Genomic DNA, 46,786 nt, shown 5'->3' with positions numbered 1-46,786 from the left:
GAACACCCGCAGCCTTCAAGTAGGCTCCCAACTGTCGAATGCCCGTACTGAAGGTTTCGAAAACCTCCACATCCGAATAATGCTTCCCATTAAATACCGCACAAAAAATACTATCTTTATGCACGTCAAGTCCTGCTGTTTTCATATAACTTTTTTTTTCAACATAAAGATAAGCAGCGGGACTTGCTTTGATTGCGATAGCTCTCGCCAATTTTTATCCGCTTGTGTGTAATCGGAAAATTAAATGTAAATTTGTAAGGGAATAAAACCATATAATAAAATTATGCAGAGGGAGCTTGAAATATTATATATCGATGACGAAGTAAACAATTTGGTTAGCTTTAAAGCGAACTTTAGATACGATTACGCTATCCATACAGCATCCAATACGAGTGAGGCCGAAACGATCCTTCATGCTCATCCTGATATCCGTATTATCTTCTGTGACCAACGTATGCCGGATGAGATGGGCATCGATTTTTTGCACCGCATTAAAAAAGATTTTCCAAAACCAATCCGTATTCTTTTAACGGCTTATGCCAATATGGAAACTGTAATTGATGCAGTTAACAAGGGCCATATTTTTAGGTTTGTCCGAAAACCCTGGATGAATGAAGAAATCGTTTCCGCTATAGAAGAAGCAAATAAATTTTATGTTGCAAACTCTATGCTAGAAGTTAAGAATCAAGAGCTACAAAAAGCTTATGATGAATTAGATAAATTCGCATATAGTGTTAGTCATGATCTTCGTGATCCATTGACAGGGGTTCTTTCTGCGGTGAAACTTGGGTTAGAATTTGACAGCATAGATCGTATTCATGAGTTGTTATCACTAATGGATAGTTCATTGGTCAGCTTAGATGCCTATATTGACAGTCTGCGAGACTATTATCTCTTACGAAGAGGCGAACTTATGTTGTCAGCCATAAATTTCGAAGAGCTCTTTAACAATATACGTCAGTTTTACAACATGTACACGCAAAATAAAGATGTTGCCTTTGAAATTTCACTGGATCAAAAAGAGATCTTTAGCGGCGATAAAGCACTTCTAGAACTAATTTTGCATAATCTTCTTTCTAATGCTTTTAAATACCAACGTAAAGGGCAAGAAAACCAGTACGTCAAACTCTCCGTATTCGTATCAGAACGTAAAGCTAAAATTATTGTGAGTGACAACGGAATAGGCATATCTCCAGAGTATGTTGAAGATATCTTTAAATTATTCTTTAGAGCAAGTGATCAAGCTAAGGGCATGGGATTTGGGCTCTATAATGTTCAGAATGCACTCTTAAAACTACAGGGGAAAATTGAAGTGCAATCACAGCCAAATCAGGGCACAACCTTTACAGTCATCATACCGAGCAAATAAGGCCGCTCACTTTCCGCAATCCTATGCAATTGTAGCGAAGAGTATCAGAAAGCAAACAGACATTTTAAATAAAAGTTGCCTTTCCTAAAATTATAATCTTTTAGGAAAGTAGCTTTTGTCGCAGCAGAAACTCCAACTGATCATTTGAAGTCTCAAGTTGAGAATTGGTCTCCACAATCTTTTGACGCTCAGCATAGACATCATAAGCGCGTTGAATCGTTTGATCGAGTTCCTCTTCACTCCACGGCTTATTGAGGTAATGAAAGATCTTTCCTTTATTGACAGCATCAACGACAGCCGCCATATCTGTATACCCTGTCAAAAGGATACGCATTGGGGCTGCATTGATCTTAATAATCTCCTCCAAAAACTCTACACCGGTCATTTCCGGCATCCGTTGATCAGTAATGATAATATGTATTTGGTTGTTTTTGACAATATCGATTGCATCGGCACCACTAATTGCCGTAAACACTTTATACTTTAGTCGAAATGTCGCTTTAAAAGAAAACAGATTGTTTTCTTCGTCGTCAACGTACAATATCGAAATCTTCTTGTCTTCCATAAGCTTATCGTCTGAAATACAAATTTACGTAATAAATTCGCTGAATTAATAACAGATTAAAGAGTTTTATGTTTTCCTAGCAGAAATAATACGCGATAGCTGATAGAAATAATGGATTAGTTATCCGAAAATTATAGCATCCGACGCCGGAAAAACGATTTAAAGTTAATATCTGCACAACGGTAATAATCTAACTTGCATTAGACACAAAAAAGCCATCTTACATTTGTAAAACGGCTTTTTTGAAAGTGACCCCGCTGAGGCTCGAACTCAGGACCCACAGATTAAGAGTCTGTTGCTCTACCAACTGAGCTACGAAGTCATTCGATAATCCAAATGTAAGGTTCACCGTAGAAAAAGTCAAGTGGAAAAGAATATTTTTTTGACTTTTATGACATTCAAGCGAGATTTTTGGCAGCTGCCCTATAAAAAACAGACCAAAATAAGGCAATTAAACTATTTATTCTTTCGCCCTATAATGCCTTGTGTCCCCACCACAGCGATCTTTCCCATAATCATTGGCTTAACTTCCATTTCTATTGGTTTATCCAGTTGCATTTTACTCCCTTTTTTGAATGGAATCACAACAGTTTTATAGCCAAGCATCTGTGCACGGAGCTCTTGATCTACTCGAAACAAAGATTGCGGTACCCAAAGTTGAAAATTTCCATTTTCATCCACTTTCGTACGATAATTTCCTAAGGATACTTCTGTGCCCACCATGCTTACATCGTTTCCAGCACAAACAACTTTGCCTTTTATGCTTACCTTAGTACTATCATGGCTTCCTTTTAACGCTGAATTATAATTTGTTGATGAGTTGCCCCGACCTTGCTTCTTTATCTGATCATTTTTCGTTTTTGTTTGGACAACGACAACTTCTCCAGTCAGTTTGTTTTGTGCTTGAGCAGTATGAAAACTCAAGGATCCAACCAATAGGAGGCCCGCAGCAATCCCTGTCCACCTTCCTTGCCAAATAGGGTTTTTAGAAAAAGAAATAGTGGCTTCCAATTCGCGCATCAACTGATCTTCATAAAATCGACCACATAACCCCCTACTGGCTTTTTTTATTTGATCCACAATTTCCTGATCATTCATCTGTGAAAAATCAACAACCATCTTCTCACATTGACCACAGAAACGGCCTTGTTCTTGTGGCGTCATCTTACCCCAATCTGCAGAGCAAGATTCTTTTACCTGTAATATAATCTTTTCCATATTGCTTTATATTTTGAGAAGGGATGCAGAAAAATCGCCAATTTCATAATGAAACAGCGCACAAAACAACTAAACACTGATAAACAGGTACTTAAAAAAATAAAACTGCTTAAAATCGTCTATTAACTTCCACTGAGCAAAGGGTGGGACCAAATGTAGTAAATTAACCGAATGAGGCAAATTATACGCTGAAGGGCGATAAATAGCAAAAATCAGAAGGTCGTATTCATAAAAACATGAGACGTTAAAAAAAATAGGCTGTCCAAAAAAAGTTGGACAGCCTATTTACAGTAGGTAATTCTAACAGTTACTTCCCTATTTTATATTGTCAAGAATTTCTTTTATCGCTCTTTCCAACTGCGGATCTTTATTTTCCATCCGATCTTGTACTGTATTTTTTACAAGAATATCGGGGGCAACTCCGGTTTGCTCGAGATCCTGACCATCAAGGGTATAACATCCCCAAGACGGAAGTCGATAGTTTGATCCGTCGACTAAGCCTTTAGCAGAAGTAAAAATAATCCAGCGATAGGTTTCATTACCAATGATTTTCCCCAATTTAAGGGCTTTAAAGCCCGCAGCGGTCATTTCAGCATCGCTCAGCGATTGCTCATTAATCAATAAAACAATAGGCTTGGCAGATGGCGCAAAATTACTTTGTGGCGCACGTTTACCGCCTCGGTATTGCCATTGTAAGTAAGGGCGTTGTGACAGGAATCGTAAAACTTCATCGTGCACATTTCCGCCTGTATTATACCGTAAATCTAAAATAATCCCTTGTTTGTTATTCTCCTGTTCAGCCATGTCGATCAAGAACCTTTGTAATTCAGTATCCGACATGTTTTTCATATGTGAATACGCTATCTTATTGCTACTCAACTGATCAACTCGACTTCGGTTATCTCTAATCCATTGGTCGTAGAGTAGGTCTCTAAACACGGCGCTTGATACCGGACGAATGTTTGTCTGAATTTCCTTACCATTACGATTCAAGGTCAATTGGATTTCTTCTTCCAGTGAAGGCCAAGTAAAATAACTATCGCGATCTGCCTGCGTATTCAATTTTGTTCCATTAATCGCCATGAGGATATCACCAGCATGAATATCAGCCTCTTTCTTTGCTGCGGGGCCATTCGGAACGATATAGCTAATCTTATAAGGATTGCTGGTATCATAGATCACACCGATTTCATTCGTTACAAAACCAAACGGCTTACGTTCTTCCTGTCCCATTGAACTGAAACCCAAATGTGACGAATTGAGTTCGCCCAACATATCATTTAAAAGGATGCGCAAATCTGTCCTATCGTTGATGCCTGGAAGATATTTCTCATATTTCTTTTTAACAGCGGTCCAATCTACACCATGGAAATTGCTATCGTAGAAATTCTCCTCCAGATTGGCCCATGTCTCATAAAACATCTGATTGAACTCTTTCTCAAGATCCCGATTGAATTTAAAACTCATGGTGACCGCATCAAGCTTATTCAAATCAAGATTATATTTCTGAATTGTTCCTCGACTCAACACAAAGTACTTGCCGGCAGACTCTACAAATTGCCCCATGCCTCCATCTGTGACTTTCTCGGTTTTGGCTGGTGTAAATAACTCATATACGGTACGATATGTACTATATTTTCCTTCATGATTGGAAGCATAGAACAAATAGGATTTATCCCCTTTTTGTATCACCAAAGGATCAGATTGTGTTCCAAATGCTGGACTGACTTGCTCAATTCGGTCACGTAATCCTTCTAAATCCAATTGGACCAAAACAGCTTTCTTGGCTTCGGCTGCTGGTGTTGCGGTTGACTTTACCTTGTCGGCATCATTTTTCTTCTTATCCTTAGTAGCATCTTCCTTCTTAGTTGCACCAGTTTTATTTACTGTCGTATCTTTCTTTTCAGGTGTTACAAATAATTCATCAAACTTTGCGCTACGATAAGGTTGGTCAAAGTTGGTCAATGCCATTCGGAAAATGCTTGAGTTTTGCATACCAGTAGGATAAGAAGGCTTAGTCCTATTACTCGCAAAATAAATGTATTTACCATCAGGAGACCAATATGGTGCTGCTTCTGTAACACCTGTATTTGTCAAATTAGTCGTTTGCTCATTTTTCAGGTTATACACAAAAATATCCTGTTCAAAATTGCGTATAGCCGTGAATAAAAGATAATTTCCATCGGGAGAAAATGAGGGTGAAGAATTTTGAAATGCCCAGATTTCATCTCTAACTACTGTTTGGCTCTTCAAACTTGTCAAATCCAATAGACGAACTTCATCACGTCCACTGAGATATACCGCTTTTGTTTTATCCGCATTGAATGTAATATCCCGATTGTTACGCAGATCTTGTGTCAATTGTTTTACCTCTCCTTTACCGTCTGCTGTGCGTGAAAACCAGTTCTGATACCCTTGATACGTTTGACTATAGAGCAATGTTTTACTGTCTTTAAGCCATTTAACTTCCATGATGCGCTCCCCTTGACTTGGCATCTGACGAACAAACTTTCCTTCGATATCTGAAACGAACAATTCCCCACGGGATACAAATGCCATCTTTTTCCCGTCCGGTGAAACGTCGAAATTACTGATGTTACCTGAAATATTGAACTCCTTCAGCTTTCCCAGAACCTGATTGCGGTTAAGCGCGATGTTGGGCTGTATGGTTTTCTTTGCATTGACATCGTAAATATAAAGTTGGTAGCCTTTTTCAAATGCGATCTTACTACCGTCTGCCGCGACAAACGGACGCTTGATAGACTCTGGGAAAGATGTCAATTGGGTTTTCGCTTTTCCAGCTATTTGATAAAGATTGTATTCACCATTGCTTTCGTCGGACACATAGAATATGTTTCCTTTCTGGTCCACTGTCGGCCAAAAATCTTTACCTATATAATCGGTATATTGCTGAAAAGCTTTTGTTTTGGGATTATAGGACTTTATATCCGGATTGAAAGCACCTTTATAACGTTTGCGGTTGGCCGAGCTGTAGCCTTCCCAACTATCATTGAATAATAATTCTCCTGAAGGTGTTGGCACTACATTACTGATATAATTAAAGACATGAGGAAACAACCTTGTTGCCGTTCCGCCATCCAAAGCAACTTGAAAGGCACTCATTCTATTATAACGCGATGACGTAAAATAAAGTGACTTACTATCCCAGCTCCAGCTGTCTACTTCATCCGAAGCATCATGCGATGTAAGCTGCCGTATATCTCCACCAGCCAAAGGCATCACATAGACGTCCATGTTACCATTTTGATTGGCCGAAAACGCTAGCCATTTTCCATCAGGGGAAATTCGTGGATTGATCTCATTTCCTTCCATTCCTGTCAGCCGAACTGCAACACCACCCTGGCTCCCTACTTTCCAAAGGTCACCTTCGTAGCTAAAAACCATTTCCTTACCATCGGGACTCAACGTCGGATGGGACAAAAATGTGGGTTGCTGCGCAATAACACAGGCAGTTCCAGCATAGGCTAGTACTGTACTTAAGATTAGTTTTTTTATCATGTTATCTAGGAGGCTAATAATTGTTTGCCAATACAAAGGTAGAATAGGTATTGAACAAACCAATATGAAATAATGAAGAATTTTATATTTTTATTTCTTCACTATTTCAGCATTTTATCGTAGCCCTTTTCCCCTTATTCATAGGTATTTATTTTCTAATGAGCTAGAGGTCCCCAATCGGCCTATTTCTGACTTCAACATCTAATATCTTCTTAAATTGAAACAGGCCTGAAAATCGACTGAAACAAATGTGTCTCTTTCCGGTTCTTATACAAGGAATGGTTATGCAAAACATATCATATTGAATAAACATGATTTAGCCAAATTGAAGAAGGCCATCGTATTATTTTCTTACCGGAAGATTGAAATAGAAGATAATTATCAAAATAATCGAATATAATTATCAACAAATCGATGAGCAATTTAAAAATAGGCATATTTCTGTATCCCTATTGCAACCTAAAAGTTGCAACCTAAAAGTTTAAGTATTTTTTGAATCATTATATTTTTTAATGGGATACTTATCCTTAACTTTGCACCCTCAAATCAGAAACTATGGACGCAACGTTAACTCACTCAGAAGAAGATCTTTATAACAAACGAAATCGCATAAGAATCGCGGTATCACTTTTCTTTTTTTGCCAAGGGATCGCGTTTGCATCTTGGGCAAGTCGAATTCCCGTTATTAAAGCTTATCTCCATTTAAGTGAGGGGCAATTAGGTACAATTTTATTAATGCTTCCTGTTGGGCAGCTTGCAACAATGGCTCTCTCAGGAAAGCTGGTCACAAAATATGGCAGTGCAAGTGTTTTGCGTATTGTACCTATCGCTTATACCTTGGTCCTGTGCTCCATCCCCTTTGCACAGAATGCCTGGCAGTTGGGAGGCATATTATTTCTGTTTGGTGTCACTGGTAATATGTGTAATATTTCCGTTAACACGCAAGGCGTTGCAACTGAACAGATTTTCAAAAAATCAATAATGACTTCTTTTCATGGAGCCTGGAGCATCGCTGGCTTCACAGGTGCACTAGTCGGCTTGTTAACGATGAATTTGGGTCTGAACACCTTTTACCATTTTTTAATCATATTAGTCATTGTCGCAGCGAATACACTAATCAACCAAAAGTATTTGGTTCCGGGCAAATCTCCTCAAAAGGAAAAGCGTAGTTTTTTCTCTAAACCGGAAGGTGGCCTACTTCAACTCGGCATTATCGGCTTTTTCAGCATGGCAACAGAGGGGGCAATGTTTGACTGGAGTGGGGTCTATTTCAAGGAGATCGTTCAAGCTCCAGAAAAATTTGTTGTCGTTGGCTACGCTTCTTTTATGATTATGATGGCCACTGGACGCTTTGTTGGTGATGCTGTCATTCGCAAATTAGGGAGAAAAAGAACCCTGCAATACAGTGGTCTGCTGATGTTCGTCGGAATGATGACATCGGTTATTTTTCCTGAATTTATCATCTGCACCCTCGCTTTTATGTTAGTAGGTATAGGCGTGGCCTGCAACGTCCCTTCCATTTACAGCATTGCTGGGCAGAACAAAAATGTACCATCTGGAGTAGCCTTAGCCATGGTTTCAAGCATCAGTTACCTGGGTTTTTTAATGGGACCGCCTTTAATTGGATATATTGCTGAAGCTTTTAGCCTACGCTATTCTTACGGTGTTTTTGCCTGTTTCGGCCTATTGATGTTTATGATGGTTGGACGATTATCTTTATTTAAAGAAACACGCCCGGCCTAATCTATCAAAGCACATGTTTACCGAATTTGCACTTTAGATTTTGACCTGAAGAAATCTCAGGCTAAATGACATACGTTTACTTCTTAAAACATAAGGCATTGCCAATAGATAAAAACAAGCCGTACCTGTCCCTAAGATGGAGCCAAACCATACATCTTCCACAAAATGCTGGCCCAAATACACCCGAGAGTAACCCGTTAATACAGCGAGAACAAATAAAATTACACCAAAAGCTCTATTTTTTGAGATAATGGCTAACGTAGCCGCCATCGCAAACGCCGACGTTGTATGTCCAGAAGGAAAGGAGTTAAAGTGCGCTACACGCAACCAAGAAACAACATGGAATGTCGGATCCCCATGAAATACCGTTGCCGGTCTATCAGCATCGAAAAGGTTTTTCAGTACACAACAGATCAGCCCTGAAAAGATATAGGTCCCGAGGATAGCTCGAGCAAAATTCCACTGCTGTGTACAGCAGTAAGCAATAAAAACACCTATAACAAAAAGACCATCTCCAAAATAGGTCTGTATTGTAAAAAGAATATCGGCCCAAAATGCATGACGTGTATTCACAAAATGGAATGAATCTCCCTTCGAAATAAATACAACTATAGCTGTCATTAAGGCCATCCAAATGGCAAAGCAAACAAAAAAAGCAGGATTAGCTGCATATACCTTTCTAAATTGGTATAATAAAAATTTTCCCATTCAATCTATGTTACAGAACTACAGGCCAAAAGTAAAATTGCTGTATGTGTAAATAATGATCCGAAAATAAACATTCTATTAAAAATTTACAATTCTATTACGTATTTATTTTGATAAGAAAAGAAAAACTATTAGGCGCTAAACAAAAAAAGCGATGGAAATCCATCGCTTTTCTCAGTAGCCCCGAGCAGAATCGAACTGCTATCAAATGTTTAGGAAACATCTATTCTATCCGTTGAACTACGGGGCCTTTTCAGAAGCCAAACTTAGGTTTATTTTATATATAAGTCAATAGCTAGTCTAAAATCCTGTTATATTTTTTTTAAAAAAGAGAGGTAGCCCCTATATAGACTAGTTTTACTAAGCGATTAACATCCACAATAGCCAAAATCAATATTAAATCGGTTTCATCTACTATGAAATAGTCTAGATCAAACGCAAATTTAGAACCTGTAAGATAAACTGGATTTAGAAAATGAAAAATGGTGGAGGGAGAAGGATTCGAACCTTCGAAGCCGAAGCAACGGATTTACAGTCCGTCCCATTTGACCGCTCTGGAACCCCTCCAGCATTGTGTTGTTCTAGAATTGAACGTCGCAAAAGTAGCTTTTGATTTGCAAAACTGCAATTATTTTAGGGCATAAATTTGTAACTACCCCAGTATTAATTCATTTATTTTCAAGAAACATTCAAATGGTCTGTTCTTCGCCAGATCAAGTTATCATTATTATAATAAAAACTTATTGTTATAATCTAGTCATAATAGATTTTGACGATAGTGTATTGGTAAAATCAATTCGCTTTTTGCATCGAGTTGCTGTATCTTTGTATCAACAAAAAAAAGAAAGATATATTATGAGTTTCACAGGTAAAAGTTTTCCAAGCATTACAGTAGATGCAATTGATTATTTAGGCGATAATTTACAAATCAACATTTTTGAAAAAGCAGTTAAAGAAGGTAAAAAAGTGCTTTTGTTTTGGTATCCAAAAGATTTCACTTTCGTATGTCCTACTGAATTACACGCTTTCCAAGAAGCAGCTGCTGAGTTTGAAAAACGCAATACAGTCTTAATCGGCGCTTCTTGCGATACAAATGAAGTACACTTTGCCTGGTTAAACACAGCAAAAGATAACGGTGGAATTGAAGGTGTTGAATATCCTCTTTTGGCAGACACTAACCGCAACTTATCAAGTATATTGGGAATCTTAGATGTTCAAGAAGTTGAACACCCTGAATACGGAACATTGGCACAAGGTTCTGCGGTTACTTATAGAGCAACTTACTTGATCGATGAAACTGGCCGTGTATTCCATGAATCAGTAAACGACATGCCTTTGGGCCGTAACGTTAAAGAATACTTACGCTTGATCGACGCTTACGCTCACGTACAGAAATTTGGCGAAGTGTGTCCTGCAAACTGGGAAGAAGGTAAAGATGCAATGAACGCAGATAGAAAAGGTGTAGCTGATTATTTAGCTAAACACTAACAATACAAGACCACAGCGTCTTATCAGCAGGAGCTTTTCCCAGCTCCTGTTGATTTCTCCAACAATCACCTTAATAATAAAATCATGTTACAAGAATTAGAAAACGATAATTTACAAGAAATTGTAAACAATAACGATATTGTTATGGTTCAGTACTCCGCCACCTGGTGTGGTAACTGCAAAATCATGAAACCAAAATTCAAAAAATTGGCTGGCGAAAATGATAGTGTACCTTTTGTTATTGCTGATGCAGAAAAGTTCCCTGAATCCCGTAAACTAGCAAATGTCAATAACCTACCCACTTTTGCCGCTTTTAAAAATGGTAAATTAGTCAATCAGGTACAAACAAATAAGTTAGACGCATTAGTAGAATTATTCAATGAAACTACCAGTAATTAAGCATTTGACAGAGTTCATCGAGCAGAATGATGTAGATTATGTCTTGGAAACAATCGAGACACTGGAAGCATTAACCGAGGCTCCTTTGAAAGATGAAGAACTTGACGTTCTTGGTGAATTGATTTCAAACCTATACGGAGCTGTAGAGGTTGATAAATTGATTAAAGAAGGCAACTCAAAAAAAGACGCGTTAAATATGTTTATGAAGCGTGTTCTAGGTGCGATTGATAAATAGTCTTTGCCCCAAAAAAGCATTCTTGTGAAACTTTCTTTAAAGGTTGTTCCTGTCATTTTTGAGCATTTGAAGCACAGAAACTAACATCAATTGAAATTTGTCAAACAAATATGCAATTTGATTTAGACCAATCCAGATTTTTTTGAAGGTAGCAGAGAATCTATCTTATCCTAAATATCGTTGTATTGCAGCATCTTAAATGTATGACGCCTATATATTATAAGTTTTCCAAAAGCTAAAATGTTGACAAAATTTAGCAATGTGGAAAACTAATTAAAGTAATCTGACAGAACTAAATATTTTCTACATATATTTACTATGTTAAAGGTTGCCACTTGGAGCGAAGCGACAAAATAACTATTCTCTAAAAATTCGTTTCAGGAAAAAATATTTTAATTGTTAAACGGAAATTCCAACTTGATTGGGATTTCCGTTTTTTATTTATGCCTATATTTTACCTTTCAGCGATCGATCCCCTTACTTCGTCGCTAAAACTAAATTTTTCTTATTGACCTAAGTTTATTCAGCATGATATCCATAAGTCAAAGCAATAAACCAACGTCACAAACGGACTACTTAAAGACTTTCAATAAAATTACAATCTCCAACAATCCGTTGTTCACCAAAATCTTTATCTTTAAACATGCGAAGACCTTTTCTCTCTGTTATCATTATTTTGGCTGGTATCTTGTCAACTTCAATCGTTAAAGCACAGAATCCACAGTGGAACGCTGCTGAAATTAAACTTAATCTAGAAAAACTGAACGTACTGGGGTCGGTACTCTATTTTGCAGCACACCCCGATGATGAAAATACCCGGCTAATCGCTTGGCTAGCTCAGGAAAAAAAATATAAAACAGGTTATTTATCCCTAACTCGAGGTGACGGCGGACAAAACCTCATCGGAACAGAACAAGGGATTGAACTTGGATTGATCCGAACGCAGGAATTACTGGCTGCTCGAAAAATCGATAAGGGCGAACAATTTTTTTCCTCAGCATATGATTTTGGATTCTCAAAGACTCCAGAAGAAACTTTCGAATTCTGGGATAAACAGCGTGTTCTTAGCGAAGCCGTATGGATTATCCGCAAATTTAGGCCCGATGTCATCATCACACGTTTTCCTCCCGATCCAAGGGGTGGACATGGTCATCACCAAGCTTCCGCCATTCTAGCACATGAAGCCTTTAAAGCTGCTGCTGATCCGAATCAATTTCCAGAGCAACTTCAATTTGTACGCCCCTGGAAAGCTAAACGCTTGCTTTGGAATACAGCTAATTTCGGAGGTCAAAACAATACACGTGAAGATCAGTTAAAAATAGATATCGGGGATTACAATTCTCTTCTAGGAGCCTCTTATGGGGAAATTGCCGCACACAGCCGTTCATCACACAAAAGCCAAGGCTTTGGTTCGGCAAGCCAACGCGGCTCATCAATCGAATACTTTGAATATGTAGACGGTGTCCCTGCAAAAAACACACTCTTGGATGGTGTTGACACCTCATGGAAAAGAATTCAAAACGGCAGTAAAGTTCAGTCCTTGATTGATCACATCAATCAAACATATCAAATTGATAAGCCTGAATTGATCATTGCTGAATTGATCCAACTGTACAAAGCACTGGATCAAATTGATGATGAATACTGGAAAACTGAAAAGAAAAAAGAGGTTGAAAAACTAATTCTTGCCTGTGGTGGAATTTGGTTCGAAAGTATCGCTAAAAATCCATCTTATGCCTTGAATGATCAGATCAAAGTGGAACATTCCATTATTGTTCGGCGTCCAAATGTAACTGTTGATCTGACCCAAATAAATGGAAACAGCATTCATGAAACACTAAAAATAAACAAGTTACAAAGAGACTCTGTTCTTATACATGCCGACAGGACGACACAACCCTACTGGTTGATTGAACCACATGGAAAAGGTAAATTTAATGTCAGTGATTTTAACCTGACCGGCTATCCAGAAAATCCCTACGCTCCAGAGGTATCATTTCAACTCCGGATCAATGGTGAAAATATCACACTCAGTCAACCCATAAAATATAAATATACCGATCCTGTTCGTGGCGAAATCTACGACCCCATTGTGATCGTCCCACAGTTGACGACAAAAAGTTCCAGCCCTTTGGCACTTACACAAAATGCCCACACGGTCAAAGTGAATCTGACTTTTCAGAAAAACGGACAAGCAAACACAACCACGTTTAACGTCAGACCGAATGTACCTAAAGGCTGGGAAGTTTCACCGGCATCTTTTGACCTATCTTTTGACAAAGGCGAACGTACAATTTCCAAAGAGATCAGCATAAAACCATCAGATGCTTCAAAATCTTCCATTGATACCCTGGGGTTCCTCTTGGCAAACAAAGAGCACTTAAAAGAGATAAAATCCATCGATTACAATCATATACCTAATATTGTTTATTTCCCAGATGTTGCTATAAAAATGAGCAATGTCAACCTGATCAACGACGTAAAGAAAGTGGCATACATCCATGGGGCAGGGGATCTAATTCCGGAGTCGCTGGCGGCCATTGGTATTAAAGTTGATGTATTAAGTAACGAACAGGCATTAAAAGCAGATCTCTCTAGCTACGATGCTGTAATCTTGGGTGTACGAATATTCAACGTCAACAAGCAAATTGCGCAGCTCCAAAACAGACTATTTGCGTATGTCAACATGGGCGGAACAGTCCTAGAACAATACAATGTAAACAATGGACTGATCTCAAAAAACTTTGGTCCTTTTCCTTTTAGCATCGGAAGAAGCCGTGTAACAGACGAACTTGCAACGGTACATTTCGATAAAAATGACCCGATTTTTAATTACCCGAACAAAATCAGCGACGCTGACTTCGAATACTGGGTACAGGAGCGGGGGCTATATTTTGCGGAAGATATTGATAAAAAATATCGCACCCCGATCACCATGCAAGATCCCGGCGAACCGTTACATAATGGCTCATTACTCATTGCTCAATATGGAAAAGGTAAATTTGTTTATACATCTTTGTCTTTTTTCAGACAATTGCCTGCCGGAATTCCCGGAGCTTACAGATTATTCGTAAATTTGCTATCAAAATCAAAATAATATAATAATGGAAAATCAGATTGACAACAGCTGCACGACAATTGATGCTGGCAAAGCAAAAGGAATCATTCTTTTAGTTGCTGTAGTATTTGGTGCATTAATTGGATTCACTGCAAACGAGACATTTTTAAGCATCTTTGGAGGTGCCGCTGTCGGATTGATTATCGCTGCTATTTTTAATAGCGTTATCTATCCTCAAAAGCCTTCAGATAGATAAGAAAGATGAATAGCTGGAAGCGTTTCTACTGGTTGGTCGTTATCTGGCTATTCGTATTTATCCTTTTTCTGTACATTTTCACGAACCACTATTCATGAGTACAGCAGATTGGATCGTGTTATTTCTGACACTCTTAGTTATTGTCATTTATGGCGTTTATAAGAGTAGAGGTATAAAAAATATTGATGGATATCTTCTAGGTAATCGTTCTTTACCCTGGTATCATGTCGGATTATCGGTAATGGCGACGCAAGCGAGCGCCATTACTTTCTTATCTGCCCCCGGCTTAGCTTATTCCTCAGGAATGAGTTTTGTCCAATTCTACTTTGGTCTTCCGTTGGCCATGATTGTGCTCTGCATTACATTTGTCCCTATTTTTCATAAGCTAAAAGTATTTACAGCCTACGAATTTCTAGAAAAACGGTTTGATGTCAAAACCAGAGGGCTCACCGCCATTCTTTTTTTGATACAGCGGGGAATATCAACCGGTATTACCATCTTTGCACCGGCTTTAATTATATCGACCATCCTTCATATTGATCTAACATGGACCACATTGGCCATAGGAAGTTTTGTTGTTATCTATACGACCTATGGAGGAACCAAAGCCGTGTCTCATACACAGTTGCTTCAAATGAGCATTATCTTTGGATCATTACTCGTAGCAGGTATATTAGTTATCCATCTGTTGCCAGAGTCTATTGGATTATCAAAAGCACTTCATATTGCAGGAAAATCAGGAAAAACCAATGCATTGGATTTCACTTTTGATCTCAATAATAACTATACACTTTGGACAGGACTAATCGGTGGTTTTTTCCTACAGCTTTCCTACTTCGGGACCGACCAAAGTCAAGTAGGTCGTTATTTGACGGGGGCTTCGATCAAAGAAAGTCGCATGGGATTAATTATGAATGGTCTATTGAAAATCCCTATGCAATTTGCTATCCTGTTGATTGGAGTTCTGGTATTTGCCTATTATCAATTCCATCAGCCGCCCATTTTTTTCAATCAAGTCGAGATCAAGAAGCTCAAAGAAAGCAAATATGCTCCTGACTACCAGATTCTCGAGCAAAAGCATAGCGAGCTATTTAAAACACGTGAATCTGTTGTTCAGCAGCTTAATACAGCATTGGATCACGACGATGAAAAAAGAATTGCTGATTATCGATCCTCACTCGGTCAACTTAATGCAAAAATGCAAGCGGTAAAAGAAGGGACTTTGGACTTAATCAAAAAAAACAACCCAATAGCGGAAACGAATGACAATAATTATGTCTTTCTTTCTTTTGTGACAAGCGTCTTTCCAAAGGGCCTAATTGGGCTACTCATAGCGGTCATTTTTCTCGCATCCATGGGATCTACGGCAAGTGCTATTAACTCATTGGCCTCAACAACGACCATTGATATCTACAAAAGATTTATTAATCCTAACTCATCTGAAAAACAAGACCTTTTGTGGTCGCGTTTATTTACGTTGATCTGGGGTACATTTACTGTTATTGTTGCTTTGTATGCGAACAGATTGGGTAATCTCCTCGAAGCGGTCAATATCTTGGGCTCACTATTCTATGGTACTATCCTGGGGATTTTTATCGTCGCCTTCTACATGAAGAAAATCCAAGGCAAAGCTGTTTTTTTTGCAGCCATTCTTTCCGAAATTATAGTAATAGCAGTATGGTCGATGAATAAGATTCCTTTTCTCTGGCTAAATCTTATTGGCTGCCTAGCTGTCATGCTAATCGCCTATATCCTACAACTGGGGATGAAAGTGCCTCGTCCTATAAAGGACAAAAGGGATCTTGAATAAAATAAAAAAGCCTGATTGATCAGGCTCAGTATTTTTTATAGATATTGTACAATACACTCTTATCATATATGGTCAATTCGGGGGTTGTATCCCGAACGACAAACTTTCGTTTAAAGGCAACGATAGCGGCTTTTAGATTGGAGGTGTCATAACCAATAATTTTAAGCGCATCTATTGCATTAAAGCTGTCAGGAGGGGCCACAAGCTGACCTTCATCATACCATATTCCAAAACCTCGTTCTGCAAGCTTTCTCCACGGGAAAAAAACGCTTGGATCATTCTTGCGTGATGGTGCTATATCGGCATGGCCAATAAAATTATTTGTTGGGATTAAATAACGCGATTTCAAGGTATCAAGCACAGTCATCAATGAATTAATTTGTGCCTCAGGAAAAGGCTCCCTACCATTATTATCCAATTCTATACCAATAGAACAGGAGTTCATGTCGACAATAGAACCCCATTTTGCCACCCCCGCATGCCAAGACCGAACATAATCGTTCAACATTTGTATAATCTCGCCATTCCGGCCAATGACATAATGTGAACTCACTTTAGTTCTTGGAATCTGAAAGGTTTTGATTGTCTGCCCAATACTATCTTGTGCTGTATGATGAATAATGACATAGTTAGGTTTACGAACATCATAATGTATGGCTTCCTCTTGGCGCCAATAAGGATGGTTTCCAGACTTCTGTAAAAAAACAACCTTTCTTTCCTCCGGTGTCAATAAATTGGTATCTGGCTTAGCTTCGACCTTTTCTTCCACAACCAATGCAGAAGCAAATGACGCAACTAGCGGTTTTGCAACCACCGGCTGTATCTTCGACTTGCAGCTTGCCAAAGACAGCAATGAACAAAGCAATATCCCTATTGACACAGGCCTAAACATTATTTTGGTAAACTATAGACTATACCCATCGCCAACGACTGGCTTAATTGTACTCTTGAAATGACATCTGGATCATAGATCATAATACCATTTAAGTTCACATTGATGACTCTCGTGACCTTTGCCGTTACAGTTACATCCAAACGGTGCGTAGGGTTGGAAAGTTTCTCGTAGTCAGCAAAAAGGTTATAACGAGCCTTTACATTCAGTTTATCTGTGAAGTTTTTGTCTAGGTTACCCGTTAGCTGAAAAGCCAGTGCATTGGCAAAAGAGCGGTCTTCCTTTACACCAAATCGTTCACCAGTACCCGCACTTGGATTGTTAGGATCTCTATAATATCCATATTTCTCAAAGAAACCTTCTCCAGAACGAGGCTTAACACGCTCATCCAAGATAAAAGTTTGACGTGCAGTACCCGTACCAAAACGCAAGGAAAATTCGTTACTAGGCTTATACTCAAGACCGAAAGATTCTGTCAGATAAGCTGGTGCCATAAAAGCATTCTCAATATAGTCTATTGTATCTCTGCCGTTAACCGTTTTATACTTATAACCCGCATCAAATTGCGACTCAAATGTCACCGACGTAAACAATGCCCAATTGGCAGACAATTTATAAGAAAGCTTATTATCCCAAAATATACGGTCATTATTCTTCTTCGCAATATTATTCGTATTCTTTATCTTTCCATAACGTAAATCAACTTCGGTCACAAAATTGAAATTGTCCTTCGTATAATCCGATTTATGATTCGCATTCAATCCTACAGCAATAGAACCAACACCACCACCTTTCCAATTATCATTAAATGACGCCTGGTTTAAATTGATCCCGAATTTTGTCCAATGTTTCCAATAGTCTACCTCTAAGTTTAGTTTTGGAACTATAGGACGAATCGTTTTAATATTTAATGGTTGCTCTTTCTGTACAGAAATTACGGTATCTGGTTTTGCTCGAAGATCTTTCAGATCCTGTGCTTTTAAGCTGGTAATAGAAAGGCAAAGCAGAGCCATGCCGACAAAATTGAATAACTTCATTCTGAAAACGTCTATTTTTTGTTTACGGTACTAATTTATAATTAATTGTTGGAAAAGGCTCAATAAAATATTGCGAAGGGTTCAATTGATACCGTGAATAACAATCTTTGATATAATTCACCAGCTCATAATCACTCGCTGAGAGAATAAAGAAATAGGAGGGTCTAAATATCCTTCTAAATCGTTCAGCTTCTTCGCTATTTAATCCTGTAATCTTACTGATAAGCTCTTTCGTAAATTTGTAATCGATCACATTTTCCTTATAATCGTTTTCAATGGTTTTAGTTAGTCGACGTGCTCTTTTAGCCTCCTTGCTAAATAAACTATAGATTGAATTAATGCTTAATCCAGCACCATTTGGGCCAACAGAAAATACGTCACCATAACCCGCAAGACGATATGCCTTCTCATAATCCTCTTTTGCTTTTTTCAGAATTTCTTCTGGGGTCTTGCGTGCAAAAACCTGAACCTCATCAATATAAAACGATTCCCGTACCAAATGAAACAGCAACAATCCACGGTTATCCACCTGAAGAGTATCCGAAAAATAGCCTTTACATATCGCAACAATATGATCTCCTAGCTGTGCATTAAAGACAAATTCTCCTTTGATAGTATTATAATTGACCTCCCCAGTACGTAAGTTGGCCAGCTTTACATTTCCAATACGTTGTTTGGTATTTTTATCAAAAACGATACCCTCTACTTTTTTATCTTGGCAAAAAAGTGGAGAAGTAAAGCCCACAAGGGCAATAAGTAGAAAAATATATCGCAATAGTATCACTTTCGTAAAACTACTATATCGCTGTACAAAAGCGAAATATTTAACATCTTTTAAAGCGTAACTATTTAGATATAACCAATAGTTGGCCTAAAGATAACGCATCATCGGTAAGACCGTTTAGGGATTTGATCTGATCAACGGATACATTGTACAGCTTACTGAGCGAATATAACGTATCCTGAGCTTTAACTTCATGAATACGCATAGCGACAGGGCTCTTGATTTCTTCTGTTTTTACTACGGTAGGAGGTGTTTCTTGTACATTTTGTACGATCTCAACCTGTACGGTCTCTTCTCGTACAACCTTTTCACGCCGTGATTCAACGCGATCATATTGATCAAGATGGTATCTTTCGATCATTTCGATCAACAATTCAGGATAACGTGGATTTGTGGCGTACCCCGCTGCTTTCAAGCCTTTAGCCCAACCTTTATAGTCATTCTTATCCAACTTAAAGAGTGCCGCATATCGCGGTCGTAACAGAAACTCTGAGTGATCCCGAAAAGATTGTTCGGGATTTTCATAAACACGAAAGCAATCATTAATATTATCATCAGGACGAGTCACGGATTTTCCTTTCCAAACTCCACCGCATTTAATACCGAAATGATTATTAGCCTCACGTGCTAAATAGCTATTACCATTACCGGATTCCAGTAAAGCCTGAGCAAGTTTAATGCTCGCAGGGATACCATATTTATTCATTTCTGCAACGGCCACATCTTTGTAATGAGCAATATAGTCGTTGCCAGCCATGGCCGGTCGCCCCACAGAAGAGGATGAAGAAGTTTTTGAATTGGAGCCAGATTTAGAAGAGGATATTGTGCCTCTCCGGCTTGAACATGATGTAATCAACATCATGAATACAAACATGCCATAAAAAAACTTCTTCATGCAATAATGTCGCGCTTATTTTTTTGTTGACGAGAATCTATTTTGCTTAGCATCATTATCAAACATATCTAAGTGATATTGTTTAATAGTAGCGAGTACTTTTGCTGTCCAACCTTTACTCGTGGAGTAACCCGAACGAGCAATCGCTTTTACCCAAGCTTCGTATTTTTCACCAGGATGTTTTTCAAAAAGACTCTGAGTAGTCTTTTTTCTTTTTACTATTCCTACAAAATCATCATACGAGTCCATTACAGACCGATAACCTTTGTAAGCTGACCGAATAACGGTACTGTTGTTTTTTCCTTTGACACCAAAATGGTTATTCAAATTTTTTGCTACCCTGCTACCACCATTTCCGCTTTCATGCATAGCGATGGCTAAGATAACCGATGCTGGAACACCGTGTTCCTCCATCATTTCTTTTGCTATTGGACTGTACTTATCGACATATGCCGCATTACTTTGAGCCGAAACTTTTGTTAATCCAAAAGTTCCCAAAGCTAGTAACAGTACAAAGCTTTTTAATTGTTTTAAATTCATGAAGAATGTTTTAGTTCACAAATTACTTCTTGCGTAAGGCAAAAAGTCCGTCTCGAATCGGTAATATTACCTTTTCTACGCGCTTGTCCTGAGCTAAACGTGCATTCAAATCAATGATCTGCTTTGTTTGGTTGTCTGGTTTTGAATCTAACACCTTACCTTTCCATAAGACATTGTCAATCAAAATAAGTCCCCCAGACGGAACTTGATTTATTATCGTTTCGAAATAATATAAATTTCTCTTTTTGTCCGCGTCGATAAATACTAAATCAAATGTTTCATCTAATGTAGGTAGTATTACCGCTGCATCTCCAATATGATAGCTGATTTTATCAGCAAATGCCGATTCATCAAAATACCTCTGGACGCGTTCTTGTTGCTCTGCATTGATATCGATAGTATGTAATATCCCATCTTCCTGCAGCCCCTCTGCGAGACATAATGTTGCATATCCCGTAAACGTTCCTATCTCCAAGATACGTTTCGGAGCAACCAATTTACTCAATAAAGAAAGAACTCTTCCCTGGTAGTGTCCAGATAACATATGGGGCATTGTTTCCTTCAAATATGTCTCCCGATTTACCCTTTTCAGTAACGAATTTTCTTCGTCTGTAGTATGTTCCAAATAGGACTCTAAATCGTCGGCAACAATTTCCATAACCACAAAGGTACCAAAAAACATTTTTATGATAAAAACTTTTTTTTACAAAAACCTGAATATCAGTAAAATACAATTATCCTTTTGTAAAGAGCTTTTTTCGGGAATCGCGTCAGATGCATAAAAAAGCCATATTGCCATTTTTTGATTTTCTATTTTGTTTCCAAATTTCATCAAAAAAATGCCCCCCTAAAAGACGATCTTTTAGAGGGGCATTTTTTATTATTAAACAACAAATATACTAAGCAAGATCAGCAGTGATCAAGCGTAGAAATTCGGATCTTGTGACATCATTTTGGAATGCTCCCGTAAATGCAGAGGTAGTCGTTACAGAATTCTGTTTCTGAACACCACGCATCGCCATACACATGTGTTTGCATTCCATAACCACAGCTACTCCACGAGCGCCCAAAGTTTCTTGAATACAATCTCTGATCTCATTGGTGAGCCGTTCCTGAACCTGCAGACGACGCGCAAAAATATCAACGACACGTGGTATCTTGCTTAAACCTACAATATGGCCATTTGGAATATACGCGATATGGGCTTTGCCAAAGAAAGGTAACATATGGTGCTCACAAAGAGAATATACTTCAATATCCTTAACGACGACCATTTGACTGTAGTCTTCCTCAAACATAGCACCACGTAATACTTCCGCAGCATCGATATCATAGCCATGTGTCAAAAATTGCAATGCCTTTGCAACACGTTCTGGTGTTTTCACTAAACCTTCGCGTTTTGGATCTTCCCCCAGACATTCTAATATATCTGTATAATGAGCAGCGATGCGATCTACCTTTTCAGTATTGTATTTGTCGATCTTAATATATCCATCCAACTCTTCGTTGTCAAATGAGTGTTGACTCATAGTTTCTACTATTTAAATGTATTAAAGATTAATCGCCAAAATATTCGACGTAATTATTTTCTGTTTCATGCAAACGGACACTATGCAAGATCACACCCTGTTCATCAAACAGAGGTTTTAAGATCTTAAATATTTCGATTGCGATATTCTCCGTAGAAGCCATGACTCCTTTCATAAAATCAACATCTAAATTGAAATTACGGTGATCGACTTTGTCAATGATACTACGATTGATTATTTCTTTCATGATCTTTAAATCTATCAAAAAACCAGTCTCCGGATTGACTTTTCCTTTCACTGTTACATAAAGATCATAATTATGTCCATGCCAATTTGGATTGGAGCAAAGACCAAATACCTGTTCATTCTGCTCCTTACTCCAGTCTTCACGATAGAGCTTGTGCGCAGCACAGAAACGTTCACGACGAGTTATAAATACCATAATAATACAAAGATAAGGCTTTAAGTGCAATTAAAACATCTCAATTTAAGGAATGCCGTCAGAATATAGTAATATAATGAAGTGCTTTCTCTTTTGTTGAACAAACAGGCAAAAATCTAAGCACTTTATCCTTACTTACAACCTGATTTCAAGAATAATTTGATATAAAATTTTATAGCGGAGTGTGAATACTCCGTGTTTAAAAAGAACTATAATGAATGCTGATTTTTAAGGTCAATTTTCTTTTACCTTTAGTTAGGGTTTACTTAGGGTTTAGTTAGGGTTAGTTTAGGTTTTATATAGCCTTTACCTAAAGTAACCCTAACTAAACCCTAAACTAAGAGTATATAAAATCTAAACTAATTCAAGCGATTATATCGATCGATTAGTATTGTTTCCAATAACATCAGGACAAAAACTATACAGTTCGTACAGCATTATAAAAGAGAAGGTCGTAGCAAAAAAGCAGTTGGCCTTATTAACATCAAGCTCGCGTTTCTAAGCAGGACGCATTGCAAGAACAATGTTTTTATACTAAAAAGAGTTCTACTTGCAAGATAATGTGTAATTTTCAATCAAAAACGAGCTTGTCATGCAAATATTAATTATTGCGGCTACTTCATTTGAATTACAGCCTTTTCTGGAAGTGGTATCAAATTACGATCAATGTGATACCTTAGTAACTGGTGTAGGCATGGTCGCTACAGCCTTTGAGCTGGGAAGAATGCTACACGAAAAAAATTATGATCTCCTCATTAATGTCGGGATAGGAGGATGTTTGGATCGTACAATTGAAATAGGTTCGGTTATTCAAGTCGTTTCGGAATCATTTGTTGAACTAGGCGCGGAAGACGGTCATAATTTTATTCCAATAGATCAATTGGGCTATGGAAGGTCTACATTTAACTCATGTTTACTGAATGACAAGGAGCTTAGGCTTCCTTTTCTAAAACAGGGGGAAGGAATTACCGTAAACAAAGTCCATGGTAGAACAGAAAGTATCGAAAAAATTAAAAAACTGCATCCTAATAGCCTTGTTGAAAGTATGGAAGGAGCGGCTGTTTTCTATGCCGCCGATAAAATGACAATTCCCGTGATTGAGATTCGTGGTATTTCAAATTACGTGGAAAGAAGGAACCGTGCCACGTGGAACATTCCGTTAGCGATAATGAATAGTAATAAGGCACTTATAAAGACATTGGAATATCTGAACAACTTATATTCAAAAATTTAATACAAAAGTCATTTACTTATTAAAAATGACATAAAACTATAGAATTAGCGGGTTCAAATCTTCAAAATATCAATTTTAAATAGTAGATTTGTAATCTAAAAATTGACACTATTTTACAACTGATGAGAGAAATACAATTCAGAGAAGCACTTCGTGAAGCAATGAACGAAGAAATGCGTAAAGACGACAAAATATTTTTATTAGGAGAAGAAGTTGCTGAGTATAACGGAGCTTACAAAGTGAGTCAGGGTATGCTTGATGAATTCGGTGCAAAACGTATCATTGATACACCTATTGCTGAACTTGGTTTTGCAGGTATCGCAGTTGGAGCTGCAATGAATGGTTTAAAACCGATTGTTGAGTTCATGACATTCAACTTTTCACTTGTTGCTATTGATCAAGTAATCAATGCGGCAGCTAAAATCCACTCGATGAGTGGTGGACAGTTCTCTATTCCAATGGTCTTCCGTGGTCCAACTGGAAATGCTGGTCAGCTTGCAGCACAACACTCTCAAAACTTCGAAAACTGGTTTGCAAATACACCAGGTTTAAAAGTTGTGGTTCCTTCTAACCCATATGAAGCTAAAGGTTTATTGAAATCAGCTATTATCGATCCAGATCCTGTTATCTTCATGGAATCTGAGGTAATGTATGGTGATAAAGGACAAGTTCCTGAAGAAGAATATTACTTGGAAATCGGAAAAGCTAATATTATCCAAGAAGGTACAGATGTAACTGTTGTATCTTTTGGTAAAATGCTTCCTCGCGTTGTCATTCCTGCAGTTGAAGAATTGAAAAAAGAAGGTATCAGCGTTGAATTAATTGACTTGCGTTCGGTACGTCCTATCGATTACCCTACAATCATCGCGTCTGTTAAGAAAACAAACCGTTTGGTAATCGTGGAAGAAGCATGGCCATTGGCGTCTATTTCTACGGATTTAGCATTCAATGTACAACGTAACGCATTTGATTATTTAGATGCCCCTGTTATCCGCGTAAATTGTGCAGATGTACCTCTTCCTTATGCTCCAACATTGATCGAAGCTGCTTTACCTAGCGTTGAGAAAGTTGTTAAGGCTGTGAAAGAAGTATCTTATATCAAGAAGTAATACCAATTACATTCTTAAAAAAATTAAAATCCCTTTTACGTTGTAAAAGGGATTTTTTTTTATATTTAAGCTGACCGATTGTTGCTTATTAAAAAAAATAAAATTCCATATATGAAAAAATTAAGAATTGCCTCTTTGATGGCCGTATTTGCATTTCTAGTGATATCTGCTTCCGCACAAAAGAAATACACACTACGTGTAAATCCCGATTCAGGAAAAAAAATATCGCAAAACCTTGTGATGACAATGGATATTGACGCTGCTGGCCAAAAAATGGTTACAGACCTTAATATGGGCTTTGATATCACCAATACAACGAAAAAAGACAATATCTTCGCGTTTGACCTTAGATATACCGGAATAAACATGAAAATGAATATGGCGGGAATGGACATGTCTTACGACTCGAAAAACCCCGAGGCCAATGAGTTTTCCAAACAGATGCATGCTACCTTAGGCAAATTGCTAGAAAATAGCATTAGCTTTAATGTTGATCAACTTGGCAAATCTTCTGATATCAAGTTACCCGAAGGAATTAACATCCCGTTTGATAAAAGTATGTTCGAAAATATAAGTACAGTATTACCTGAACAGCCAATTAAAATAGGTGATTCATGGACATCCAAAACTGAATCAGATGATTCCGGCATTTCGGTGGAAAGCAAAATGACTTTAATAGAAGCAAATGAGTTAGGCTACAAAGTAAATGTTGAAGGGAAAATGTTCGGCCCGGATGCAAATCAGGTAGGCAACGTACAGGGTTTTTATGTCTTGGATAAAAAGACCTGCCTTACCAAGATAACAGAAATGACAAGTGCCGTGGATATGCCTGAAGCAAAAATAACGACCACATTAAAAAGTCAATAAACGACTGGAACGAGAAATAAAATAGGGGCCTTTTGGCCCCTATTTTATTTCTTATATATCAAATTTATGCGTTGATCTCTTCTTTGTATTGATCAGCAGATAACAAAGCATCTACATCAGCAACATTGTTCAATTTAATACGAACAATCCAACCTTCACCATAAGGATCAGAATTGACCAATTCAGGAGATGCATCAATAGCTTCATTAACCGATAAAATCGTAGCTGATACAGGTAAAAATAGATCAGAAACTGTTTTTACAGCTTCAATTGTACCGAAAACTTCATTAGCGGCAACTTCCTCACCTACAGTGTTTATGTCAACAAAAACGATGTCACCCAATTCACGTTGAGCGAAATCGGTAATCCCTACAACTGCTTCATCACCTTCAACACGAATCCATTCGTGATCTTTGGTGTATTTCAATTCTGCTGGAAAATTCATTGTATTTAATTTTTTGATTTTTAATGCCGTGAAGTTACAAAATATCTTTAATTGTCAAAAATGATATTCATCATAACATTTTTGTGTTTATTTTTAAGCTATGAATCCTCAAATCGAAAGACTTTACCAAATTTCACAAAAGAAAGAACGTCGTATTATTGGCCTGATGTCCGGAACTTCTCTGGATGGTCTTGATATTGCAGTATGCCGCATAGAAAATGCAGGTAAAACAACAAAAATACAGCTAGAGAATTTTGCTACAATGGATTATGAGGATGATTTCAGAGCACGAGTCCGTGAAGTCTTTGCAAAACGAAATATCGACCAACAGTTATTTTCCGGACTCAATGCTTATATTGGAGTCACACATGCCAAATTAATCAATACAGCATTACAACAATGGAATATAGCAAGCAGCGAGATTGATTGTATAGCCAGCCATGGGCAAACCGTATACCATGCACCCCAATCATTGACCAAAGACCGCAACTGGCCCAATAGTACCTTACAGATCGGCGATGGAGATCATATTGCCGTAAATACCGGCATCATAACCCTGTCTGACTTTAGACAGAAACATGTTGCTGCGGGAGGGGAAGGGGCACCTTTGGCGGCGTATGGTGACTATCTACTTTTCTCGCATGCGACAGAGAATCGATTCTTACTGAATATTGGCGGTATTTCTAATTTCACATTTATCCCAAGCCATCAAACAAAATTGAAAGCCTATGCAACAGATCTCGGTCCAGGCAATACAATGATGAACCAATACATGAAGGCTAATTTTAATCAGGAGATGGATAGAGATGCCTATATGGCCAAAAAGGGACAAGTAAATGATGCGCTATTGAATCAATTATTAACAGAAGAATTTCTAACACTGCCCTTTCCAAAAACCACCGGGCCAGAACTATTTAATCTCGCTTATCTCGAAAGGGCACAAGATCGTTCGAAAACAACTCATATTCCACATGAGAATGTTATGGCAACCCTCAATCGCTTTGCGGCTCATGCGATGGTCAACGGCATTCGGAAGCAGTCAGAAGGACTATCTGATGTGGCTGTATACATAAGTGGCGGTGGACTACACAATCCATTGCTGTTTGATTACATCAAAAGGAGCTTACCTACAAGTAACGTTGAAAGTTTCGCAACATTAGGTATCAATCCAGATGCAAAAGAGGCCGTCCTCTTTGCTCTATTAGCAAATGAGACTTTGGTAGGTAACAAATCCAGTGTAGCGCAAATTAAAGATTCGCCCGCTGTCTGCATGGGCAAAATCAGCTTACCGGAATAATTATTCCGTATCGATGGCTTCTTGTAAAAACTCTTTAAAAGGAAGCATACTTTTATAGGAAGCCACGATATTATCTAGTGCATTTTTTTCAGATAACTCCTTTATAGTTAAAGATCTATCCAACACAAAACTTTTCAATTTGATAAAGTCAATAAAAGGATTATCCTCACTATAGCCAGCAGGCGCACGCTTCAGTAAATCTTCTTTGAAAAGTGCAATATTACCGCCTGTCAATACAGTTTTTAAAATTTCATCCAATTTATTACCGCTGTAATCAATTTCTTGTCTTATTGCCTCTAAATGTTGCTTTTCTGGACGCCAATATCCACAGGCAATAAATGAATTTTCTGCTCCAATATGAATATAGTACTCTGGTCCCTGCAACTTTCTTCCATCAACTGAAATTCCTGCCCCAAACCAACTTTTATAAGGTGTCTTATCATTTGAAAAGCGTGTATCACGGTAAATACGAAACAAACATTTACTTGCCTGTATGGAAGTATTGATTTTAGGGTCAAACTCGCTCAAAGCGGCAATTAAATCTGTCAAAAAACTTCTCACATCAGCCAATGCAGCTTCATATTTAGCTCTGTTATCGGCAAACCATTCCCGAGAATTATTGGCTTTCAATTCCGTTAAAAAATCAAATGTAGATTTTTGAATGTGACTCATAATACAATCAATTGATTAAAATTAAGAAAACATAGACCATAGGTGCCGCTAATAACAACCCATCAAATCTATCTAAAAAACCACCATGTCCAGGCAATATATTTCCGGAATCCTTTACGTGCAAACTACGCTTTAACATCGACTCAACTAAGTCACCTAATGTTCCCACAATACTGATAATTGCCGCTATACTTACCCATTGCCAGAGCGGTAGATAACCAAAATACTTCTCTAGATTCACTGCAGCAACAATTGCCAAAATCAATCCACCGAAAAAACCTTCCCATGTTTTCTTTGGTGAGATCCGTTCGAATAGTTTACGTTTTCCGAAGCTTCGTCCAGCGAGATATGCCCCTGTATCGTTTGTCCACAATAAGATCAAAAAACCTAAAGGCAGCACATAGTTAAAAGTACCTTGCATAAATCCTAATTTGGAAAATAGGAAAAAAGGCAATGTAACATACGCTATTCCCAAAAAAGTATAGGCAATATCATTAAAAGGAAAAGTTCTCTTCTGAAACAGTGAAATAATATAAGTCGCACTTATAAACGGAATAATCAGTGCTAAAAATTTTACCGCAAGCAGATCCATCGAAATTAAGGATCCCAAAACAAACAGTACCAAGGCCAGGGAGATACCAATCACTTTATTTGGAGCGCGTTCTTCGGATGAAACTATTCCATAGAATTCATAAAGACACCATGTACTTAGCAAGGTAAAAAAAATGGAATAAACATAAGCTCCCAAAAGGGTGGCCGCTATCATGACAGCCACAAAGATTACTCCGGTTATTGCTCTTGTTTTCATAAACTAAAATCCCCTTCCGATTCCTCAATTAACCTTTCAGCTGCTTCGATAGATCCTTCACTGACATAAAGTTCGATTTTTCCAAACAGATAAGAAGAATCTTGTTTATTCAACGCGACAGCGGGAATTCCATTCTCTTCCAACATTTGTTTGACTATCTCGGCTTGAATAGCATTTGTATATGTTTTAATTTTTTTCCAATCGTTCTCCATTGTTTTCTTTTTGCGTTGATCGATAAAATAAGAATACAAAAATAAGAGTAAAAATGAAGCCTACAAGATATATCCACCAAGATTGTAACTCAAATGCATTGAGTTCATCATAACTCTTTCCCTGTCTTACGTAATAAAATGCTCCAATTGTGGCTCCGGCATTGTTGACAAAGTGCCCAAAGATGGGCAATATGATGTTCTTGCTCCATACATAAAGATAGCCAAAAAAAGCGCCCAATAACATTCGGGGAACAAAACCAAAAAATTGCAGGTGTATCGCACTGAAGATAATAGCAACGAGCCATATAACCACATGCTGGTTGCTCAACCATCTTCCTATTATTTTTTGCAAAATACCACGAAACAATAATTCTTCACCTATGGCCGGAATTAAGGCCACTACAACAATATTGTACAAAAAGCCGGATATACTCGACTCCATAATTATGCCCTTGATTAAATCACCAGATTCCTTTTCGCTACGCTCCATCCAACGCTGCAACGATTGCATATTGTCGGGCAATTGTAAGGATTCATTCCAGTGACCGATCAGACTCATCAAAGGCATAAAAGAAAGCATTGCCAAAAATATATAGCCAAATTGCATTCCACTTGGCCATTTTTTCAGTTTAAAATAAGTAATGCCATATCCTTCGCGTGTATTCATCAGATAAGCTGGCACAACAAAAGATCCCAAGCTGCTCATTAACAACATAAATCGCATCTCATTGGCCGATCCATTCATTAAGGATTCCAAGGAGAAGACCTGCCTAGTGTATGTATAATAACTTGCAATAATCAGAAAAGCAATAATCTGCGAAAGAATGGTAAAACCGATAACCATTAAGATCAATCGTAACAAAGATTGAAACGGATGGGGTGTTTGTTCAGGAAACATAGCTATTAAATATCAGTTAAAGATAGCAATAAAAGCAAGATTTATTAAAATTGTCGCATTCAATCAAATTCTGCCGTCTAGTTTGTACTAGCCGAATGGCAACGCGCGATATCATCCAAATACAGGAAAAACTCCAACAGAGGTATTCGATCATCACGAATATGAATACATTTGACACAGCATATATGATCAAAAAAAAGGCTTTGGAAAAATCCAAAGCCTTTTTTTAATATAGATTATCCTAATTCACTCGAATTGGATCTGCCGGTTTCTGCAGATTTTTATACGGATATGTTTTCATTTCTTCCAACAATATTTTCACCGTTCTTTCAAGCTGTGGATCTCGGCCTTCCAAAAGATCTTTTGGTAATTGTTCGATAAATACATCAGGAGCGACCCCTTCATTTTCGATAATCCAATTTCCTTTAAGGTCATAAACACCGAAGTTTGGAGAAGTAATACGGCCTCCATCCAACAAAGGAGGATAACCACTTATGCCAACCAAAATCCCCATTGTTGTACGACCGACCAATTTGCCAAGTCCTTTAAAACGGAACATATAAGGCATCATATCGCCACCTGAGCCTGCATTTTCATTAATAATCATGGCTTTTGGTCCATAAATACCATTTCCCGGAGTTGTAAATCCTTTTCCATCACGAATTCCCCAGCCAGCGATTAACTCGCGAGATAAGAGGTCGATCACATAATCGGCAACCCAGCCACCACCGTTGTTTCTTTCGTCCATTAGAAGAGCCTTTTTATCCATCTGAGCGAAGTAATACCGATTGAAATAGGTATACCCTTCAGGACCGGTATTCGGCATGTACACATAAGCTATTTGCCCATTGCTCAATTCATTTACTTTTTTACGGTTCCTTTCGACCCATTCCATGTTACGCAAGTTCATTTCATCACTAAACGAGATCGGTTTAACGATTACTTCACGTGCGCCAACCAGCGATGGTTTTGAATTGACCTTCAACGTAACTTGTTTACCAACAGTATTGTCAAATAAACTATAGATATCCTTATCCTCAGTCAATTCAGTACCATTCACGGCAACAATATAGTCTCCCTCTTTTATGTTTAATCCCGGTTCAGCCAATGGGGCTTTGAACGATGGATTCCATTCAAGACGCGTAAACAATTTGGCGATCTGATAATAACCATTCTTTAGCGTATAATCTGCTCCCAACACACCAACTGAAACTGATGGCGTGGAAGGTTGATCTCCAGGATAGATATAATTGTGTCCTACAACCATTTCTCCCATCATTTCGTTCAATAAATAACCAAGATCAGAACGATGGTTTACAAAAGGTAGGAATTTTTCATATTTGGCTTTCATCGCCTTCCAGTCTGCACCGTGCATATTTTCTACATAGAAATAGTCTTTTTGCATCGACCATACTTCATTGAACACCTGTTTCCATTCCGCCGCAGGGTCCACCAGTTGCTGAATTCCACCCAATTTGACTTCCCCCGCAGTAGGAGAGGCTACTTTTTGCCCAGCTGTTACAATATTGAATCCATTTCCCGTTTGATATAACATCTTTTTACCATCTGCACTAATAACAAAGCTACGTGCATTCTCTACTAAGGTTTTGTTTTCAAGATCCTTAAAATCATATGCACCGATTGTTCCACCACGTTGATAAGTCAATTGATTTGGAACCAGACCATTTAAATTCCAGTAAGGACCGGCTGGCAAAGGAAGGGCAACAATTCGATTCTCTATACGATCGAAATCTACCTGAATAGATTTTTCAACCGGCTTGCTTGCAACTGACTCTTCCTTCTTATCCTTTTTAGGAGCTTTTTTATCATTCTCTTTTACACGTTCCTTTTTATTATTCTCTCCCTCTTCCTTTTTATCAGGTTTATCTTCACGGATTTGCTCATCATCACTATCGTTTTTAAAGAATGATGGTGTTTTGCTCGACAGGATAAAAGCATAGACTGCATAATCTACATTACGCTGTACAGCGGACATATGTAAACCAGAATTTGTTAAACCTGTATTTGTACTCGCCGTGAAAAATAAATATTTACCATCTTGCGAAAATGCAGTACTGCGGGCAGAGCTCATACCATCCGTAATTTGCTGAGTTTTCTTTGTATCTAAGTTATACATGAACACAGCAGGTGCCCCGTTTTCCAGTGTACGTATAAAGGAAATCCATTTTGAATCTGGAGACCAACTTGGTTGGAAATGATTGGATACACGCCCGGTTTGACCACTTAATTTGTCATCGGCAACTTTGACAACAGCCTTGGAAGCAATATCAATATAATACAGATTAAGATGCGAATCATTGTAAAAAAGCTTCTTTGAATCTGGCGACCAAGTGGGTTCAAAATAGAAATGGGTTTCCCCTAAATTAAAGTATAATGGCTGATCTTTTCCGAACTGATCCATCAGTACCAACTGATAGGATCCATTTTTATCTGAAATATATGAAACCCATTTGCCATTAGGAGACCAATCTGGAAAACGTTCATGCGAACCTGGTGAATTAGATAAATTTCGAGCTTCTCCTTTTTCCTTTGGTACCGTAAAGATCTCTCCCCGTGCTTCTAATAGTGCCCGCTGGCCCGTTGGCGATAGAGTAGCATAACGTATATCGTCCTTGATGTCTTTATAATACGGCCTTTTATACATGACATCTGTATTCACAGTGATGTGCAAAGGAGTAATTTTATTTCCGTTTAGATTCAGTGTATTCAATACTCCAGCATATTCAAAAATCAAGTCGTTACCATTCCCATTCAAGGAACGCACATCATAATCTTTGAAATCTGTTAGTTTTTCAACCTTTTTGGTTTTGGTGTCGTAGCTAAAAATATTGACAATTTTATCGCGGTCAGATAGGAAATAAACCTTCGTTCCCAACCATAATGGTTTAACATCATTACTTTTAACGTTCGGAATAGCCTCGATTTCTTTTGTTTTGGTATCAAAAATCCAAATGGTTGGCATGCCACCACCCCGGTAACGTTTAAAGGCTACTCGATCTCTTTCAGTAGGGTCAGTATTCTTGATGTAAGCCCAGTAACGGCCATCGGCAGAAGGGCTTCCCTGAGTAGCCTCAGGCATAATGAGCGCCTTGTCCATTCCTGACATTTGAATATTGGAACTGTATAATCGTGGACTTAAAGCATAGGTGAAATCACGAGATGTAGTATAATATACTTCATCATTATTGAGCCATCCGCGCAATACATCCGACGAGGGATGATAAGTAATACGTTTAGGCTCACCACCTGTTATAGGAATCACGTATACATCCGTATTTCCATCATAATTCCCCGTAAATGCCACTTTCTTACCGTCAGGAGAAAACATCGGATTCTGCTCTACGCCAGGATTTGTAGTAAGCCGCCTTGGATTAGCGCCATTTTTGTCTGCAATCCAAATATCTCCACCATAGACAAAAGCGATATTACTAGCGCTTACACTGGGATTTCGAAGCAATAAGGTTTCTTGCGCTTTTGTTTGCAGAAAGGATGTACCGAGCAAAAAGGCAGCAAATAACTTGAAATGAGTTTTATTCATAAACGTTTAAAGGTTAAATTTACCACACACAAAACTACACTTTTGTAAAGTGGACCTAGTTAGTATATCCACAAAGTTGCATAAAAAATATGACAAAAAAAAAGTCCCGCTTTCAGCAGGACTTTTCTTTAGCTATTGAAGATTAGAAACCGTATTCTTGTTCGATTTCTAACACAATTCCTTCATCGACCAAAACGCGACCACAGTGCTCACAAATGATAATTTTCTTACGTTGACGTATTTCTGATTGCATTTGAGCAGGAATCTTATTATGACATCCTGAACAGCTATCGCGATCAATCGAAACAACAGCAAGTCCGTTTTTGAACGAGTTACGTAAACGGTAATATACCTTTACTAAGCGTTCTTCGATATTAGCCTCGGCCTCAGCAGCTTTAGCCAATAATGCATCTTCTTCCTTTTGAGTTTCAGAAGTAATTGTTTCCAATTCTTTCTTTTTTCCCTCAAGCTCGTTTTTGCTATACTCAAGATTACCTACAGTAGTATCGTAGTTTTCTGTCTTGTTGCGAATTTCGAATTCTGCTTCTTTAATTCTTTTTTCACAAACCTGAATCTCAAGACCTTGAATTTCGATTTCTTTCGAAATAGCGTCGTATTCACGATTATTTTTTACCTCATTTAACTGCGACTCATATTTTTTGATAGCAGCTTGGGCATCCTTAATCATGTTTTTACGCTTAACGATCGAATCTTCTAAATCGTCTAAGTCTATTCTGATCTTCTCAATACGAGTTTCTAAACCCGCAATCTCATCTTCAAGATCTGCAACTTCCATAGGCAATTCACCACGAACTTGGCGAATTTTGTCTATTTTAGTATGTATGGCTTGTAAAAGCCATAATGCTTTCAATTTTTGTTCTACGGTTTGTTCCATCAACTGTAGTATTTTATAGGATTTGTATCTATTTCTGTTGTTAAGGTTGCAAAGTTAGGAAATTTTTTCGTAATAATGTCGTACAATAATTCTTGCGTAAATTGTTCGCTCTCAAAATGTCCCGTATCTGCAATCACTATTTCACCTTCAGCATCAAAAAATTCATGATATTTATAGTCTGCTGTAACAAAAAAATCAGCGCCAGAACGTTTGGCTGCACCAAGTAAAAATCCACCCGAGCCACCGCAGACAGCTACACGACTAACTTTTTTATCTAATAAGGCTGTATGACGAATGACATTCAACCTCAGTTTGTCCTTAAGATAAGCTAAAAATTCCAATTCAGCCATTGGTTCAGCCAAATTTCCAATCATTCCAGCACCAATTTCGGTAGCCGTATTTTGAATATCAAACAAATCATAAGCTACTTCCTCATAGGGATGAGCTTCATAGAGTGCTAAAAGTAACTTCCTTTCATTAGATTTCAGGTAGATAACCTCAATTCGTGTTTCCTCTACACGCTCTTGAACATCAATCTCTCCAATGGTAGGATCGGCCCCTTTTAAAGGTCTAAAACTACCATAACCTGCCGTATTAAAACTACATTGATCATAGTGTTTTCCGATTTTACCTGCACCCGCATCAAACAATGCCTGTCGGACATCTTCAACATGACTCCTCGGTACAAAAACGACCATTTTCCGCAATACATTTGTTTTAGATTCCAGTATAGCCTGATTTTCTAATCCCAATTTATCGGCAATTTTCGTGTTCACTCCACCGGTAACATTGTCGAGATTTGTATGAATGGCATATAATGCAACTTTATGTTCAATTGCTTTAATAACCGTACGCTCCACATAATTTTTTCCATTAAATTTTTTTAGGCCCTTGAACACAATAGGATGATGCGAAATAATTAAATTACATCCTTTATCAATGGCCTCTTTTACAACAGCTTCTGTGCAGTCCAAAGAAATGAGCACTTTTGTAATCTCTCTATTGGCGTCGCCCACAATAAGCCCAGCATTATCATAAGACTCCTGCAAATCTAAAGGAGCCAATTGCTCCAAATAATCAATGACTTCTTTAATTTTCATGGTCTACAATTACCTCCTTTTCTCTAAATTTATTATGTTCTTCCAAAATTCTTCTATTCGCGTTAATTTCAAACCAATAATTAGCCAAGGTCACAAAATGCATAATGATCAGTACACCGGAAATGGAAAGTGGGAGAGGAATATTTGTGGCCAAGTAAATCCATGCATATAGCGATCCTTTCCTAAACGTAGGGTTTTCTTCCACAGCTATTTTCCGATCATAAAATTCATTGATCAAAGAATCCCTTAGACGCGAAGCAACCTGAAAATTCCAATAAATATTAACCAGCGGAATGGCAGCTAACCAGGATTGGTTAGGCGTCATTAATCTATTTTCTTTAGCGACCAATTTTAAGGTCTTTCGAATTGTATTTGCAAATAAAAGCCATACAATAATACGTATAGCCACAATACCCATAGCGGTATAAATTACTTCAGGCTTACTTAACTCTTTTATTAATTCCTCTTGCGTCATTGAACTATTTATTGCTTATTTATTATTCCTGTTCCAACAAATCTACTAATTCTTTCAACCTTTTTATTTGTGGATTATGATCTCCAACAAATTCGATTGTTTTAAAACCCATGGTTTTAGCCTTCTTATAAAACGGGTAAAAATCGTCCTCCTCAATTGCTGTACCATCCATATAAGTCAAAATGTATGTACTTGGGATCTTAAGTCGTTTCGGGTTTTTTAAATTAATCTTATCTGTCATTGTTTTTAGCGGGTGGGGGACATCTCTAGGAAGCTTCTTAACGTCCTTCACCCAGAAAGGAAAAATATAACCATCCTTTTCTAATTTTAACAGTCCATTTGCTGCAGTAGATTTCCCCATTAAGTTTATTACCGATTGCTGATCCTCCGGAAGAATAGCATCCAAGTAAACCAATTTACGTATTCTATCCGGAAGACTATCGGCCACAGCCGTAATTACCATACCACCATAACTATGTCCCACCAGTATAATATCATGAAGATCTTCAAACAGAATCGTATTTACAACATCATTGACATGAGTTTGCAATCGAATAGAAGTATCTGCTAAATGATAACGCTCGCCCAAGCCTGTTAGTGTTGGGCGGTAAAGCTCATTTCCCTTCTTCGCTAACTCAACAGCAGTATTTTTAAACTGCCAAGCTCCACCCCAAGCTCCATGGACGATCACATACGTAGAAGACTGCGCAGAAACATCTTTACCGAATCCAACTAATGAAAAGAAAAATATAATAAATAGTAATCTACAGTGATTCATGGTTTTATATATTTAATTATTCTCGACACTTAAGAAAATCTATTCAGAAACTGTATTGATAACCCAGTTTACATTTTTATTTAGAAACTAAATGTAACCACTCACTTACTTTATTAAAACATGATTCAATTGAATAAAAACAGCTTTTAGCTTCTCAACTAAACTTCATCAATGAAGATAGGGTAGGGGGGAGCTATAAAAACATCATGCATAAAGTAAAAAAATAGTAGGCTTTTTATGATAATCATACGATCGTTTTCTCCACTCAGCAACCGTCAAACTCTGGATATTTTCATCGGCCGCAGTTACATTTGACGCAACACAGAGTAAGCTGGAAGGTTTACATATTTTAAGTAGATCAGCCAAAAGCTGATTATTTCTAAATGGAGTTTCAATAAAAATCTGAGTCTGCTTTTCGCGTGCTGATTGTTGTTCGAGATTTTTAATTTCCTTAGCTCGATCAATTTTATCGATAGGTAAATACCCCTGAAAAGCAAATTTCTGACCGCTAAATCCAGAAGCCATAAGCGCTAGTAGAATAGAACTAGGTCCAACAAGTGGAACGACTTTAATACCCAACTGATGTGCCCGTGCTACAATAGAAGCTCCAGGGTCAGCAACACCAGGACATCCTGCCTCAGACATTAAACCAACATTTTTGCCCTGTTTCAAGCCTCCAAAAAAATCATTTATATTTCCTTTATCCCGCACATGTTTTCCATAATCATGAATTTTTAGTTCGCTCTGCGGAATCTTTAAACCTGCAAGTTTTAAAAACTTACGAGCCGTTTTTTCATTTTCCACAATATACTCGTCCAATGAATTGATTGTTTCCACTAAATATGCAGTAAACGATTGGAAAGCTGCGTCATCACTCAACGGAACAGGAATTAAATATAAGATACCATTTGCCATAATACAAACCTACTAATTAAGGTCCATTTGGCTATACTAATTTTAAACTTAGCATTATTTAACCTTTTAAAATGATTATAATTTCGATTTTTAAACTCATTATTAGTATTTTAGCGTAAATATTCATTGCAACAATAAACATCATTCAAATGATCACACAAATTACAGAAGGCGTAAAAATCTCGGTTGAAACCATCTATCAATCAGAGTATTCGAATCCGGACCGTGAACATTTCATGTTTGCTTATCATATCAGCATAGAAAATCTCAGCGATTACACGGTTCAATTGATAAGTCGCTATTGGAAAATCTTTGACGCAAAAGGAGACTATAGGGAGGTATCTGGAGAAGGGGTAGTAGGCGAACAACCTATTATAGAACCTGGCCAGACTCATCAGTATACCTCAGGTTGCAATCTCAATAGCGAATTCGGATTCATGGAAGGATATTACAATATGATCCGAACACTGGACAACGGCAGCTTTCAAGTTGAAATACCACGTTTCAATCTGATAGCTGATTACGCATTGAATTAATTTTATCAAGGCAGTATCATTATTGCCAATTAATCAAATAACGAAGCTTTTTTCGCATCGAATAAGAAACTATTTCTTTATTTTTGCGAGCATTCCAAATGAACATGCCAACCTCGGGGTATACTAATTATACCCGATGGCAAATGCTAGCATTTGATCGTATGCCACCCGATAGATTAAATTAGTCAACAATCAAAACGATTATTGATTCAATATATAAATAACTGATAATCAACAATAAAGTATTAAAACACTGATTATCAACACAGTATGCGCAACCAAGGGAAGAAACCTCTTGGTCGTGTTTTGACGTGTAAATTGACTGAATATAATTTAGGGTGATATAACGTGAGTATTTTAGCTACAGAACAAGTAAGCCATTCCTTCCATGATCGATGGCTTTTTAAAGATTTACATTTTGGTCTCCAAAAGGGTGACCGTGTGGCCTTGGTCGGAATCAATGGCACAGGTAAATCAACCTTACTCGCCATTTTAGCAGAGCGAATCTTACCAACCTCAGGAAAAGTTGTAAAAGAAAAAGGTATAAAAATTGGTTTCTTAGAACAGGATCCTGATTTCACAGGATTAAAATCAATCAATGATTTTATTTATAGTACAGATAACGATCAACAACGTCTTATCCGAGAGTACGAGGAACTGCTATTGGAGACTGATATCGATCAGAAAAAATTAGAAGATCTTACAGAAAAAATAAGTTCATTGAATGCCTGGGAGTATGAGCATAATATTAAGACGATTCTTAATCGTTTAAACATTATGGATTTCCATCAAGATATCAAAAGTTTATCAGGAGGCCAACGAAAACGCCTTGCGTTAGCCAAGCTTTTGATAGACGAGCCGGATATTTATATATTAGATGAACCCACCAACCACTTGGATATAGAAACAATTGAATGGCTTGAAAAACTATTAACAACAGGTAGCAAAACCGTTCTTTTAGTAACGCACGATCGCTACTTCTTGGATAATATCTGTACTGAGATTCGGGAGCTGGATAGGGGCAATCTCTTTACCTATAAAGGTAACTATTCTTATTTTCTAGAAAAGAAGTCCGAACGCGAAACCATTGATGCGGTTATGGTTGAGAAAAGCAGAAATCTACTTCGCCGTGAATTGGAATGGATGCGTCGTCAACCACAGGCACGTGGTACCAAATCCAAATCACGAATTGAAGCATACTATGACTTGGAAGAAAAATCTAAAGCAATTAAAGGAAACGACTCGGTACAACTCAGTGTAAAAGTAAGCAGACAGGGCTCAAAAATACTCGAACTGGAACATGTTGCCAAACGTTATGGAGCAAAAGAAATCATACATGATTTTTCATACACCTTTAAAAAAGGTGATCGTATTGGTCTAGCTGGAAAAAATGGTACTGGAAAATCAACCTTTCTTAATTTAATCACGGGAGAAGAAAAACCTGATACAGGGTCTATAGCGGTAGGGGAAACCACAGTATATGGTTACTATAAACAGGGAGGATTGGAAGTAAACGAAAACGATCGAGTATTAGATGTTGTAAAAAATATAGCAGACTATATTGAAATGGCAAATGGGGAAGTAATCACAGCTTCACAGTTGCTAACCCACTTTTTATTTCCTCCTGAAAAACAATTTGGTTTCGTTAACAAATTAAGTGGGGGGGAGAAAAAAAGACTTCAATTAATGCGTGTTTTAATGAAGAATCCAAATTTCCTAATCCTGGATGAGCCATCCAATGATCTGGACATTGATACATTAAACGTGCTGGAAGATTTTCTTGACAACTACAAAGGAGTACTCATATTAGTATCACACGACAGGTATCTATTAGATAAATTAACGGATCAACTTTTCATCTTTGAAGGAAAGGGGAGCGTACAGATATACAATGGAAATTATGCTGACTTTAAACTTGAACAAGACGAAATCCAAAAGTTAGAAAAAGAAAAACAAAAAAGGATAACCCAAGAACAGGTAAAGCCAATTGTAAAAGAGGAAAAGAAAAAACTCTCGTACAAGGAACAATTGGAGTATAATAAACTAGAAGAGGAAATCGAAAAACTGGAAACACAAGTATCGTTAAAAACAGAAGAACTAAGCCAGGTAACAGATCATCTAAAACTTTCTTCCTTAGCGGAAGAAATTCAATCTATCCAAAAACAGATAGACGACAAATCCGAAAGATGGCTATATCTTGCTGATTTTATGTAAAATTTCACCAGAGGTTTCACGTGGAACACAAAGAAAACGTAAATTTACAAAGAAATAAAAACGCCACGTTTCACGTGGAACAAGAACAGAAAAATGTTTAAAAAATATAATGTAATTGTAGTTGGTGCAGGTCATGCCGGATGTGAGGCGGCGGCGGCAGCAGCCAACTTAGGTTCGTCCACTTTACTCATCACAATGAATATGGGGGTAATAGCCCAAATGAGTTGCAACCCCGCAATCGGTGGAGTCGCAAAAGGACAAATTGTAAGAGAAATAGATGCTATGGGTGGATATACCGGTATCATAGCAGATAAATCAACCATTCAATTCCGAATGCTCAATCTTTCGAAAGGTCCAGCTATGTGGAGCCCACGTACACAAAATGACCGAATGCGGTTTGCTGAAGAATGGAGGTTACAATTGGAGTCTCTTCCGAATTTAGATATGTGGCAAGATACGGTAAAAGAAGTTATCGTCAAAAATGGAAGAGCTTGCGGTGTCATCACTTCGATGGGAATAGAAATAGAATCGGACGCTGTCATACTAACTAATGGAACTTTTCTAAATGGTGTAATTCACATTGGCGATAAGAAATTTGGAGGCGGTAGAACAGGAGAGAAGGCAGCCACAGGTTTAACCGAACAACTTGTTTCCCTTGGTTTCGAATCAGGAAGAATGAAGACAGGGACACCACCTCGTATAGATGGAAGAAGCCTCAACTATGCATTGATGGAAGAACAGTGGGGTGACGAAAAAAGAGGACGATTTTCTTATACAGATGTAGAAATACCTACTGAACAACGCTGTTGCTGGATTACCTATACAAATGATAAAGTTCACGAAATGCTTCGTACTGGGTTTGAAAAATCACCCATGTTTACTGGACGTATCAAAGGATTGGGACCACGTTATTGTCCTTCGATAGAAGATAAAATCAATCGTTTTGCCGAGCGTGAAAGACATCAGATATTCGTGGAGCCCGAAGGTTTTAAAACAGTAGAAATCTATGTCAATGGATTCTCGACTTCATTGCCGGAAGATGTACAATTAAAAGCTTTGCAATTAATCCCTGGTTTTGAAAATGCAAAGATGTACCGACCAGGTTATGCCATAGAATACGACTACTTTCCACCAATGCAATTGGATCTAACCCTAGAAACCCAATTGGTGAAACATCTATTTTTTGCAGGACAAATCAATGGGACTACTGGCTATGAAGAAGCCGCCGCTCAAGGTTTCCTAGCCGGGATAAATGCGCATCAACGTATCAACGATGATAAGGAACTTATTCTAAAAAGATCCGAATCTTATATAGGTGTATTGGTTGACGATCTTGTAACAAAAGGAACTGAAGAGCCGTACCGTATGTTTACATCAAGAGCAGAACACCGTCTACTTTTACGCCAGGACAATGCTGATATCCGCCTAACCCCATTAGCTTACAAATTGGGATTAGTAGGAGAAGAAAGACTCAAAAAAGTACAAGACAAAATTGATAACTCAACTAAAATAATCGAGTATCTAAAACAAAATTCAACCAATGTCGAAAAGATGAATACTGTTTTAGCGGAAGTTGGCTCGAGCGCACTTCCTCAGAAAACAAGGTTGAGTAATGTACTTGCGAGACCACAAGTTGGTATCCACGATATTCTGAAAGGTGACGAAGGCTTTGCGCATTATGTATCCCAATTTGATAACGATACCATCGAACAGGCAGAGATCAATCTCAAATATGAAAGCTATTTCGATAAAGAAATGGAAATAGTTAATCGCATGAAGAAGATGGAAGATAGAGAAATAAACCCTGACTTCGACTACAGCTTGCTAACGTCATTATCCATTGAGGCAAGACAAAAGCTATCAAAGGTAAAACCACGTACACTTGGGCAAGCTTCAAGAATCTCGGGTGTTTCACCCTCTGATATCACCGTATTGATGGTACACATGAGTTAAACAACTGACAAACAAACATTTACATATAAAACATTACATAGCTTAAAATAAGCGATTTAAGACAATATTCTATTTTTTATGACAACTTCTTTAAAAGAAAATAAAAGTGGTTCAAAAAGGCTAAAAAGTAGCTTAAAAACAAGATTACTTATTTTAAGCATGTTTATTATGCTTATTGGCTTGTCTATACAATGTGCGAGCATACAACAGCCTACGGGGGGACCAAAAGATTCCATTCCCCCGAAAATACTATTGGAAAGCCCTACGAATTTTTCGAAGAATTTTACAGCGAAAAAAATAGTTATCACTTTCGACGAGTATATCAAACTGGCAAATCAACAAAAAGAATTCAGCATTACGCCAGACATGGGGAGTAACCCAGAATTCAAGGTCAAGAAAAAAAATCTAGAAATTACCTTACCTGATTCTCTAGAGAAAAATACAACTTACAGCATATATTTCGGTAAAGGACTAGTGGATTATAACGCAGGAAATGCACTAGTCAATTATGCTTATGTATTCGCAACAGGAGACAAAATAGATTCACTTAGTATATCCGGTAATGTAAAAAGCGCAGTGACCAAAGAGGTCCAAAAAGATGTTAAAGTCTTATTGATCCCCATTAGCCAAGACTCTATTTTCGGCAAGAAGAAAGCGAATATATTTACGACAACGGATACTGCCGGTAATTACAAACTAAACAATTTAAGAGAAGGAACCTATCGCATTTACGCACTTCAAGAAAAGAACAATGATAGGATCTATAATGGCGCTGATGAAGAAATAGGTTTCCTAAAAGACTCTATCGTACTAGAGCGAGACTTAAACAATATCAATTTAGAGATATTCAAAGGAACCCCAAAAAAGTTTAGAACGCAAGAGAAGAAATTTGAAAAAAATGGAAGTATACTTCTTATTTTTAACAGGCGAGTGGACAAACCCAAACTCAATATCCTAAATGATGAAGTAAACAACAAAGATAAAATAGTACGTTTTTCAAATACATCGGACTCCGCTACTTTGTTTATTCCAAATTTAAAAATAGACTCCCTAAAGCTAGTTCTGACAGAAAATGAAAGACCATTGGACACCATTCTAATCAGAAAAGGGAATGTAAAAATAGAGCAGACAATTGAGCCAATTTTTACCCCAAATAATGGGCGAGTCGATCGGATTACACACCTTCAGGTATCTGCATTCACACCCATCAAGAATATCGATAAAACCAAGTTGAAATTCAAAGAAGACTCATTGGTCCGAACCAATTACCAACTTGCCGTTGATACAGCGAATAGCAATATCTACCATATTCGATATAATTGGAGAAAAGATAAAAAGTACCAAATTGAGTTTACAGAAGGCGCCATAACAGGCTATTTTGGCGAGCAGAATAAAGAGAAAAAGCTGGATTTGACTTATGACGATAGTGAAAACTATGGGGATCTGACATTTGATTTTACAGATTTAGATAGCAATACTACATATCTGGTAGAGTTGATCAATGAGAAAAAAGATAAAGTCTACCGCGTCGACAAAATAAACATGAACAATCCGACCGTCGTATACAAACAGTATCCAGGAGGAAAGTATAGCATACGTGTAATTCGCGACGACAATGATAATGGAATCTGGGATACCGGAGATGTCGAAAAGAAAACCTTTCCGGAACCTGTTATATATTTAAATAAAGTATTTACTATACGTGCTAATTGGGAACAAAAAGATAGTTTTTCATTGAGTGGCCTCAAAAAAGAATAAGTGAGGCCATTCTAAAATAATAATTTAAAATACTGCTAATTCGATTAAGCTAAAACCAAGAGCTGTACATAACATAATTATGTGGTAGCTGCTGCAATAGACCTTTTTGCTCTTCAGTAAGTGCCTTTATCTTTTTCGCAGGTACCCCAGCATATAGAAATCCCGATTCACAGCGGGTGTTTTCTAACACCACGGCCCCAGCTGCTACAATAACATTCGATTCAACAATAGCATTATCCATAACGATAGCTCCCATACCAATGAGTACATGGTCTTCCAAAATACATCCATGTACCATAGCCTGGTGGCCAATACTCACATAATTTCCAATCGTTGTACCGCATTTCTTATAGGTACAATGTATAACAGCACCATCTTGAATATTCGTATAATTACCAATACGAATATAATTGACATCCCCACGTATTACAGCGTTAAACCATACCGAACAGTGATGTCCAATCTTTACATCTCCCACAATCGTTGAATTAGGAGCTAAGAAGCATTCTTCGGCTATCACCGGAGATATATCTAAAACAGGTAAAATAAGTGCCATGTTCCTTAAAAAATTGTATCCTGTAGTACCTCCGAATGTTTCGGGTAGTCCGTTGTATAATGCAATCCTCTGCTTTCTTTCCTCAACATAGCTGATTTTGTCACAATATAAGCTACTTGAATAACGTTACGCAATTCACACAATTTAACAGAAAGCCTTGTATTCCGATAAAACTCTTCAGTTTCCTCATATAAAAGATGTAATCGCTTTAGGGCTCTCTCCAGCCTAAAATCGGAACGCACAATACCAACATAGTCACTCATAATCTTTTGGCATTCGCGCAAATTATGACTTACTAAAATATCCTCATTTGAAAGTGAGGTTTTAGAGTCATCCCATTCCGGAACGTCAACAATATGGTTAATCAATCCTATCGACTTTGTGGCGTCTAAGAAAATACGATGTGCATAAACAAGTGCTTCAAGAAGCGAATTAGAAGCTAATCGGTTTGCACCATGTAGTCCAGTAGAAGAACACTCACCGCAAGCATATAAATTAACAAGGCTACTGCGTCCAAAATCATCTACATAGATACCCCCGCAGAGGTAATGCGCCGCCGGTGTAACTGGTATAAAATCCTTCGCCATATCCAGTCCGATCGAAAGACACTTTTCATAAATGTTTGGAAAATGCTTGATAATATCCTGCTTATCCCGATGCGTAATATCGAGGTAAACATAATCAATACCCGACTTCTTCATCTCGGCATCAATAGCTCTAGCAACAATGTCCCTTGGTGCCAAAGAAGCACGTTCATCGTACTCCTCCATAAAAGATTCACCATTGATCCTCCTTAAAATCCCCCCAAATCCACGTACAGCTTCGGATACCAAAAATGCAGGCGAATCCTTTGGATTATATAAAGAAGTAGGGTGAAATTGCATAAACTCCATATTACGTACCTTACCCTTTGCCCGATACACCATCGCTATACCATCCCCAGTCGCAATAGTTGGATTTGTTGTGCTCGAATAAACATGCCCAGCTCCCCCAGAGGCCATCACGGTGACCTTACTCAAAATCTGATCAACTAAATGTGATGAGGTATTAAAAGCATAAATTCCATAACAGGTAATGTCTTCTCTATTTTTATCCACGTATTCACCCAGATGATGCTGTGTAATCAAATCAATAGCAAAGTAATGTGTTACAATTTCAATATTAGGATCACTATGTGCTTGAGCCAATAATGCACGCTCTATTTCGTAGCCAGTTATATCTTTATAATGTAAAATACGATGAGCTGAATGTCCCCCCTCTTTTGCCAGGTCATACAAGCCCGATTCCTCCTTGTCAAATGATGTGCCATATGAAATAAGTTCTGCTATCCGCTCCGGCGCTTCTCTTACTACGTTTTCCACAATTTCAACATCGCATAAACCATCCCCAGCAATCTGAGTATCAATGATATGCTTTTCAAAGCTATCTGACTTATCCACAACGGCAGCCACTCCCCCTTGCGCATATTTTGTATTAGACTCATCCTCATTGGACTTAGTGACTATCAATACTTTACCGAATTTCGATGCCTTTAAAGCAAAGCTTAATCCAGCAATACCTGATCCAATGACCAAAAAATCTACCTTTCTATCTGCCATATAAATTAAAATTCACAAACTATCCCCAAAAGTGACGATTCAAATTAACGAAAAATGTGGAAAACGTGTAAATAAAAGGTTAAATAAAAATGAAAAGTATTTAACAATTCACAAATCCCCTATTTTGAAGCCTTATTTCTAAAATTTTTCCGCACAAAAATCCATAGATTTCCACATTTTCCAAACAAAAACTATTCAACAAAAATATATGGAAAATAAAAAATACGATAAATTAGAATTTTAAAAATCAGCTCTTTAATAGACAAATCCTGTTGAAAAATTGTTGAAAACTCCATAAAAACCTAAAATCAAAATTTGAATAAAGGAATTTATACCACTTTTCCACACCATAATAAACAATAAGAGATTTTCTATTTTAAATAATTAGTATTTATTGAAAAAAAAGATTGTGGAATACGT

The 46,786-nt window shown here is 37.7% G+C and carries 41 protein-coding genes and 3 tRNA genes; 16 read left to right on the top strand and 28 right to left on the bottom strand.

Translation table 11 applies throughout. The features are described 5' to 3' along the window. Window positions 1–283 precede the first annotated feature (283 nt). Window positions 284–1,369, top strand: coding sequence for a hybrid sensor histidine kinase/response regulator (locus A9970_RS28395; protein ID WP_182984499.1), 1,086 nt, complete (start codon window positions 284–286; stop codon window positions 1,367–1,369). 100 nt (window positions 1,370–1,469) lie between these two features. On the opposite strand, the gene A9970_RS28390 is transcribed toward A9970_RS28395, so the two are convergent. From A9970_RS28390 to A9970_RS28375, 4 genes are all read right to left on the bottom strand, one after another. Continuing rightward, window positions 1,470–1,934: a response regulator gene (locus A9970_RS28390; RefSeq protein WP_046673283.1), complete on the bottom strand. Its 465-nt coding sequence runs from the start codon at window positions 1,932–1,934 to the stop codon at window positions 1,470–1,472. A gap of 249 nt (window positions 1,935–2,183) precedes the next feature. Then, window positions 2,184–2,256 (bottom strand) — tRNA-Lys (locus A9970_RS28385). A gap of 134 nt (window positions 2,257–2,390) precedes the next feature. Then, complete coding sequence (locus A9970_RS28380; RefSeq protein WP_182984498.1) at window positions 2,391–3,152, bottom strand: hypothetical protein; 762 nt, start codon at window positions 3,150–3,152, stop codon at window positions 2,391–2,393. A 315-nt stretch (window positions 3,153–3,467) separates the two neighbouring features. Then, window positions 3,468–6,671: a S41 family peptidase gene (locus A9970_RS28375; RefSeq protein WP_182984497.1), complete on the bottom strand. Its 3,204-nt coding sequence runs from the start codon at window positions 6,669–6,671 to the stop codon at window positions 3,468–3,470. A 555-nt stretch (window positions 6,672–7,226) separates the two neighbouring features. On the opposite strand from A9970_RS28375, the gene A9970_RS28370 reads away from it, so the two are divergent. Continuing rightward, entirely contained in the window at window positions 7,227–8,414 is a 1,188-nt protein-coding gene (locus A9970_RS28370; RefSeq protein ID WP_153847953.1) for an MFS transporter, read from the top strand. Between the two features lie 33 nt (window positions 8,415–8,447). Here A9970_RS28370 and A9970_RS28365 read toward each other — a convergent pair whose 3' ends face one another. From A9970_RS28365 to A9970_RS28355, 3 genes are all read right to left on the bottom strand, one after another. Beyond that, entirely contained in the window at window positions 8,448–9,122 is a 675-nt protein-coding gene (locus tag A9970_RS28365) for a phosphatase PAP2 family protein (protein ID WP_182984496.1), read from the bottom strand. A gap of 178 nt (window positions 9,123–9,300) precedes the next feature. Beyond that, window positions 9,301–9,372 (bottom strand) — tRNA-Arg (locus A9970_RS28360). 233 nt (window positions 9,373–9,605) lie between these two features. Further along, window positions 9,606–9,689 (bottom strand) — tRNA-Tyr (locus A9970_RS28355). A 42-nt stretch (window positions 9,690–9,731) separates the two neighbouring features. On the opposite strand from A9970_RS28355, the gene A9970_RS28350 reads away from it, so the two are divergent. The 6 genes from A9970_RS28350 to A9970_RS28325 all read left to right on the top strand — a co-directional run bounded on the left by A9970_RS28350 (window position 9,732) and on the right by A9970_RS28325 (window position 16,368). Then, window positions 9,732–10,610: a peroxiredoxin gene (locus A9970_RS28350; protein WP_228280103.1), complete on the top strand. Its 879-nt coding sequence runs from the start codon at window positions 9,732–9,734 to the stop codon at window positions 10,608–10,610. A gap of 84 nt (window positions 10,611–10,694) precedes the next feature. After that, window positions 10,695–11,009 carry a co-chaperone YbbN gene (locus A9970_RS28345; protein WP_046673204.1) on the top strand — a complete coding sequence of 105 codons (315 nt, stop codon included), beginning with the start codon at window positions 10,695–10,697 and terminating at the stop codon, window positions 11,007–11,009. After that, window positions 10,990–11,244: a DUF6952 family protein gene (locus A9970_RS28340; RefSeq protein ID WP_046673203.1), complete on the top strand. Its 255-nt coding sequence runs from the start codon at window positions 10,990–10,992 to the stop codon at window positions 11,242–11,244. Before A9970_RS28345 ends, A9970_RS28340 begins: the two co-directional genes overlap by 20 nt. A 643-nt stretch (window positions 11,245–11,887) precedes the next feature. Continuing rightward, a complete protein-coding gene (locus tag A9970_RS28335) occupies window positions 11,888–14,341 on the top strand; it encodes a PIG-L family deacetylase (RefSeq protein ID WP_182984495.1) in 2,454 nt (817 codons plus the stop codon). Between the two features lie 7 nt (window positions 14,342–14,348). Next, window positions 14,349–14,558: a hypothetical protein gene (locus tag A9970_RS28330; RefSeq protein ID WP_075990403.1), complete on the top strand. Its 210-nt coding sequence runs from the start codon at window positions 14,349–14,351 to the stop codon at window positions 14,556–14,558. Window positions 14,559–14,652: 94 nt separating this feature from the next. After that, the gene (locus tag A9970_RS28325) at window positions 14,653–16,368 is read left to right on the top strand and encodes a sodium:solute symporter (RefSeq protein WP_182984494.1); all 1,716 of its coding nucleotides are present in this window, start codon (window positions 14,653–14,655) and stop codon (window positions 16,366–16,368) included. Between the two features lie 25 nt (window positions 16,369–16,393). Here A9970_RS28325 and A9970_RS28320 read toward each other — a convergent pair whose 3' ends face one another. From A9970_RS28320 to A9970_RS28285, 8 genes are all read right to left on the bottom strand, one after another. Next, entirely contained in the window at window positions 16,394–17,248 is an 855-nt protein-coding gene (locus tag A9970_RS28320) for an N-acetylmuramoyl-L-alanine amidase (protein WP_310889305.1), read from the bottom strand. Between the two features lie 11 nt (window positions 17,249–17,259). Continuing rightward, a complete protein-coding gene (locus A9970_RS28315) occupies window positions 17,260–18,297 on the bottom strand; it encodes a DUF3078 domain-containing protein (protein WP_088163381.1) in 1,038 nt (345 codons plus the stop codon). A 22-nt stretch (window positions 18,298–18,319) separates the two neighbouring features. After that, complete coding sequence (locus A9970_RS28310) at window positions 18,320–19,072, bottom strand: hypothetical protein (RefSeq protein WP_220801722.1); 753 nt, start codon at window positions 19,070–19,072, stop codon at window positions 18,320–18,322. A gap of 70 nt (window positions 19,073–19,142) precedes the next feature. After that, a complete protein-coding gene (locus tag A9970_RS28305; protein WP_182984492.1) occupies window positions 19,143–19,976 on the bottom strand; it encodes a glucosaminidase domain-containing protein in 834 nt (277 codons plus the stop codon). A gap of 15 nt (window positions 19,977–19,991) precedes the next feature. After that, window positions 19,992–20,516 (bottom strand): glucosaminidase domain-containing protein, encoded by a 525-nt coding sequence (locus A9970_RS28300; protein WP_159729967.1) that lies wholly within the window; start codon window positions 20,514–20,516, stop codon window positions 19,992–19,994. Between the two features lie 22 nt (window positions 20,517–20,538). Beyond that, on the bottom strand, window positions 20,539–21,174 hold the full coding sequence (locus A9970_RS28295; RefSeq protein WP_153847979.1) for an O-methyltransferase: 636 nt from the start codon (window positions 21,172–21,174) through the stop codon (window positions 20,539–20,541). Between the two features lie 241 nt (window positions 21,175–21,415). Then, on the bottom strand, window positions 21,416–22,045 hold the full coding sequence (folE, locus tag A9970_RS28290; protein ID WP_046673193.1) for a GTP cyclohydrolase I FolE: 630 nt from the start codon (window positions 22,043–22,045) through the stop codon (window positions 21,416–21,418). Window positions 22,046–22,073: 28 nt separating this feature from the next. Beyond that, window positions 22,074–22,487: a 6-carboxytetrahydropterin synthase gene (locus tag A9970_RS28285; protein WP_070562714.1), complete on the bottom strand. Its 414-nt coding sequence runs from the start codon at window positions 22,485–22,487 to the stop codon at window positions 22,074–22,076. 592 nt (window positions 22,488–23,079) lie between these two features. Here A9970_RS28285 and mqnB point away from each other — a divergent pair. The 3 genes from mqnB to A9970_RS28270 all read left to right on the top strand — a co-directional run bounded on the left by mqnB (window position 23,080) and on the right by A9970_RS28270 (window position 25,697). Further along, window positions 23,080–23,721, top strand: coding sequence for a futalosine hydrolase (mqnB, locus tag A9970_RS28280; protein WP_159729971.1), 642 nt, complete (start codon window positions 23,080–23,082; stop codon window positions 23,719–23,721). A gap of 122 nt (window positions 23,722–23,843) precedes the next feature. Continuing rightward, window positions 23,844–24,830, top strand: a complete 987-nt coding sequence (locus tag A9970_RS28275; RefSeq protein ID WP_046673190.1) for a pyruvate dehydrogenase complex E1 component subunit beta — start codon at window positions 23,844–23,846, stop codon at window positions 24,828–24,830. A 111-nt stretch (window positions 24,831–24,941) separates the two neighbouring features. After that, on the top strand, window positions 24,942–25,697 hold the full coding sequence (locus A9970_RS28270) for a DUF6263 family protein (RefSeq protein WP_153847944.1): 756 nt from the start codon (window positions 24,942–24,944) through the stop codon (window positions 25,695–25,697). A gap of 64 nt (window positions 25,698–25,761) precedes the next feature. On the opposite strand, the gene gcvH is transcribed toward A9970_RS28270, so the two are convergent. Next, entirely contained in the window at window positions 25,762–26,142 is a 381-nt protein-coding gene (gene gcvH / locus A9970_RS28265; protein ID WP_075990412.1) for a glycine cleavage system protein GcvH, read from the bottom strand. Window positions 26,143–26,242: 100 nt separating this feature from the next. Here gcvH and A9970_RS28260 point away from each other — a divergent pair, with 100 nt between their 5' ends. Further along, the gene (locus A9970_RS28260; protein ID WP_182984491.1) at window positions 26,243–27,439 is read left to right on the top strand and encodes an anhydro-N-acetylmuramic acid kinase; all 1,197 of its coding nucleotides are present in this window, start codon (window positions 26,243–26,245) and stop codon (window positions 27,437–27,439) included. Here the strand turns inward: A9970_RS28260 and A9970_RS28255 are convergent, their stop codons facing one another. The 10 genes from A9970_RS28255 to A9970_RS28210 all read right to left on the bottom strand — a co-directional run bounded on the left by A9970_RS28255 (window position 27,440) and on the right by A9970_RS28210 (window position 37,751). Continuing rightward, entirely contained in the window at window positions 27,440–28,111 is a 672-nt protein-coding gene (locus A9970_RS28255; protein WP_182984490.1) for a DUF2461 domain-containing protein, read from the bottom strand. A 7-nt stretch (window positions 28,112–28,118) separates the two neighbouring features. Next, window positions 28,119–28,919, bottom strand: a complete 801-nt coding sequence (locus tag A9970_RS28250) for a phosphatidate cytidylyltransferase (RefSeq protein ID WP_182984489.1) — start codon at window positions 28,917–28,919, stop codon at window positions 28,119–28,121. After that, complete coding sequence (locus A9970_RS28245; protein WP_083663420.1) at window positions 28,916–29,131, bottom strand: DUF2007 domain-containing protein; 216 nt, start codon at window positions 29,129–29,131, stop codon at window positions 28,916–28,918. Before A9970_RS28245 ends, A9970_RS28250 begins: the two co-directional genes overlap by 4 nt. Continuing rightward, the gene (locus A9970_RS28240; protein WP_182984488.1) at window positions 29,106–30,029 is read right to left on the bottom strand and encodes a CPBP family intramembrane glutamic endopeptidase; all 924 of its coding nucleotides are present in this window, start codon (window positions 30,027–30,029) and stop codon (window positions 29,106–29,108) included. The genes A9970_RS28245 and A9970_RS28240 overlap by 26 nt, the downstream gene beginning before the upstream one ends. A 241-nt stretch (window positions 30,030–30,270) precedes the next feature. Next, window positions 30,271–33,588: a S41 family peptidase gene (locus tag A9970_RS28235; protein ID WP_182984487.1), complete on the bottom strand. Its 3,318-nt coding sequence runs from the start codon at window positions 33,586–33,588 to the stop codon at window positions 30,271–30,273. A gap of 142 nt (window positions 33,589–33,730) precedes the next feature. Further along, window positions 33,731–34,483, bottom strand: coding sequence for a zinc ribbon domain-containing protein (locus tag A9970_RS28230; protein WP_046673181.1), 753 nt, complete (start codon window positions 34,481–34,483; stop codon window positions 33,731–33,733). Then, the gene (locus A9970_RS28225; protein ID WP_182984486.1) at window positions 34,483–35,583 is read right to left on the bottom strand and encodes a Nif3-like dinuclear metal center hexameric protein; all 1,101 of its coding nucleotides are present in this window, start codon (window positions 35,581–35,583) and stop codon (window positions 34,483–34,485) included. The genes A9970_RS28230 and A9970_RS28225 overlap by 1 nt, the downstream gene beginning before the upstream one ends. Then, complete coding sequence (locus A9970_RS28220) at window positions 35,573–36,058, bottom strand: hypothetical protein (protein ID WP_153847935.1); 486 nt, start codon at window positions 36,056–36,058, stop codon at window positions 35,573–35,575. Before A9970_RS28220 ends, A9970_RS28225 begins: the two co-directional genes overlap by 11 nt. Window positions 36,059–36,080: 22 nt before the next feature. After that, window positions 36,081–36,836: an alpha/beta hydrolase gene (locus tag A9970_RS28215; protein WP_182984485.1), complete on the bottom strand. Its 756-nt coding sequence runs from the start codon at window positions 36,834–36,836 to the stop codon at window positions 36,081–36,083. Between the two features lie 204 nt (window positions 36,837–37,040). After that, window positions 37,041–37,751 (bottom strand): SAM-dependent methyltransferase, encoded by a 711-nt coding sequence (locus tag A9970_RS28210; RefSeq protein WP_182984484.1) that lies wholly within the window; start codon window positions 37,749–37,751, stop codon window positions 37,041–37,043. 149 nt (window positions 37,752–37,900) lie between these two features. Between A9970_RS28210 and apaG the strand changes: the two genes are divergently transcribed. The 4 genes from apaG to A9970_RS28190 all read left to right on the top strand — a co-directional run bounded on the left by apaG (window position 37,901) and on the right by A9970_RS28190 (window position 44,212). Next, a complete protein-coding gene (gene apaG / locus A9970_RS28205) occupies window positions 37,901–38,287 on the top strand; it encodes a Co2+/Mg2+ efflux protein ApaG (protein WP_046673176.1) in 387 nt (128 codons plus the stop codon). Window positions 38,288–38,635: 348 nt separating this feature from the next. After that, window positions 38,636–40,501, top strand: coding sequence for an ABC-F family ATP-binding cassette domain-containing protein (locus A9970_RS28200; protein ID WP_182984483.1), 1,866 nt, complete (start codon window positions 38,636–38,638; stop codon window positions 40,499–40,501). 93 nt (window positions 40,502–40,594) lie between these two features. Then, a complete protein-coding gene (gene mnmG, locus A9970_RS28195; protein ID WP_182984482.1) occupies window positions 40,595–42,454 on the top strand; it encodes a tRNA uridine-5-carboxymethylaminomethyl(34) synthesis enzyme MnmG in 1,860 nt (619 codons plus the stop codon). Between the two features lie 78 nt (window positions 42,455–42,532). Further along, entirely contained in the window at window positions 42,533–44,212 is a 1,680-nt protein-coding gene (locus A9970_RS28190) for an Ig-like domain-containing protein (protein WP_182984481.1), read from the top strand. 49 nt (window positions 44,213–44,261) lie between these two features. Here the strand turns inward: A9970_RS28190 and A9970_RS28185 are convergent, their stop codons facing one another. Next, window positions 44,262–44,768 (bottom strand): gamma carbonic anhydrase family protein, encoded by a 507-nt coding sequence (locus tag A9970_RS28185; RefSeq protein WP_182984480.1) that lies wholly within the window; start codon window positions 44,766–44,768, stop codon window positions 44,262–44,264. A 5-nt stretch (window positions 44,769–44,773) separates the two neighbouring features. Continuing rightward, window positions 44,774–46,366, bottom strand: coding sequence for an L-aspartate oxidase (nadB, locus tag A9970_RS28180; protein ID WP_088163399.1), 1,593 nt, complete (start codon window positions 46,364–46,366; stop codon window positions 44,774–44,776). Window positions 46,367–46,786: the final 420 nt, after the last annotated feature.

This window comes from Sphingobacterium sp. UME9 (assembly GCF_014170215.1).
In the GTDB taxonomy this organism is placed as follows: Bacteria; Bacteroidota; Bacteroidia; order Sphingobacteriales; family Sphingobacteriaceae; genus Sphingobacterium; species Sphingobacterium paramultivorum.
The sequence above is the reverse complement of the archived record's forward strand: the minus strand, read 5'-3'. Positions and strand labels throughout refer to the sequence as shown.

Excerpts from the sequence above, each read along its gene's own strand:
- A9970_RS28395 (WP_182984499.1), top strand. The coding sequence starts at position 284 with ATGCAGAGGGAGCTTGAAATATTATATATCGATGACGAAGTAAACAAT.
- A9970_RS28390 (WP_046673283.1), bottom strand. The coding sequence starts at position 1,934 with ATGGAAGACAAGAAGATTTCGATATTGTACGTTGACGACGAAGAAAAC.
- A9970_RS28380 (WP_182984498.1), bottom strand. The coding sequence starts at position 3,152 with ATGGAAAAGATTATATTACAGGTAAAAGAATCTTGCTCTGCAGATTGG.
- A9970_RS28375 (WP_182984497.1), bottom strand. The coding sequence starts at position 6,671 with ATGATAAAAAAACTAATCTTAAGTACAGTACTAGCCTATGCTGGAACT.
- A9970_RS28370 (WP_153847953.1), top strand. The coding sequence starts at position 7,227 with ATGGACGCAACGTTAACTCACTCAGAAGAAGATCTTTATAACAAACGA.
- A9970_RS28365 (WP_182984496.1), bottom strand. The coding sequence starts at position 9,122 with ATGGGAAAATTTTTATTATACCAATTTAGAAAGGTATATGCAGCTAAT.
- A9970_RS28345 (WP_046673204.1), top strand. The coding sequence starts at position 10,695 with ATGTTACAAGAATTAGAAAACGATAATTTACAAGAAATTGTAAACAAT.
- A9970_RS28340 (WP_046673203.1), top strand. The coding sequence starts at position 10,990 with ATGAAACTACCAGTAATTAAGCATTTGACAGAGTTCATCGAGCAGAAT.
- A9970_RS28335 (WP_182984495.1), top strand. The coding sequence starts at position 11,888 with ATGCGAAGACCTTTTCTCTCTGTTATCATTATTTTGGCTGGTATCTTG.
- A9970_RS28330 (WP_075990403.1), top strand. The coding sequence starts at position 14,349 with ATGGAAAATCAGATTGACAACAGCTGCACGACAATTGATGCTGGCAAA.
- A9970_RS28325 (WP_182984494.1), top strand. The coding sequence starts at position 14,653 with ATGAGTACAGCAGATTGGATCGTGTTATTTCTGACACTCTTAGTTATT.
- A9970_RS28315 (WP_088163381.1), bottom strand. The coding sequence starts at position 18,297 with ATGAAGTTATTCAATTTTGTCGGCATGGCTCTGCTTTGCCTTTCTATT.
- A9970_RS28305 (WP_182984492.1), bottom strand. The coding sequence starts at position 19,976 with ATGAAGAAGTTTTTTTATGGCATGTTTGTATTCATGATGTTGATTACA.
- A9970_RS28300 (WP_159729967.1), bottom strand. The coding sequence starts at position 20,516 with ATGAATTTAAAACAATTAAAAAGCTTTGTACTGTTACTAGCTTTGGGA.
- A9970_RS28295 (WP_153847979.1), bottom strand. The coding sequence starts at position 21,174 with ATGGAAATTGTTGCCGACGATTTAGAGTCCTATTTGGAACATACTACA.
- folE (WP_046673193.1), bottom strand. The coding sequence starts at position 22,045 with ATGAGTCAACACTCATTTGACAACGAAGAGTTGGATGGATATATTAAG.
- A9970_RS28285 (WP_070562714.1), bottom strand. The coding sequence starts at position 22,487 with ATGGTATTTATAACTCGTCGTGAACGTTTCTGTGCTGCGCACAAGCTC.
- mqnB (WP_159729971.1), top strand. The coding sequence starts at position 23,080 with ATGCAAATATTAATTATTGCGGCTACTTCATTTGAATTACAGCCTTTT.
- A9970_RS28275 (WP_046673190.1), top strand. The coding sequence starts at position 23,844 with ATGAGAGAAATACAATTCAGAGAAGCACTTCGTGAAGCAATGAACGAA.
- A9970_RS28270 (WP_153847944.1), top strand. The coding sequence starts at position 24,942 with ATGAAAAAATTAAGAATTGCCTCTTTGATGGCCGTATTTGCATTTCTA.
- gcvH (WP_075990412.1), bottom strand. The coding sequence starts at position 26,142 with ATGAATTTTCCAGCAGAATTGAAATACACCAAAGATCACGAATGGATT.
- A9970_RS28260 (WP_182984491.1), top strand. The coding sequence starts at position 26,243 with ATGAATCCTCAAATCGAAAGACTTTACCAAATTTCACAAAAGAAAGAA.
- A9970_RS28255 (WP_182984490.1), bottom strand. The coding sequence starts at position 28,111 with ATGAGTCACATTCAAAAATCTACATTTGATTTTTTAACGGAATTGAAA.
- A9970_RS28250 (WP_182984489.1), bottom strand. The coding sequence starts at position 28,919 with ATGAAAACAAGAGCAATAACCGGAGTAATCTTTGTGGCTGTCATGATA.
- A9970_RS28245 (WP_083663420.1), bottom strand. The coding sequence starts at position 29,131 with ATGGAGAACGATTGGAAAAAAATTAAAACATATACAAATGCTATTCAA.
- A9970_RS28240 (WP_182984488.1), bottom strand. The coding sequence starts at position 30,029 with ATGTTTCCTGAACAAACACCCCATCCGTTTCAATCTTTGTTACGATTG.
- A9970_RS28235 (WP_182984487.1), bottom strand. The coding sequence starts at position 33,588 with ATGAATAAAACTCATTTCAAGTTATTTGCTGCCTTTTTGCTCGGTACA.
- A9970_RS28230 (WP_046673181.1), bottom strand. The coding sequence starts at position 34,483 with ATGGAACAAACCGTAGAACAAAAATTGAAAGCATTATGGCTTTTACAA.
- A9970_RS28225 (WP_182984486.1), bottom strand. The coding sequence starts at position 35,583 with ATGAAAATTAAAGAAGTCATTGATTATTTGGAGCAATTGGCTCCTTTA.
- A9970_RS28220 (WP_153847935.1), bottom strand. The coding sequence starts at position 36,058 with ATGACGCAAGAGGAATTAATAAAAGAGTTAAGTAAGCCTGAAGTAATT.
- A9970_RS28215 (WP_182984485.1), bottom strand. The coding sequence starts at position 36,836 with ATGAATCACTGTAGATTACTATTTATTATATTTTTCTTTTCATTAGTT.
- A9970_RS28210 (WP_182984484.1), bottom strand. The coding sequence starts at position 37,751 with ATGGCAAATGGTATCTTATATTTAATTCCTGTTCCGTTGAGTGATGAC.
- apaG (WP_046673176.1), top strand. The coding sequence starts at position 37,901 with ATGATCACACAAATTACAGAAGGCGTAAAAATCTCGGTTGAAACCATC.
- mnmG (WP_182984482.1), top strand. The coding sequence starts at position 40,595 with ATGTTTAAAAAATATAATGTAATTGTAGTTGGTGCAGGTCATGCCGGA.
- A9970_RS28190 (WP_182984481.1), top strand. The coding sequence starts at position 42,533 with ATGACAACTTCTTTAAAAGAAAATAAAAGTGGTTCAAAAAGGCTAAAA.
- A9970_RS28185 (WP_182984480.1), bottom strand. The coding sequence starts at position 44,768 with ATGGCACTTATTTTACCTGTTTTAGATATATCTCCGGTGATAGCCGAA.
- nadB (WP_088163399.1), bottom strand. The coding sequence starts at position 46,366 with ATGGCAGATAGAAAGGTAGATTTTTTGGTCATTGGATCAGGTATTGCT.